Here is a 57671-nt window from a genome sequence, read left to right on the forward strand (position 1 = left end):
TACAGTTACTGGGAAAACGGTGGGATTGGCTATACCGGCAAACTGAGGTGGACTTCGAGACTTAAAAAAAGGGTTGAAAACGATGATTCACCGTGGATCCGCTATGTTGACGACGAATTGACCGTGATAGAGGGAAAAGCCGTTGATTACCAGGCAAGTTCCTGGAAGAAGCCAAGAAGAGTTGCGGTAATTCGTAAAGCTGACAAATATGAGGAAAGTCAGCTTCAAGCTTGTGATTTTTTATGGAAGTATGAAGCGATTGTGACGAACATGGACTGGGAACCCATTGATATTTGGAGATTCTATAACCAAAGGGCTTGCATGGAAAACTACATCAAAGAGTCAAAATATGGATTCTCGATGGGCAAGATTTCAACGCATTCATTTGACGCCAACCAAATGGATCTGCTGATTAAACTGCTGGCATACAATTTATTCGAGATCTTTAAAAAAGAACACTGTCCGCCAGCGTATCGCTCTTATACGATCAGGAGATTCCGGAGGGAATTCATCTACGCGGCTGGCGTGCTGGTCTATCACAGCCGAAGTGTCATTTTAAATATTTGTGAAACATACGCCCATAAAAAGGCATTCCGGCAAATGATTCAAAGTGTACGGCTGATTGACTGAGTGTGAAGGCTGAAACAGAATACTGGAAATTGAAACGCCCGCAAATGTGGGGAGGGGGCAACTGTGGCCTTAATAACCCAAAAATAGGCAGTTGTGATTCCATTTTTGATAATATTATCCATTTATTTTCCATATGATTCCAATTACCTGCATCAATCTAGTAAAGTTTTGCACTTTCTTAATTTGGGTTGATCTCTTTCAAGCGTAATTATTTCTTTTAGAGCCCTTGCCAAAATGCTATATCCCCTGAAACTGTAAGCAGTCAGACAATTAAAGGTCGTTGATTTATTCCACTAAAGAAAAAAGACGTTTGTAGGAACATTATGACAAATGTAAAAAGAAATTGTGAGTTTTTGATTTTAATAGGATAAATTTGCTTATTATAAGTGCCAGAATTTTATCACTTTTTGAGGCTTTGGGCGAGTTTCAATAGATTAAGCTACTCATTCCTGTGGTAAATATTGTAAAACGGAAAAGGATAATTTTTTTTGAAAAAAAAAGAGCCATGAAAGCCACTCCTTTGTTAAGATATAAGTACGCCCAAATATCCAGGGAGTGATTTCATGACTATTTCTATTCTAACACAAACCAGAGACTTTTCAATACAACAAAATTTGAGTATGTGTCAAGTTTTTCTCGACAAGGTTTAAATATCGGGTATTCCAAGACACTCTTTTTGTACACTTTCGGCTACCGTGCTTTACTTGCTCGGTGTAATTTTCGGAAAAGATGTAATATTTCCGTATAAAGATGGATAACGGGGATGTTGAGGCGCGCGAAATTCACTCGCTTTCCGCGGGCGGCCGGCGAGCCTCCTCGCTCGTACCTCGCTGCGGGGTCTCTCCTGGCTCGCTTTTCCCGCAGGAGTCTCGTAAATTTCGCGCGCCTCAACGATCAGTCCCCACTGAGCCAAGCTTAAAACGAAAGCTCTAATATTTTGCTTAAATGTCCCATTGCCGATGAACTGCTTGAATGCAGGGCAACTGATCCGTGCTTTACGCCCACTGACGGGCGTACAGGCTGCTTGAGTAGTTGAGACATCCTGATTAATTGTTTCAAGTTCCGTTGCTTTCTCTCGCTTCTTGAACGGTGTTTCAGATAGACTTCTCTCAATGTCCCATTGAGTATGCCTTGTTTGATTTTCACCATGGCTTCTGCGCCAAGTTCACTCCAATGCATGCCCCTTTTTTTCATCCTGAAGGAGATATGCCTTTGATTCGATTCCATCGCTCCTAGGCCTCTCGCACCTTCCGGCACGTTTTTCACCCTGTCTCTCCAGTCAAAAATGCGGTCCCAGTTTTTCAAGATATACGAACGGAATTCCTTGATTTTCTTGAGAGCCTTTTTATCCGTCAAGGTGCTTTCGTGCGTATCCAAATATAACGTGAATTGGTCCAGGTCATGCGTTCTAATCGCTTTTCTAATTTGCTCTTTGATCTCGCTCTTTCCGCCCCCGAATGTCCTTACGATGGCTTGTGCAACGTGGTAGGTATCCAGCTGGTTGAGCACCGGAAATTCCGACTGTGAGAATGCTGTTTGAAACCGTTCAGCTGTATACCCTGCACCTCCATCGCTGTTTGTAATGACATGCGCTTTTTCAAGAGAGTAGGTGTTGGCAGCTTTGGCTTGCACTTCATCCCAAAATGTCTGGATGGCTTCCGTTGTCATGATGACTGTGGGCTGACGCAGGGAGACCCTTTTACCATTGGTTTGCCATCCCTCATAGAGAATGGCGTGGTGGACTTCCATACTCTGTTTCTTTTTTAGTCCCCGAACGAATACACCATCTGCTTCAGAAAACAGGTAGTCTACCTTCTTCCCCTCAGGCAGGGAAACAGCTATTTCTAGCTCTTCTACAAGTGCCTTATCGGCTTCCGCCTGAGTTTTCCCTACGTGTTTTACCATGTTCCCTACAGTTGTGTGACTAAGGCTCACTGCTGTCCATTCTTTTAAAATATCAGCTACCTCCCGATAGGTGTTCTCACTTGCCAACTCTGCCACCTTTAATTCCACTAACGGGCTGTATCGTTGGTATGGTAAAAGCCCTAACCATTCATCCAGAGGATAATGTGAATTCCCTTTCTGGTCATGCATTAGTGAACGTTTAAAGGTCACATTTCCAAATAAAAACTGAATGCTTCTGTTATCACTCCGGCAGTACTCCCAACCATCCTCCAGCTTTTTCTGCTTAATTGTTTTATCTAACGTCTCAAATATTTCCCCAACCCATTGCGTAAAGGCATTCTGAATCAGAATTTTAACTTGTTCTTCAAATTCAATAAGACTTTTTGTATCCTTTAATAATCTAGCAATTATTGATATAATATCCATAGGAAGACCTCTTTCTAAATGTATTCGCCCACAAGCGTACATTTAAATGATAGAGCGTCTTCCCATTTTTTTCCACTCATCTGCCCTTCGAGTAAAATTTTACACATACAAATTTGATTCCCCACAATTGGCAAGACTATGCCGATATACCATTTGTCATTCCAGCCATGTGTTTCCCATGGGAGATTTTTAAGCCGATTGAACGAGAATACTACACCCTTTTATATTTGCACCTAAAAAATGAAAGAGCACATGATCCTTCTAATGAAATACAACCGGCACTATTTTCAATAACGGAGGAAGAAGACAAGTCTGCGTCTTCATTATTTCATCTCCCTTCCACTGGGAGAAAACCGCATCCTTTCATGCCCTTTTTTCGTGCTTTTGAACTGGCCTCTTTACAGTATATTGAAGTGATGGTGGAGAGTGTCTATTTGCAAGTGAAATCAAACCCGCTATTTGCCACCATGTGTGGATTTACGGAGAAAATTCCGAGCTACCGTTCCTTTGCTCGTTTTGATCAAATCATGACAACAAATGGTCTTTGGGAAAAAGCCCGGCTATTGGTTGTTGAATATAATAAAGGGGAAGGCGTGGTTGAAACGAATGAGGAAGCAGCCGCCGTGGATACATCGCATATAGAGGCAGAAGCAACCTTGAATAAAACAAGGAAGACGTGTTCTTGTGAGGGTAATTGCGATTGCCCCAGAGTCCTTACGGACGACAATGTAGGGGTAATGCGTAAAAGTAATGCAGTCTCCTATATTGCGCATAAATTATCAATGGTATGCGGGGTGAGATCCGGTTTGCCTTTGACGCGGGAAGTATTTAAAGGAAATACACCCGATGGGAAAACATTAGAACCGACATTGGAAACGTTTAAGACAGAGCACCCCGAGATGGCTGAGCAGTTGAGCTTTATCCTGGCAGATGGAATCTACCAAACGCCGGAAAATCAAAAAGTGACAAAGGATGTATTACAGGCGAAATTGGTGGCACCGATCAATCCACGGAACCGTAAAGATAAACCAACTACCGCCCGAGGGATTGAAAAAATCAACCGGTACGGCACTCCCATCTGTATCAGTGGGCATAAAATGGAACTTAGAGGATCTGATCGGGAAAAGGGGCAATATATTTACACTTGTCCTGTATTTCATCCAAATGCCAAGCAAGAAGGTCTCACCTGCCCGCTAGCGAATCACGCGGAATGTTGTAATGGGGCAGCACAAGGAAGAGTATTTAGGATGGACTTTGATCAAACGCCTCAAGTAGATGTCGAGTTGCCTCAACATGGTCGCACATTTGAAGTGTTATATAGTGCCAGGACGATCATCGAAAGAATCTTTGGCATTTTAAAAGACGGATACAGTCTCCGTCGTGTTCACAAGCGTGGGAAACAGGCAGTTGAAGCTCATGTAGATCGATGCATGATATCTATGCACATCATGGCAAATATGGCGTACCATCAGACAGGAAAGGCCAATTGTGGATGGACACGCAATCGGCTGCAAAGAGCAAATTAAGTTATTCACAGGTGGATATGTGAATAAGTAAAATGAGCGTTTCCTTTCCACAAAGGGTAGTGAAAAAAACCCATTTTGTGAAGGCGGGATACGTATGCCCTTTTTTTGAAGGAAAATGACCGTTTTACTTCTATTGAATTGAAAATCTGGATGAAAAGGCAAAAAAACCGGGATAATTAATTTTCCAGAGCCTCGCTCAAGGGTATATTTTTATTTTGGCAGAGGCTCTTAAACAGACAATTTCCCTGTCTTTAAAACAAATTTTGATGAAAGACAAGACATAACACACCCTTTATAGAGATCACCTTACTATAATATTAGTTCAAATGGCTTATCGTTGTCAATCAAATTATTAGGAATATTTAAATGAAACTCGTATTTGATTTTCGAGACAGAGAGGATATCATTGACCTTTCAGGTTCCTTTCTGGTTTTGGTTCAAATCAATTATACCAGAGGTCCGGGGCACCTTTTCATTTTAAGCTTCTATTTTACTTTCGTATTTTAGGGCTTGCTGAACGAATCAAATTTGGTCAGATACAAGCCAAATTCCGATTATCAAAATATAAAATAGTGTTGTGTAAAAATTTCAAAAAAAGAACCCTGAGCTTGCGCTCCAGATTCAGTATGAGGAATTGAAGGGCTACTACTGTTTCGCTGGTCTCCTGAAGGCGTGCTCGAATAAGGCCCAGCCCATACTTGCGCTTGCCTTCGCCAAATTTGCCTTCAACGGCATTACGTTCAGAGGCATCCTGCCTTGCGACGCGTTCCAAGGTTTTGTCTTCCGTTCTGGATGGGCGTCCTAACCTTGGCCCACTCAGACGAATGCCAAGAGATTTGCAGTATGCCAGATTATTACGGTTTCGGTAAATTTTATCTGCCAAGATCGCTTCCGGATAAAATCCGAACCGGTTGTAGTAGTTTTCAACAGATTCCTTGAGAGTGGTCCCTTCATTGTAATTTTCCCAGTCGAGGTGCTCAATCAAGGCATAACCATCTACGACACTGATGGCGACTTTTGAACCGAACTCCACGTTCGCTTTTGCCTTGCCGCGCACAATTGGACGGACATGTGGCTGGGAAATGCTTACAATCCGGTGGTCAACCCGGTGTGTTTTCTTTTTGTACATTTCTGCCTGTTGGCGGTAAAGTTCATGAATCACGAGAAGTTGCCTGTATTCATCTTTGCTTAAAAGAGACAGAGAGCTTTGGGAAACAAGATTTTTAATGATCTCCAGATCTCGTTTCACATATCCGAGCTGTTTGCCTACAGCTTTCCGGATTTTCCGGGCGCCAGCTTTACGTTGCTTAGCGACAGAAAGATAGTCCTTGCGGGCTCTTTTTCTGTAGGTCCGTGGCTTACGTAATTTCCCTTTGTGTGGTTCATGCAGGACATCAATGATATGTTCCAATTTCTCACGGGCTTCGTTCAACAACCCGAGGTCTGTAGGGTAAGCAATATCAGCCGGTGCACAGGTTGCGTCCAAAATGAGCTTTCCTCTGTTCTTCGTTTTGGGAGAAGCCGATTCAGTTGAATGCTTTTCTGAATCGGAACCGGAAGGCTGAAGATCGCCACGATCATGATCATGATCATTACGATCTTCATCATCATGATCTTCATCGTCGTGATCCTGATCATCATTGTTGTCGTTTTCCTTAGATGCTTCTTCCAATTGGCGTTTTTGTTCTTCCAGAACGATCCATTCATTCAGTTCGTTGATGATATTTGCGCCCAAACGTTTTCTAAAACGAGTCATCAGAGAATGGTCGAATGGGGCTTTTTCCTGGAATTCAGGCAAGCCGATAAAATACTGAAGATACGGGTTTTCTGTGATCTGTTCGACTGTTTCCCGGTCAGACAGCCCAAGCCGTTCTTTGATATAAAGAGCCCCAAGAGCGATTCTGACAGAATAAGCCTTTTCGCCTTTGAATTTCTTCTTGAAGGACTTGGCATACTTTTCTTCGGCCATCCACCAAGGAATCATTTCAGCAAGACGGACCCAGCGATTTTCTTTATTTCATTTCCCACCGAATGGTAGAAAAAAATCATCTACAAAAGTTAATTGATGTTCGGTCTTTTTGTACATCGTAACAGCCTCCAAGTGCAAGGTTTTTTACGTGTTTCCTTTGAAATCCTTACACTTTATATTCGACAAAAGTAGCCAAAATCCTTGTCAAATCTGGAATTTTTGCTTATTCAGCAAGCCCTAAATACAAACTTTTCACGGCTTGATACCCGAAATGTATGCCAAATCCAATTAAGGCAATCCCGGCAATGACAGACAGCCATTTTAAAAAACGCTGATGAACAAATTTTCTTCCAAAGTGAACGGAAGAAGCTACCGTTATATCCCAGGCAGCTATCCCAATAAAAATCGCGCTGCTGTAAAGTAAAGCTTTTCCCGAATTTACCGTATTTAAAATTGTGGTTAAAACCGACCCATAAATGCCAATCCAAAATATAATATTCAGTGGATTAGAGATCGCAATCAAAAAGCCTGACAGAAAAGATTGCAGCAAATTTCCTTTCTTTTTCTCCTCTGGTATGGTGATTTCTCTAAAAGCATCTCTAATGCTCTCATAGCCTAAGTATACAAGAATGATACACCCGAAAATCCACATCATCAGCTTCGCAACTGGTGTAGTTAAATATGTAGATACACCGAAATAAATCAAAAACATTAAAACAACATCGGCGGACATCCCGCCCAAGCCGACAAACCAGGAATGCAAAAAGCCTTTCTTGATCCCCCTCTTAACCATTTCAATCGTAATGGGGCCAACTGGCACTGAGAGGGAAAGCCCTAAAACAATGTAGCTAAAAATATTCATGTGCTCACCTTTCTCCCTGCAATTAAAACTCCATCTGTCTCTGACAGCTAATACTGCCAACCCGCTGTTTGTTAAAATGGCATCTTCATTTGCTGTTGATCAAAAAACGGGCACCATCATCCCCCCCTTAAAAAATATGAGTGTGTATCTTCATACACCTATTTTAATATTTATCCAGTCTGAAATAAATCATTTTTTGCAATTTTTTCCTACTCCACTCATTTACTTTCACACCTTGAACAGTTGGTGTTGGAACTCATTTTGATATCGCCCAAACAACAGAGCCACAAAACCAGACGTGATATCACCATCCCATCATTTGACATGCACCCCTATTCACTTTACGATAGTGACAAGAAATAAAATTTCCGGTGAAAAGGAGACTGGTTATGTCCATTTACGACTATTCTTTTGAACGGCTTACTGGAGAAGAGGAAGAGTCTTTGTCCAAATATAAAAACCAGGTGCTGCTTATTGTCAATACGGCAAGCAAATGCGGATTTACACCCCAGTATGAGGGGCTTGAGCACCTTTACGAAAAGTACAAAGACAAGGGGTTTGCCGTGCTTGGCTTTCCGAGCGACAGTTTCATGAAACAGGAGTTTGACGAAAGCGAAAAAATTGCAGCATTTTGCCAAGCCAACTATGGCGTAACATTCCCGTTGTTTAAAAAAAGCAAAATGAAGGGGAAAGAAATGAACCCGCTGTTTGCCGAATTGCTCGAGCAGACAGGCGAGAAGAAAATCACATGGAATTTCAATAAATTTCTCGTCGATCGGCACGGCCATGTCATCGGCTATTACGGCTCACGGACAAAACCGGAAGAGCTGGAGGAAAAGATTGAGGAACTGCTGCAGGTATAGCAATAAAAAAGCGGGAAGTTTCGGCATCCCGCCCGTAATGTTACGCTGATTTTGTTCATGCATTGAAATAGCGTAAAGAAATGGGAAGACATCGTTCCAAATGTATCCGTGCATTTGGATGGGCGTGTGTCTTCCCATTTTCCATCTGCAGGAAAACTATTTCATTTTCACCGTCAATAAAACCGATTTGCCACGTTTTGCCGATGTTTCAGCGGTTTTGGTTAGCGTATCCACGGCATCGAAATTGGTGATGACGATAGGGGAAATGATACTTTCCGCACGTTCCCTGATTTGTTCGAGGTTAAAGGTGACCAGTTTATCACCTGCTTTTACACGATCCCCCTGTTGAACAAAGCCTTCGAACCCTTCCCCGTTCAAAGCAACAGTCTCCATGCCGATATGAATCAATATTTCCAATCCGCTCTTTGTCTTCAGCCCGACTGCATGCTTCGTCGGGAAAAACTGGACGACTTCCCCGTCCACCGGTGAGACCACAACGCCTTCATCCGGTTCTATCGCAATGCCATCCCCGATCATCTTCCGGCTGAACACCTCATCCGGCACATCTTCTATTTGAACAACCTTCCCGCTCATTGGCGCAACAAGTTCCTCCACTGCAGCTTTTTTTGAAAAAAGTTTAAACATATGCTTCCCTCCCGTATTTTTTGAATACCCTTACTTTAACATAACAAGGAAAAAAATGGTGGTCCTGCATCACCCGGAATACCCGTATGAAAATGAGCTGCTGTTTGAAATCATTTGCCTTGTTCCGGTGGTTTTTTAACCAGTTAGCACCAATCCTCGAGCTTCCACGCTTCATGAAAAAGGCGAAAAGCTCGCATTCCTTTTCGCCCCTTCCATTATTTCAATCCCGGCCGGTATACCTCATTCAACCTTCGCACTCCGGGCCGTTTTTGAGAAAACCAACGCCTGCCGTCCCGCTTGACAGCCGCCTTAAATGTATATGTTTCACGCCCCTTTATTCATTCCCGGCAGTATTTTGGTTGCCTCAAGTACCCGGTTCGTTTAAAAGGAGAGGCTTTCGCTGTCCCACAATTGTTTGACAGCGCCTGCCATATAAGCTTATACAACTCATTATTCCATCCCCGGCTGGTATTCCGAATCTGGTTCGTTTTTAAAAGGGCCAGCGATGCTACGATGTTTGGCAGCTGCCTGCCGCATAAACCTGCGCGGCTGTTAGTGCAACTCCGGCCAGTATTCTTTGTTGGCTTCGATTAAATCATCCAGCAATGCTTTTGCGACTTTTGCGCTTGGCACGGTTTTTGAAAGGGTCAGCGCCTGCCACAACTTTTGATAGCTGCCTTCGACATAAGCCTGCACGACCAATTTTTCCACGGTGACCTGCTGGTACATCAGCGCCCGTTCAAATTCCGGGATTCTGCCCTGGCACAGCGGTTCCGGGCCGTCCGTGCCGACAATGCACGGGACTTCCACCATCGCATCATCATCAAAGTTTGCGATTGCGCCGTTATTTTCCACAATCATGACCATTCTTTCATGCGTATTGTAGGCAATCGCACGGGCAAGATCGACGATAAATGTCGCATGGCTGCCGGCAGAAAAAGATTCCTTTTCAGCGGTCCCTTTTTCAACGATTCTTTGAGCAGCGGAGAACACCTCTTTTTCCCTTCCGTCGATGACTTCGTTTGCCCGCGTGTAATGGATATCAGAATGTTCCACCACATAATCCGGGTAAAAGTAATATTTCAAGTACGTATTCGGTAAAAATCTCGGATCGACCGCCAAAAGATCTTTCGCTTTTTTGTGCGTTTCCTGCCAGCTTTGGTCCATATGCTGGGTATCCACCTCAACTTGGGTCAAATAACCATGTTTCGCGACATAATCGCGGATTTCCGGCAAATATTCATGGCCTTCTTTATCTTTAACACTCGTCCACCAGCCGAAATGGTTCAGCCCGAAATAGCGCACATCCAAATCTTTCGGCTGTTTGCCAATGATTTGCGACATTCTCCGCAAAGTCCCGACCGGCATATCGCAAATATTTAATACTTTGGCTTGCGGGCGGAGCATACGGCACGCTTCAGCGACAATGGCGGCCGGGTTGGAGTAGTTCAACATCCAGCATTCCGGGGAATATTTTTCCATGATGTCAATCAGTTCAATCATATCCCCAATGCTGCGCATGCCGTAAGCAATTCCGCCGGGCCCGCATGTTTCCTGCCCGACCACCCCGTGTTTTAACGGGATTTTTTCGTCCAGTTCCCGCATTTTATATTTCCCCGTACGAATATGGGCAAAACAGAAATCGACGTCTGTAAAAGCTTCTTCGGGATCGGTTGTAAAAGTATATTCAATTTCCGGCGCATTTTCCCTTAATACAATCTCTAATGCTTCTCCGATCACGCGCTGCCTTTCTTCATCATTGTCGTACAATTTCAATTTTCGGATCGGAAATTGGTCCAAATGATCCAAGAGCATCGTGACAATCCCCGGTGTATATGTGCTGCCTCCGCCTGCAATGACAACTGAAAATTTTTTCATTTTCTTCATTCCTTCCTGTTTGTTATTCTTCGTTATTCCGGCCTAAATACTGGTCCACCGCTTTCCGCACGCTTGTTACTTGCAATCCGTATACGACATGGACATTATGGTCTTTCTTCATGACGCCGCTTGCGCCGGTCGCATTTTTCAGCACCCCTTCATCCACTAAATCCGGATTTTTAAGCGTCAACCTGAGCCTTGTATAACAATTGGTAACCGTGTCGATATTGCCGGGTCCGCCGAGCGCATTGACAATCACGCTTGCTATGCCGCCATCTTCAACTGCTGCACCGGCTTGTTTTTTGGCGCTTCCTTTTTTCTCGTTGTAGTCTTTTTTGGAATACAGTTTTGTTTCCTGGCCCTCGTCTTCACGGCCGATCGTTTTAAAATTGAATTTTACAATTAAGAACCGGAAGACCACATAGTAGATGGCAAAGAAGACAAGGCCTGTGAGAATATATAACGGCCACCTCGTTCTGCCGACACCGAGCGGCAGGTTGTACAGCAGGAAGTCAATCATGCCGTTCGGGCCGATCGCACGCACGTTCAGGAGATTGAGGACAACCATGCTTAAACCGCTTAACCCGGCATGGACGACGAACAGAAGCGGCGCGACAAACATAAACGAGAACTCAATCGGTTCGGTTACGCCGGCAATCAGCGAAGTCACCGCAGCGGGGATCAAAATGGCTTTCGCTTTTGCCTTGTTTTCCGGTTTTGCGGTGTGGTACATGGCAAGGCATGCGCCGAGTAGGCCGAACATCTTGGATATCCCGCGGGCATCCCAAATGACGCTTTTATCGAGAAGGTACGAACCAGGGTTGGCGAGTTCCGCATAGTAAATATTTCTTGCCCCCTGATAAACATGGCCGCCGATTTCCGCGGTGCCGCCCAAAGACGTATATAAAAATGGCGTATAAACCAGATGATGCAAGCCGGTCGGAATAAGCAATCTTTCCAGGGACCCGTATAAAAACAGCCCGAAATTTCCGCTCTTATGAATCAAAGTCCCGAGTGCATTGATGCCGTCCTGCACAAACGGCCAGATATACGTAAGTGAAACCGATAACAAAATAACGGTTGGGATTAACACGATAAAGACAAACCTTGAACCTCCGTAAATCTGCATGGCGCCTTTAAATTCGGTGTCAATGAATTTGTTATGAATATAAACGGTGACGAGGCCAAGAATAATGCCGAGAAAAACCCCCATATCTAGGATCTGGACGCCTAAAACGAGCGTTTGGCCGCTGCCGCCGCCCGCAAGTGCCTTCCCGTCAACCAGCAGTCCCTTGAGCTGCATAAATTTGTTCATCGCATTGACAAATACGAGGTAACTTAACACTGCTGTAAAAGCCGCAGTCGCTTTTTCTTTTTTTGCTAACCCGAGCGTGATCCCGACGCAGAAGATGAGCCCGAGGTTTCCCAGTATAGGGACAAGGGAACCTGATAAAATGGTGCCAAATCCTGTAAAAACTGGGTTATTTAAAACGGGAACGCTTTCAATTAACTTCTGATTGGTAAAGACATTCCCGAGTGCAATTAAAATACCGGCAATCGGCAAAATCAAAATAGGGATAAACATGGCTTTGGAAAACCGCTGCATGGCATCCATCACTTTTGCCTTCACCTGCTCCACCTCCGAATGTGAACTTGGTTTACATTGAGTAGTTTAGTCCTTTCATTTTAGACTGTCGATAGTTTACGGGCATGAAAAAACGCGTTTCACATATTGAAACACGTTTCACGGATCCAGGCCTATTGGCGGGATACAATGTCCTTTGCTATTTTATCCGTTGAAAATATTCCTTGATAATATATTCAAACAGGATCAAGACATTCGGGAAGAAGAGATTCGGCAGCATATTCCGGTCGTCGAGTTTATACTGGTCTGTTATTTTAAAGTTCAAATCGGACAACCCGGCCACTGTGTTTTCTGTTTCTTTTGTAAAAGAGACGGTAAAAATCCCGTGTTCCTTTGCCAAAAATAGTTTGTCGATCACTTGTTTCGTTTCCCCCGATTTTGAAATGACAATCAGCGCCCCGACATCATCAAGGTTATTTTCAAACACCCCGATCGAATCCGTCCCCGTCGCAAAAATTGCCTTTTTCCCCAGCACCAGCAGTTTTTTGTACATATACTCCGCGATAATGGAGGAAAAACCGGTAGCATAGATGAAAATGAATTTCTCATTTAAATGCAGTACATTTTCGATAAATTGTCCGATACTTTCTTTTGAATTGTACTGTAAAGCCGGCTGCCCCTGTTCAAATGCTGACGGGCCGTCCTGTTCAAGCTCCACTTTTTTAATGAGCGGCAGCAGCTGGTAGTACATGTCCACGAATCCTTTATACCCCAGCTTTTTCGATAACCGGATCACGGTCGCGGGAGAGGTATAGTTTTCCCTTGCAATCTCCCGCACTCCCATCTGCAGCACATGATCAATGTTTTCAACAATATACTTTAAAATTTGCTCATCCAATTCAGTCAGTTTTTTCCCTTGGATCATTTTCTGAATATCGGCCATATTTCCCTCACGCCCGTATGTTTATTACTTCTATTATACCCGGTTTGAAAAATGATAGAAAACGGCCGGCCCCGGCGGACTTGGCCCGCTCCAATGCCGCTTTAACGCGGCATTTTCTTTTTATGTAAAAACAGGAGACTGCCATTTTGCAATCTCCTGTCCGGTGGTGCAGGATTTTACTCGCATTAAATAAATTGAATCACCTGCATGAGGACAGGGACAACGACGACAAACAACAATGTGCTCGTCGTGACCACATTCGTCGCGTAATTGACATCCCCGTGTGCTTCTGTGGCCAAAATCGGCAGAACAGCAAGCATCGGGGTTGCTGATTGGACGATTTGCGTTTGCTGCAGCATTGCAGGCAAATGAGTGCCGGAGAAATGGGTGCCCGTTAACATCAAAACAATCAAAACGGCCGGCGATAGCACAAACCTTCTAAAAGCGAAATCGTATCCCGGTCAAACCGGATGCTGGAAAGGCCGGCGTTATACAGCACAATTCCAATATAAACAAGGGACAACGGGGTTACGATACTGCCCACATACGTTAAAGTGGAATCGATGAAACCGGGAATTGGAATATTGAGAAGCAGGAAAATAAGCCCTGCGATAAACCCCGGTAATGGAGGCGGAAGAACTTCTTCCAGTTGATTTTGTTTTTGCCCCCTCTTGATTTATCCTTTGTCGGATCATCATTGGAAATCAAAAATACGCCGAAAGCCCATGTTGAGACCGTATTAATGATATAGTAGGGCTTGCTGAACGAATCAAATTTGGTTAGATACAAGCCAAATTCCGATTATCAAAATATAAAATAGTGTTGTGTAAAAATTTCAAAAAAAGAACCCTGAGCTTGCGCTCCAGATTCAGTATGAGGAATTGAAGGGCTACTACTGTTTCGCTGGTCTCCTGAAGGCGTGCTCGAATAAGGCCCAGCCCATACTTGCGCTTGCCTTCGCCAAATTTGCCTTCAACGGCATTACGTTCAGAGGCATCCTGCCTTGCGACGCGTTCCAAGGTTTTGTCTTCCGTTCTGGATGGGCGTCCTAACCTTGGCCCACTCAGACGAATGCCAAGAGATTTGCAGTATGCCAGATTATTACGGTTTCGGTAAATTTTATCTGCCAAGATCGCTTCCGGATAAAATCCGAACCGGTTGTAGTAGTTTTCAACAGATTCCTTGAGAGTGGTCCCTTCATTGTAATTTTCCCAGTCGAGGTGCTCAATCAAGGCATAACCATCTACGACACTGATGGCGACTTTTGAACCGAACTCCACGTTCGCTTTTGCCTTGCCGCGCACAATTGGACGGACATGTGGCTGGGAAATGCTTACAATCCGGTGGTCAACCCGGTGTGTTTTCTTTTTGTACATTTCTGCCTGTTGGCGGTAAAGTTCATGAATCACGAGAAGTTGCCTGTATTCATCTTTGCTTAAAAGAGACAGAGAGCTTTGGGAAACAAGATTTTTAATGATCTCCAGATCTCGTTTCACATATCCGAGCTGTTTGCCTACAGCTTTCCGGATTTTCCGGGCGCCAGCTTTACGTTGCTTAGCGACAGAAAGATAGTCCTTGCGGGCTCTTTTTCTGTAGGTCCGTGGCTTACGTAATTTCCCTTTGTGTGGTTCATGCAGGACATCAATGATATGTTCCAATTTCTCACGGGCTTCGTTCAACAACCCGAGGTCTGTAGGGTAAGCAATATCAGCCGGTGCACAGGTTGCGTCCAAAATGAGCTTTCCTCTGTTCTTCGTTTTGGGAGAAGCCGATTCAGTTGAATGCTTTTCTGAATCGGAACCGGAAGGCTGAAGATCGCCACGATCATGATCATGATCATTACGATCTTCATCATCATGATCGTCATCGTCGTGATCCTGATCATCATTGTTGTCGTTTTCCTTAGATGCTTCTTCCAATTGGCGTTTTTGTTCTTCCAGAACGATCCATTCATTCAGTTCGTTGATGATATTTGCGCCCAAACGTTTTCTAAAACGAGTCATCAGAGAATGGTCGAATGGGGCTTTTTCCTGGAATTCAGGCAAGCCGATAAAATACTGAAGATACGGGTTTTCTGTGATCTGTTCGACTGTTTCCCGGTCAGACAGCCCAAGCCGTTCTTTGATATAAAGAGCCCCAAGAGCGATTCTGACAGAATAAGCCTTTTCGCCTTTGAATTTCTTCTTGAAGGACTTGGCATACTTTTCTTCGGCCATCCACCAAGGAATCATTTCAGCAAGACGGACCCAGCGATTTTCTTTATTTAATTTCCCACCGAATGGTAGAGAGCCTCTGCCAAAATAAAAATATACCCTTGAGCGAGGCTCTGGAAAATTAATTATCCCGATTTTTTTGCCTTTTCATCCAGATTTTCAATTCAATAGAAGTAAAACGGTCATTTTCCTTCAAAAAAAGGGCATACGTATCCCGCCTTCACAAAATGGGTTTTTTTCACTACCCTTTGTGGAAAGGAAACGCTCATTTTACTTATTCACATATCCACCTGTGAATAACTTAATTTGCTCTTTGCAGCCGATTGCGTGTCCATCCACAATTGGCCTTTCCTGTCTGATGGTACGCCATATTTGCCATGATGTGCATAGATATCATGCATCGATCTACATGAGCTTCAACTGCCTGTTTCCCACGCTTGTGAACACGACGGAGACTGTATCCGTCTTTTAAAATGCCAAAGATTCTTTCGATGATCGTCCTGGCACTATATAACACTTCAAATGTGCGACCATGTTGAGGCAACTCGACATCTACTTGAGGCGTTTGATCAAAGTCCATCCTAAATACTCTTCCTTGTGCTGCCCCATTACAACATTCCGCGTGATTCGCTAGCGGGCAGGTGAGACCTTCTTGCTTGGCATTTGGATGAAATACAGGACAAGTGTAAATATATTGCCCCTTTTCCCGATCAGATCCTCTAAGTTCCATTTTATGCCCACTGATACAGATGGGAGTGCCGTACCGGTTGATTTTTTCAATCCCTCGGGCGGTAGTTGGTTTATCTTTACGGTTCCGTGGATTGATCGGTGCCACCAATTTCGCCTGTAATACATCCTTTGTCACTTTTTGATTTTCCGGCGTTTGGTAGATTCCATCTGCCAGGATAAAGCTCAACTGCTCAGCCATCTCGGGGTGCTCTGTCTTAAACGTTTCCAATGTCGGTTCTAATGTTTTCCCATCGGGTGTATTTCCTTTAAATACTTCCCGCGTCAAAGGCAAACCGGATCTCACCCCGCATACCATTGATAATTTATGCGCAATATAGGAGACTGCATTACTTTTACGCATTACCCCTACATTGTCGTCCGTAAGGACTCTGGGGCAATCGCAATTACCCTCACAAGAACACGTCTTCCTTGTTTTATTCAAGGTTGCTTCTGCCTCTATATGCGATGTATCCACGGCGGCTGCTTCCTCATTCGTTTCAACCACGCCTTCCCCTTTATTATATTCAACAACCAATAGCCGGGCTTTTTCCCAAAGACCATTTGTTGTCATGATTTGATCAAAACGAGCAAAGGAACGGTAGCTCGGAATTTTCTCCGTAAATCCACACATGGTGGCAAATAGCGGGTTTGATTTCACTTGCAAATAGACACTCTCCACCATCACTTCAATATACTGTAAAGAGGCCAGTTCAAAAGCACGAAAAAAGGGCATGAAAGGATGCGGTTTTCTCCCAGTGGAAGGGAGATGAAATAATGAAGACGCAGACTTGTCTTCTTCCTCCGTTATTGAAAATAGTGCCGGTTGTATTTCATTAGAAGGATCATGTGCTCTTTCATTTTTTAGGTGCAAATATAAAAGGGTGTAGTATTCTCGTTCAATCGGCTTAAAAATCTCCCATGGGAAACACATGGCTGGAATGACAAATGGTATATCGGCATAGTCTTGCCAATTGTGGGGAATCAAATTTTGTTGTATTGAAAAGTCTCTGGTTTGTGTTAGAATAGAAATAGTCATGAAATCACTCCCTGGATATTTGATCGTACTTATATCTTAGCAAAGGAGTGGCTTTCATGGCTCTTTTTTTTCAAAAAAAATCATCCTTTTCCGTTTTACAATATTTACCACAGGAATGAGTAGCCTAATCTATTGAAACCCGCCCAAAACCGACAAAAGTGGAAAAATTTAGACACTTATAACAAATAAATTTACCCCATTAAAATCAAAAACTCACATTTTCTTTTTACATTTGTCATAATGTTCCTACAAACGTCTTTTTTCTTTAGTGGAATAAATCAACGACCTTTAATTGTCTGACTGCTTACAGTTTCAGGGGATATAGCATTTTGGCAAGGGCTCAGAAAAAAATCATCTACAAAAGTTAATTGATGTTCGGTCTTTTTGTACATCGTAACAGCCTCCAAGTGCAAGGTTTTTTACGTGTTTCCTTTGAAATCCTTACACTTGTGAATGCTAAACTAAAGTAGACCATTCCTGATAGATAAAAATGAACACTTTTACTGAGATATGGGGGCAGGTATTTTGCATTTGATAGGTGTTGCCCCGGGGAGGGGCAACACCTATCAAATACATCGACGCTATTCCCCTGATAATAATTCCCTCGATACGATATAATAATATAGTTTGATTTATATTGTTATGGAGGAAGTAAAGGTGGACAAATGGGAAATGTACATGAAGATCAAGCAATTAAAAGAACAAGGATTTAAGATAAGAAGAATAGCCAGAAAGCTTGGTATATCAAGAACCACAGTATATAAATATCTGGAAAGGTCTCCGGAAGAAATGGCTTTGTGGGAGGCCTCAACAAAGACTCGAACTAAGAAGCTCGATGCTTATGAAATGATTATTCATACTTGGCTGAGTGAAAACCCAGATGTGTCTTCGGCACAGATCCATGATTGGTTGATGGAGCACTACCCTAAACTAATTGTTGGGGAAAGTACGGTACGTAGTTATGTCAAAGAACTTCGTGAAAAATATGCCATACCAAAAGAGACACATCAACGGGTTTATCAAGCGATACCTGACCCGCCAATGGGGCAACAAGCTCAGGTAGACTTCGGGAAAACCAATCAGAAAACGCCTCAAGGTAAATGTGTAAAATTGTATTTTATAAGCTTTGTGTTATCGCATTCTAGATATAAGTATGTTGAATGGCTGGACAGGCCTTTTACGACAAAAGATATGATTCGCATGCATGAGCACGCTTTCCAATACTTTGGAGGGATGACCGATGAACTGGTATATGATCAGGATGCCCTGCTCATGGTAAACGAGAATGCGGGAGATTTAATTCTGACAAAGGAATTTCAGTCTTATCGGGAAGCGAGAAAATTGAAGGTCTATTTCTGCAGAAAAGCTGACCCGGAAAGCAAAGGGCGAATTGAGAATGTCGTTGGTTATGTGAAGGGCAATTTCGCCAAACACCGCATCTTTCAAAATATTGATCAATGGAATGAAAGCTGCATATCCTGGCTGGAGAGGACTGGGAACCGAAAAGTGCATAATACAACAAAAAAAGGCCAGTTGAAGTGTTTACATTGGAAAAGCAACACCTCAAACCGGTTATCAAAGAAATTACTACTACAAGTATTAATTCTAGTATAACAAGAACAGTGCGTAAGGACAATACGATCGTCTATCAATCCAATCGCTATTCGGTTCCTCTCGGAACCTATCAAAAAGATAAAGATGTCTATATTGAAATAACAGCTGAGAATCGTCTGGTAATACGTGAACAAACAGATGGGCCAGTTATTGCCAACCATATCATTTCATTCGAGAGAGGAAAACTTATACAAGATAGGCAGCACACACGAGATCGTACTAAAGGGATAGCTGCGTATATTTCCACTGTATCTTCGTATTTTACAGATGAAGAAAGGGCTAAAGCTTTTCTGGAAGAAATTCATCACAGATATCCACGTTATGTTCGGGATCAGCTGGGAATCGTTTTAAAGATGTCTAAAGCTTCTGATCAAAGAACTAGGGATGAAGCATTGTGCGAATGCATCAAACGTGGGATATACAGTGCGAGTGAATATAGTGACGTACTGGCATTCATTCAGCGACAGCAGCAACAAAAAGAGGAATTTAAACGGGCAGAAGAGGAGATTAAGGCATTGCATGGCATAGAACCTTCACTTCTGGATACACAGCCGGAGAACCGGGAATTAGCACAATATTTGGATGTGTTGAAAGGAGCAACAAAGTATGACACAGTCACTTGAACAACTTCAGCAGCAGCTTCGAACATTGCGATTATCAGAGACGGCAAATCATTTGCCATCTCTGATTCAAGAAGCTGAATCACAAGATTGGACATACCGCACTTTTCTGGAACATCTGACTAGCTATGAGTTGGAACGCCGAGATGAGAAATTGATTGAAAAACGATTAAAATGGGCAACGTTTCCGTTTTACAAGACAATAGATGCATTCCAAGTAGACGAGCAACAATCGCTAAGTAGGAGACAGATCAATCAGTTAAAAGAATTCACATGGCTTGATCAGCTTTTTAATTTAATTATTCTGGGACCGCCTGGAGTAGGAAAAACACATTTGGCAACGGGATTAGGGATAGAGGCAATTCATCAGGGCTACAAAGTTTCTTTTATCTCCATGGGGCAGCTTATCCAAACATTGAAGACGGAAGATGTTACCCGAAAATCGCAAACAAGAATGAAGCGCATCCGGGATTCAAACCTGGTCATCATTGATGACTTGATGTTCATGGCCATGGATTCACGGGAGGCAAATTTGTTTTTCCATTTAATTAACGACTTGTATGACAATGCTTCTGTCATTCTAACTTCTAATAAGGGCCCAAATGAATGGGGTGAACTATTGGGGGATCCAGATATTACGACAGCTATTTTGGACAGATTATTACACCGAGCAGAAGTCATCCATTTTGGGAACGATGACAGCTATCGCATGAAACATCGATCATCCATTTTTATGAAAAAAAGTGTTCAAAATTAATTAGCAAAAAGTGTTCAATTTTACTTGACGGCTACAACACTTTATATTCGACAAAAGTAGCCAAAATCCTTGTCAAATCTGGAATTTTTGCTTATTCAGCAAGCCCTATTTACACTTGTCCTGTATTTCATCCAAATGCCAAGCAAGAAGGTCTCACCTGCCCGCTAGCGAATCACGCGGAATGTTGTAATGGGGCAGCACAAGGAAGAGTATTTAGGATAGACTTTGATCAAACGCCTCAAGTAGATGTCGAGTTGCCGCAACATGGGCGCACATTTGAAGTGTTATATAGTGCCAGGACGATCATCGAAAGAATCTTTGGCATTCTAAAAGACGGATACAGTCTCCGTCGTGTTCACAAGCGTGGGAAACAGGCAGTTGAAGCTCATGTAGATCGATGCATGATATCTATGCATATCATGGCAAATATGGCGTACCATCAGACTGGAAAGGCCAATTGTGGATGGACACGCAATCGGCTGCAAAGAGCAAATTAAGTTATTCACAGGTGGATATGTGAATAACTCAAATGAACGTTTTCTTTCCACAAAGGGTAGTGAAAAAAACCATTTTGTGAAGGCGGGATACGTATGCCCTTTTTTTGAAGAAAAATGACCGTTTTACTTCTATTGAATTGAAAATCTGGATGAAAAGGCGAAAAAATCGGGATAATTAATTTTCCAGAGCCTCGCTCAAGGGTATATTTTTATTTTGGCAGAAGCTCATAACGAATAAGCCCATTTTTTTCTGCTTCTACTGCAAAATAACAAGGATATGGAGCAGAATCATCAAGTAACGAGTTTCGAAAATCAGAATAGGTGGTAATCATCCATTCCTTTAGAATACCTTTTTCCATTCCCTCTTTGATTTTTTCTTGATCCAAAAGTGAACTAATTTTAATCATTAAGCTTCCCCCCTTTTTTACCAACCGTGTGTATGGTGATAATAATAAGATAATGCCAATTATTGAAAAATTTATATTATTTTACAATATTTTTTTGTTTTTGACAATTTTTTCAACATTGCAGCCTAATAATGGTGGATGCGCGCAGGAGATGTATGCCTTCGAGACTAGCAAACTGAAATAAGATTTGCGATCAGATTCGTAGAAATAAAAAAGAATAGCTACAAGCTATTCGGAGTAAAATTTTTGGACTGTCATTTTGTACAGTCCGAATTTTTATTTATCCTGAAACACGCTAAAATGTTTCAAGACATTTTGAGTTTCTTCTTCTGTGATCCCGATATAACGGAGAGTAACAGAAGGATGAGAATGGTTCAAAATCTCTTGCAACATGGCAATATCCTTCGTGGCTTTATAAAACCAATAGCCAAATGTTTTTCTGAGCGTATGATTACCAACATGCTCTACTCCGGCAAAATCAGCCGCCTTTTTCAGCTGGCGATAAGCCTGTGTCGGTGTAATCGGCCGGTTTCCTTTCCTGGATGGAAAGAGCCACTCACTGTCTAATCCAGCTGCGTATTCATACACTTCCTCAAAACAATGGCCAATATAAATATCGCGGATTTTTTGGGTTTTTCCTTCTTTTACTCGTAAAACCTTCTCTTTTTTGTTTTTCAGCCTCAGAATCGCTTCAGTTTTGATTTTAAGCAGGTCTCCAACCCGTAGGCCTGTTTCACACCCTAACACAAATAAAATGTAATCTCGGGGCAAACAGTGGCGTTTTAACGCCCATTTCATATCGTCTAATTGCTGCTGACTACGGATTGGCTGCACATTTTTTGGTGTCGTCATCTTTTCTCCTTCCCTTTAAAAATCAACGATTTGAATGTACGATTTTGTAGGATGTCTCAATCCTATCGAAGAAAAAGGGAAAAGACAAGAGAATAAGCGAAAATGAATGTATGTTTTTATACAAATTCATACATTGAACGAAATAAAAAGACCACCTTAGGTAAGATGGTCTTTTTCCTTGTTATTCATCATTCTTTAACCTTCAATAACCTTAAACTGTTTAGCGTTACAAGTAATGTTGCTCCCATATCGGAAAATATCGCTATCCAAAGCGTTAACCAACCGGGGATTACTAACAACAATGCTACTAATTTAATTGCTAAAGAGAATGTAATGTTTTGTTTGATGATAGATAAAGCCTTACGACTTAATTTGATGGTATATGGCAATTTACTTAAATCATCAGACATTAACGCAATATCAGCTGTTTCTAATGCTGTATCGGTTCCAGCTCCTCCCATCGCAACACCAACAGTTGAAGCTGCAAGAGCAGGTGCATCGTTCACACCATCACCGACCATTGCGACACCTTGATTTTTCCCTCGAAGTTCTTTAATGAAATTTAATTTATCTTCTGGTAGCAAATCGGCCTTAATATCAGAAACACCTACTTCTTTTCCGACGACTTCTGCTGTTCTTTTGTTATCACCTGTAAGCATAACAGTTTTTTCAATTCCAATTTGATGAAGTTTACGGATCACGGATTTCGATGATTCTCTTATTTCATCAGCAACAGCAATAAACGAAAGAATTTCTTTTTCCGTTCCTAACACTATCACCGTTTTCCCTTGTGTTTGCATCTTTTCAATTTTTTGTTTTTTATCGTTTTCGATACTACCGTGCAATTCTTCAAAAAGAGTTGGACTTCCTACATAATACATTTCATTATTTACTTTCGCTTTTACGCCTTTACCTGTAATGGATTGAAACTCTTCAACCGAAACTCCATTAATATTCAATCCATTTTCTTCTGCTTTTCTTATAATGGCTGTACCAAGTGGATGCTGGGAACCCTTTTCGATGGCAGCTGTAATCGTCATCAACTCATTTTCATTTCCACCAAATGTCACAATATCTGTAACCGCTGGAATACCTTTTGTAAGTGTACCTGTTTTATCAAAAGCAATAACCTTTAAGTGACCTGCTTCTTCTAAATGAATCCCACCTTTAATTAAAACACCGTTTCTTGCCGCATTTCCTATGGCAGTAACTACTGCAACTGGAGTTGAAACAACTAAGGCACAAGGGCAACCAACCACTAATACAGCTAATCCTTCATATATCCAGTAACTCCAATCTCCTCCGAATAATAACGGTGGAATAATCGCAATTAATGTAGCCAAAATGATGATAGCTGGTGTGTAATATTTTGCAAATTTATCAACAAATGCTTGAGAAGGTGCTTTCTCTGCTTGAGCTTCTTCTACTAAATGAATAATTTTCGATAATGTGTTATCTTCAACCCGTTTGGTTACTTTTACTTCTAATAATCCTTCTTCATTTAATGTGCCAGCATAGACCTCATCATCAATGGTTTTGGTTACTGGAACACTTTCTCCAGTGATAGCAGCCTCATTTAATGTGGATGTACCCTTTATAACTATTCCGTCCATCGCTAATTTTTGCCCAGGCTTGACGATCATAATATCACCGATTTGAATATCCTCCACGTGAACCATTATTTCTTCATTTTCACGGCGAATTAACGCTTCTTTTGGAGCGATATCCATCAACATTCCAATCGATTGACGAGCTTTATCCATTGAATAACGCTCTAAGGCTTCGCTAATGGCGAAAAGGATCACAACGGTTGCTCCTTCACCCCATTGTCCAATCAACGCGGCTCCTATTATGGCGATCGTCATGAGCGTATCCATATCGAATTTAAATTTACTTAAATTTCTAAGGCCTTCAATAAATAAGGAATATCCACCTATTAAAATCGATGCAGCATATCCAATCGTAGGGATAATATTATTTTCACCAAATTGCCTTCCTAGAAACCAACTAATAATGAGCAATGCAGCCGAAATATAAACCTTAATATTTTCTTTTTCCTTCCAAAAAGGCTTATACTCTATCCTTTGTTCTTTTTCATCCTGAATCTTTAAATTCTCAAAGGCCCCTGCTTTTTCTAATTCTTCAATCGTTGTTTCACCATAAACTGTAATTTTGGATGCTCCAAAATTTACTTTTGCGTCCTTTACACCTTCTAAATTTTTCACGTTATTTTCAAATTTGGCTGCACAATTTGTACAAGATAATCCTTGAACGCGATAGGTTTTCATTTCTTGTTCAGATGGTAAGGTTTGTTGATTAGACATTCACTTTCACTTCTTTCTTATGGGCTAAAGCAATCGTGATTAATTGTTTAATATGTTCATCTTCCAGTGAATAAAATGCCATTTTTCCTTCTTTTCGATATTTCACTATTCCTTGTTTATGAAGAGTCCGTAAATGATGAGAAGCTGTTGCGACAGAAGAACCAATAATGTTGGCAACATCACACACACACAATTCGTCATCCTGACAAAGTGAAAAAACGATTTTTGTTCTGTTTTCATCTGCAATGGCTTTAAATAATAGGGCAACACTACTTATATCGTGTTTAGCTAATTCGCCTTGTATTCGATTCACTTTTTCTTCGTCATAACAATAAATTTCGCAAGTGTCTTTGGTGCTCATTAATGTCACCTCTTTATATTCAAATGTTCATTTGAATATATTGTACCCCTTTCCTTTTGATAGTCAAACATTTATTTGAATGATAGGGATGTTTCATTCTGTTAAAAAGTTTCGGAACAGTATATAGTGATGAGATTACGGGGATATATTAGTGGACTAAATGTGGGACAAGCGTGGACTATTTGTGGGATTTTAGTGGGCTAAACGTGGGATTTTAATGGGATATTTGTGGGCGAATCGTCTTTTTTTGTACCCATCGTTTTATCAGGCACTGCCTGATCCCACACCTTCGGTGGGGGCAAAAATTCCTTATGCTCTTGCATTTTTCTACCACGATAAAATAGTAGATATTTCAGAATATTTTTATTGATTTCGTGATACAATTGTAATCGTGTATAATACGGATACGATCTTCAAGGGGGATCGGTTTTAGGCAGAATAATCCACCCGTGGCCTATAAACTCAAGGGTGGATTATTTTTTTTGGTTAAAAGACAGTATTGAAACAGAGGCCAAGGGCAGCATACCGATTCACTGTTTCCCTGCCAACCTAACTGCTTCACGTTTAAACTGTTCAAAAGAAATCTCTCCTGCTGCTTTTGCAATGACTAGATCCTCAATTTCTTTTGTTACTTTTAAGCCTTCGATTTCAAGTGAAGCTTTTACAGACGAAAATTTCTTTTGTAATGTCTCCTTTGAATATTTCATGAATCTTCGCTCCTTTCTACCCATTGAGCAAGAATCAACAATTTCTGTAATAGTAGCAGATTCCCAAAACTCGACGGCAAAATTATAGATTTGGATTCCATATTTTACATTTACTTCCACGTGTATGGATTTTAGCTATCAAATCGCTGCACTTTCGTAATTTGGGATAATATCTATTGTTATTGTCGCTACAGCATTAGTACAAACGGTTGTAGAAATCAATCAAACTCCAGGACAAGAGCCTGGCCAGGAGATACCAATGGATCATTCTCAACATCATCAATAAATTAGATAATATAAAACAAAGAGAACTATATTCACCGATTTTTACTGAAAATTTATATAGGGCTTGCTGAATAAGCAAAAATTCCAGATTTGACAAGGATTTTGGCTACTTTTGTCGAATATAAAGTGTAAGGATTTCAAAGGAAACACGTAAAAAACCTTGCTGTTTATTGCAAAATTAAAGTGCAGAGATGTGCAAAATTTCTATGCAAATGGTTATGCAGAGGGGCTTTACATGGAGGGGTAGCCATGATAACCTGTTTGGGTTTGCCAAATCTGTTACAGCTGGCCGCTTGGCAAAAGAATCATGGCTGCAGAGGCTCCATGTCAAGCCCTTAATAGCGAGAATTCAGATTGAATTTTTATGCGGTATAAACGAATTTATATACTGCAATACTCTGCACTTTTTTCTTGCAAAAAACACTTACTCTTAAATCCTCCTGTAATTATGGAAGGGAAGAGCTCGTTTGCATCTAACTTTTTATACAAATCAGATAATCTTATATCCTCAGTTCTTAGTTTAAAAATTCTCCCATCAGAAAGCCGTTTAAATGATGAAAGAGAACCATGTAAATGGTGAAGCCGTATTCTTCTATAATCAAAATCATTTAAAGTCTGCTGTGGATCAAAGTTAAACTTATCATGACCATCTGGAGTTTTACCACGTTTAACATGAAAATCTGTAAATTCATCAGTTCCAACAGTTCTTAGTAAAATAGTTTCTAATAATAAGTCAAAATTCAAAGTAAATAAATCAATTTCATCATTACCTTGAAGCTCTGCTTGTAACCAATTGATGAATCCTGATAGTCTATCACCTATTTGTTCCCAGTGTACATTTCCATCTATAATTTCAACTATTGAAGAAGTATAAGAAATGATTATTTCCTTTATTTTAGTTAGATGACTCTGTAATTCTTCAACGCCAAGGCCTTCCGATTCTAGATATTTTTTACCTTCTTCCTCATTTATTAAAAAATTCACATATCTATCTAGTGCATCATGAACTTGCTCTATACTTGCGATAGCCTCTTCAAAATCAACTTGAATATACTCATCCTTTTGAATTCTTTCCATGTGATGCTGAATAAACTTTTGATGTTCTGAGGTTAATTTATTGTAAAAAGTCTGAGTAATATTTTGTAATGCAAATGCTCTATTTAAACCAACAGATAAGCCATTACCAGTTAAAACAACTTTTTTCAATTAGAACACTCTCCTCATAATGCAATCTAAAAATTCATGATTAAATGACGGAAAAAAGGCAGTTCCATAATTAGTTAATATACATCGGAACTGCCTTCTGTTGTTTTATCTAGTTGTTTTATACCGAGTAGTTCACTTCTATAAGTCTTTAACTACTTCTTCATCCAATATTGCCTTTCTCTTTTCCCAATCGGGCATTAGAGAATACAGCATTTTATAAAAATTGTCGCTATGGTCGTTGTATTTAAAATGAATCAACTCATGCAGTACAACATAATCGATACAGTATTTTGGAGCTTTTATCAACTCAGTGTTTAATAAGATTGTTTTTTTATCTGTTAAAGCTGAGCCCCATCGTGCTTTCATTGAACGCAAATCAATATTAGGCTTTTCGACTCCATATTTTTGAACCAATGGAAACATTTTATCAAGGGATTCATTGAATGTTTTTTGAGCTTTTTCACGATACCATTCATCAATTAGTTTGGCTTTACGATTAACATTTTCTGTATTTGTAACGTAAAGATAGATAAACCCCCGAAAATATTTCACCTTCTCTTCCTCTTCTTGCATGACCCGTAAGCGATATTGCTTTCCTAAATACTTAAAGGTTTCGCCGCTTACATATTCTCTTTCACTATGCCTATATGGCTGAACATCTTTAAATGTCTTGACATTCTTTAATATCCATGCACCCTTCGTTTTTACAAAATCACAAATAAAGTCTAACGGCACTCTGTCATTTGCAGTGACTTCAATCGTCATATCCGGTTTGATATTAAGGTTTACATTTTTTACTTTTTTCCGCTTCACGACGAAGTCAATGATTTTATTGGCGTACTCGATTTGATGCTTTTCCATGCTGTTCCCGCCCTTAGTAACGTCTTAAAGCAACCGTTTTAATTTGCTCAATGATTTTGTCAATCGTATCAAAGTCGATATCCAAATTATGCTTTTCTTTAAAATCAAAGAGGAGATCATCCAACTCTTGAGCAATTCGATTATGAATCTCTACATTATCATGCCAATCGACTTTTTGGTGTTCTTGAATGATTTCATCTATTTTTAAGGCTAAATCTCCAAGAGTATTCGTGTCATAACTTGCGGCCGTTTCCTTTGTTTCACTCAAAATATCTTTCGTTACGCCGTAAAAGGCCTGTGCATTCCGGTTTTCTTTTATTACTTCAGGATATCTTTCTGATGATTCGCCGCGACGATAATCATTCATGATCTCCTTCATTCGGTTTAAATACTCTGCTTCCGAAATGCGTTTATCTTTGTATTCTTGAATCGCCTCTTGTATGCGCTCAGAAAACTTTTTATAGTAGGATGGATTTTCATCCCACTTTGCATGAACGCTCTTCGTTAAACGAGTACGAATCGCATCCGCTTTGGCTCTCTTTGACTGTAAACGCTCCAACTCCTCTTCAAAAGCTTTTGCGTTTAAAATATCTACAGGATTCGTAATGCGGATAACTTCCTCGGCAGCGATATAGTTATCCATTAATTTCTGCATTTTCGCTTCATACTCTTTATGGTCAATGGTATCCGAATAACGCAGCTTCACGCTTTTCCGCAAATCTTGGAAAAACTTGAAATCCTTTTTGTACTTTTGAAGTTCTTCAGGTGGTAAAGTATTATAGATTTTCTCCGATTCTAACGCAATCCCAAGATTTCTGCCAAAATTGCTTAAAACGCCATAAAACTCTTCTCTGCGCTCCTCGTCCTCCAACCATACTTCATACTCTTCTCTATCGTTCTTGTTCTTAATTGGTGCAAAAATTTGCCATAGATCGGAATAATATTGCCGTAATGATCCGATTATGCTTATCACATCGTAAATGGCTCCTTTTAAATCTTCCGGATCAAAGTTTTCCAAACCTGCACCGGAATACATCTGCATGGCTTCATCCAGTTTATCCAATAGACCACGATAATCAATGATTAAACCATAATCTTTTCCTTCATAAAGACGATTGACCCGGGCAATCGCTTGTAATAGAGTATGTTCTTTCATTGGCTTATCGACATAAAGCACCGTCGCTCTAGGCGCATCGAAACCTGTCAGCAATTTATCCACGACAATCAGTAAATCCAGTTCGTCGCCGTTTACAAATTCATCTTTGATCGCGTCCTCATATTTTTCAGGCGTTCCGTAGCGATCCATCATTCGCTTCCAAAACCGCTGAACTTTATCTTTCGATTCCTGATCGACTACTTCATGTCCTTCCCGTTGATCAGGTGGGGATATGACAACGGCACAATTCAAATCACCAAGTTCCTCGAAAGCCTCAAGATAGCGTATCGCTTCAATTTTACTATTAGTGGCCAACATCGCTTTGAATTGGCTTCCCTGTGTTTTATAGTTTTCTACAAAATGTTTGTTAATATCTTCCGCAATTAAATAAATTCTCTGTTCCGAAGAAGCAAGTTTTTCATATTTACTCCATCTTTGCTTTACTTCTTCTTTTTGCTTGTCATTCAGATTGCGTGTAATCATTTCTAAACGATGATCGATCGCCTTTTGATTCACTGATTGTTCGACCATTTTTCCTTCATATAAAAGGGGAACAATCGCTTTATCCCGAACACCATCGGCAATTGTGTATTTATGTATGAGTTTGCCAAATTTGATCAATGTGTTCTTTTCTTTTTTCATTAATGGTGTCCCTGTAAAGCCGAGATAACAAGCATTTGGGAATACTTTCTTCATTTTTAGATGAAGCTCGCCATATTGAGTCCGATGTGATTCGTCCACTAAAACAAAAATATCCCTTGATTCAATTGGCTTTTGTTTGGAAGACGCCGTACCAAACTTATGAACTAAGGTCGTAACAATATCAGAATGGTTATCATTGATTAAATCTACCAAATGGCTTCCAGAAATTGCACGACTTGCTTTTAATCTTGTATGGCTGAATGTTTTATGTATTTGTTTATCCAATTCAACCCGGTCTGTTACAACAATGACTTTCGGATTGTAACCGCGCAGCTCAGATAAAATATACTTGGCCAACATCACCATAGTCAGTGATTTACCTGAACCTTGTGTGTGCCAAATCACGCCGCTTTGACGATTGCCGTTTTCATCTCGTTCTTCAATCGTTTTTATAATTTCTTTAATGGCAAAGTATTGTTGATAACGGGCTACTTTTTTCACGTCTTTATCAAATAAGGTAAAGAACTGGGTTAACTCTAACAAACGCTCAGGGTGAAACAGTGAAATGATGTTCTTATCTTGCATGGTTGGCAGTCTGCCTTCCACTGTTTTATCCAGCCAGTTCTGCAGCCATTCCTCTTTTTCTTCTTTCCAAACAGACCAAAACTTTTTCAGAGTATTGCATGTTGCGTATTTGGTTTCATTTTTATTCGTGGACATCACAATTTGAATAAACTTAAATAATTGTGGGGCGTAATCTTTCCCCTGATTGCGAATCATTTGACTGATTCCTTGATTCATAGAAATCGACGCTTTTTTACATTCAATGACCGCAAAAGGAATCCCGTTCACAAACAACACAATATCCGGCCTTACAGTTCCACGCCCATCCATTCGTTCCACTTCAAACTCTTCCACTACATGAAAGACATTATTTTCGATGTTGTTCCAGTCGATATATTGAATGGTAAACGATTTTTTCGATCCATCCGGCAAAAACTCCGTATAGCTTCTCCCGTTCATAATCGTTTCATAAATCACTTCATTCGTTTTAACCAATCCATTGGTCAGCGGCTCATCTAAATCACGAATAGCTTGGCGAATATTGGATTCACTAAATTGATAAGTTTGACCTTGATACTCATAAGAATTCAATTTTTTTAGCTTTTCCTCTAAAACGGTTGTCAACAATACATGATGCAGGTTTCCCCGCATTCTTTCTGTTTCTTCCGGTGATAGGTATTGATATCCTAACTTCTGCAACACCTCAATGGCCGGAACCTGGCTTATATACCGCTCATCATAACTCTTCTCCCTTGACATCCTCAAGCCTCCTGTTGAAAAAATAAGGGAAGAGTAAGGTGTTTATACCTTCACTCGGACTTTCCCTGTAAGAAGTAATTGCATAAGGCCTTTCTTTTGTTGTTTTATTTGTATTAATTCATTCTGTAAGAGATTTATTTCTTTATCAAAAAGAGACAATAATTCCGCTACAGCTTTCTGTTCATCATAATCCATTGGTAATCTGCATTTTAAACTATAAACATCATTTGAGTTCAATGATGGTAAGGCTCCTACATTTGAGAATCTACTTAATTTCATGTTAAGTAACAAATAATAAACGTAGTTAAAATCAATATTTTCCTTTACAATTAAGGCCATCATATTGTTGTCAATACAAGAATCATATTTAAGTATTCTTTTTCTCTCCAATAAAAGCGCTGCTCCTACTTTTGCAAAAATAATTGAATTTTTTGGAATGATGGTTGCTTTTATTTCCGAGACACTCTCTTCGTTAATATAATTATTTGCATTTAACATATACTTCTCATTTTCTTCATTATTCATATCAGATACTTTGAAAAACGGATACTTACCACTTATTACATTTTGATATTTTTCAGGAAAAGCACTTCCTCCTTTTAAAGTACCTAAATCTTTTATTCTTACTTCTTTCCATTTTCCTTTAAACCCAGGCAATCTCACTTCACCCGTCAACAACTTCTGCATTAATCCTTTTTTCTGCTGTTTTTTCTGCTCAATTAGCTTTTCCTTTAGCTCAATTGCCTTGTCCCAAGTGGAGAGAATTGATGCAATTTTTTGTTGTTCTTTTATTGGTGGAATTGGGAATGTAATTTCAGAAATATAATTCCAATCAGCTCTCGGCATTTTAGTTCCACTTGATTTATTTGCATGTTCATTAAATTTATTTGTTTGAATTAAATAATATAAATACTTATTGTGTATTTTTTCTTCAATGCTTTGAAGTACCCATATTTCTGATGAACAAACTCCTTCAAAATTTGGAAAATAAAACTTTCTAAGATATGGTCGTAACTTACCATATAATATGTCATTCGCTTTAAATTTATTTTTAATGCTTTGTTGTTCAATTGAATCAGTATAACCTAATAGCCTTCCTGTTTCACTTTCTATATGTTCTAATTCAATGCAAGGTAAATTCATAGTCTCATTTTTAGGATTATATTTTTCCTTCGACAAATTAACGAGTTCCTTAAATTCATATACTTTCCATTCTTGCATTTTTCCACCTACAACCCCAACTCTTTCAAATACTTTTCCATCTGCGCTTCTACTTCTTGAATCTCTTTCTTAATATTGGCGATATTTTCTTTCACCGCTTCCATATCGACCGGTTCTTCTTCTTCAAAGGTATCGACGTAGCGAGGGATGTTTAAGTTATAGTCGTTTTCCCGAATTTCATCAATTGTAGCGACATAGGAGTATTTATCAATCGTTTCCCGTTTCTCATACGTTTCCACAATTTTTTCAATATCTTGTTCTCTTAATTTATTTTGATTTTTGCCTTTTTCATAATGTTCTTCACCAGAAGCATCAATGAATAGCACGTCTTTTCGTGTACGGTCTTTTCGGAATACCATAATACAGGCAGGGATTCCAGTACCGTAGAATAACCCTTCCGGAAGCCCGATAACAGCATCCAACAGATTCAACTCAATAATTTGCTTACGGATTTTTCCTTCACTCGCTCCTCTGAAAAGAACACCATGAGGCAGGATTGTCGCCATTCTTCCGTTTTCCGCTAATGAATACAGCATATGTTGAACGAACGCATAATCGCCTTTTGAACTTGGCGGAACGCCCCATTCAAATCTTCTATATGGGTCAAGACTTGCTTCCATTTTAAATTTTTTATCTGTGTTTCCTTCACCGGCAAATCCCATGGCCCATTTGTCTAAAGAAAATGGAGGATTCGCAACAATGACTTGGAACTTCATTAACTTGCCATCTTCCAAATGCAACGGATTTGCTAATGTATCGCCCCATTCAATTTTTGCATCATCAATGCCATGCAAGTACATATTCATTAACGCTAATGAGTGTGTTGCACCATTCCGTTCCTGACCGTAAATCGCCACTTTTTTACTTGGCACTTGTTTGGCAACCTTAATCAGCAATGAACCTGAACCACATGTTGGGTCATAAATACGATCGTTTTCTTGTGGTTTTACCAATCGTGCCAAAAGTTCTGAAACTTCGGCTGGCGTATAAAATTCTCCGCCTTTTTTCCCTGCATCTGAAGCAAAAAGCCCGATCATATATTGATAAGCATTTCCTACAATATCTCCATTTCCTAATTGCGACGGTCTTAGAGATAATTGATTAAAATCCTCTAATAATGAACGGAGCATGGCATTCCGTTCTTTTGCTTTCCCGAGAATCGCCTCTGAATTAAAATCAATATTGCGGAAGACGCCACGAAGTTTCCCCGCGTTTTCATTTTCAATTCTTTCCAATGCTTTGTTGATGATCTCCCCGATTTCCGGATCATTTCTTTTGCTATATAAATAATCGAATGTTGATGTTTCGTCCAATACAAAACGTTCTCTCGATAGTGCACGTTGAATGCGTTGTTCATCTCCATTATAGCGCTTTGTATATTCTTCTAATTTCTCTTTATACGTATCACTCAGATATTTAATGAACAACATGGTTAATATGTAATCTTTATACGTTGATGAATCAATTTTCCCTCTAAACGTATCGGCAGCTTGCCATAAAACGCTGTTAATTTTCTCTTGTGTTGTCTGTTCAACCATTCTTTTTCCTCCTTGGTTTGAAGTTCTTCCCCATTATAATACTTCACAGCGGCAAATGGAAATTTTTGTATTCCCTTTCAAACAGGAATGTTTTTTAAAACGTTTGCGATCCCAAAAAGGGGCTGTCCCAAAAGTCGTGAAACGGCTGATGGGAGCCCCTTGTAAGCATGATACAGTTGGCTGTTTAGGATCATTCATTTGAGCCACTATTCACACAAGCGTTTCATGAAATTCAGGATCATCAGTGCATGAGCCAAATAGAGGGGTTTTTGGGACATCATATGCCCCATTCCCGCTTATGACTGGCGAACCGATTGTGTTTCCGGGCGAGCAGCGAATGCTTCATTTGGATGGAACTCTTTTTCCCATTTGGAAACAACAATACTGGCAAGGCAGTGGCCCGGTGTATTGCAGGCCGTGCGTGCCATATCCAGCACCCGGTCAATCCCGGCAATAATAGCCACACCTTCAGCAGGCAGTCCGACGGCTGTTGCCGTAGCCAGAAGCACAACGAGGGAACCCATTGGAACAGCTGCAATGCCTTTTGAAGTCGCGATCAAAACCGCCATGACAATCAGCTGCTGTTCAAGGCTCATCGGTATACCGAATGCCTGGGCAATAAAAATAGAAGCAACTGACAGGTACAATGTGGAGCCGTCGCAATTTAACGATAGCCCGGCAGGAATAACGAACGAGACAACACGTTTGGAACATCCGAATTTTTCCATCCGCTCCATAAGCTGCGGAAGGACTGTTTCTGTGCTTGTCGTTGAAAAAGTGATCAGAAATAAGTCCCAAACCATCCGGAATACTTTAAAATAAGGAATTTTGAACATCCAGGCAATCAGCGGGAACAGGCCGAATATGACGATGGCCAGTCCAAGATAGACAACCCCGATCAGTTTGGCCATCGGAATGAAAAGACTGATGCCAAACTGGCCGACGGAAGACGCCATCAGGGCAAAAACACCGATCGGCGCGGTAACCATGACCATCTGTGTCAATTTAAACATCACCTTCGAAGTCGATTCCATAAATTTCAATGCCGGCTCGGCTGCTTTCCCGATTGCACCGGCTGCCACCCCGAATAGAATGGCAAAGAAAATAACAGCCAGTAAATTATTTTGGTCCATTGCATTCACAATATTGTTTGGAATGATGTTGACAATCATCGTTTTAAAATCAACCACTGTGGACGCGTTTGCTTTTACTTGTGAAATATCTGTTTTGGCCAGATGCGATAGATCCACTCCAACACCGGGTTTTAAGAGATTCACAAGCAGCAGGCCGATGCCCAAAATAAGCGTCGTAACCAGCTCAAACCAAATGAGCGTCTTCAGCCCCAACGAACCCATCTTTTTCATATTCCCGTTTCCGCCGGAAGCCCCCACGACAATTGTTGTAAACACAATCGGAATGACAATCATTTTGATCAGGTGAATAAACATATCCCCGACCGGCCTCAACTTCGTCCCGAAATCAGGGAAAATTGCCCCTATTATGGCCCCTAAAATCAAGCCAATCATAACTTGAAAAGCAAAAAATTTTTTCATCTGATGCCCTCCCTCCAATGATAAATGAATCGTACGCAAAATACGGAAACTGCCAATTTTCACTCCTTTGCCATCCCAATTAAGTGCGAATTGAAAATCTTCACAATCTATTATACCTGACATTTAGGCGTCTTTAAACTACTACTCCGCTTTCCTAAACCGGTTCAGTGATCATGACAGGGCAAGGTAGTTCTCCATTGTATGGGAAGCATATTTGGAAATGATCAGTTTTACCTTGATCATATAGGGGCTGCTTTCAGGGGGAAATCGGGCCTTTTCATCATGCCGACCAGCCAAGCAAATTGTTCAACAGTTGCAGGATAAAGTGAGAAATGAAGCCATCCCGCTTCTCAATAAAATACAGGTTATCGTTCATGTACTCTGAACCCGTTGCCAAGTTGGTCAACCAAGCATCTGTATTCGGAAAATCCCGCATCCGCAGCGCGACCAGCCTTGCTAAAGATGCGCCGCGAAAAATGATGAAGAAGATAACGGATGATATAGTTTATAAAGAAATCTTCCATCCTATGATTCATCCGAACAAGCTAGATTATACACCGGCAAAAGCGGAGAGATGGGCAACCATCTCTCCACTTTTGCCTTTGATTAAAATGATCTTTCCATTTCCCGCTTTGTTGTTAAATCAATAATCCGCTGATTTCTGCTCCCGCGAAAGGATAAGGTTAAATCCCGCTCTGCCAATAGGAACGGGCCATCAACGAGCACATCACAATATCGCAGCAATTCCCGTTTACAAGGATCATCGGAAGCGATTAATTGTTCAAATGTATAGCCTGAGTAAACCCAAATGTTTTTCCCCAGTGCTTTTAATCGTTTTGCCACTTCGCACACTTCTTGCGCTTGAAAAAAGGGTTCACCGCCGGAAAAGGTTACATCTGTTAATGGATTGCTGGCCACTTCTGCAACGACATCTTCAACCGGCATCTCTGTCCCATTATGGATATTCCAACTCCGCGGATTATGGCATCCCTTGCAAAAGTGCGGACAGCCTGCAAAAAAGATCACGGTTCGCAAACCTTCACCGTCAACAACCGAATCGTGGATGATATTCATGACCCTCATTGATGTTTCACCCTTTCGCTCTCTTCTGCACGTTTGGCTGAATTCCACCTTTTCATATCGCCAACCAGGTAACCGGTTATTCGTCTAATGCGCCCAATCCTACCTTCATCGGCATTATGGCAAACCGGGCACTCATTATCAATGATTCCCGAATAACCGCAGACGCCGCACTGGTCGACGGGATGATTGATGGCACCATAGCCAATATCATATTGCGCCATGGCTTTTACCAATCGATCCAAAGCACGGACATTTTTTGAAACATCCCCATCACACTCAATATAAGTGATGTGGCCGCCATTACATAATTTATGAAAAGAACCTTCAATTTTTATTTTATCAATCGCCTTGATTTGATAATAAACCGGAATATGGAATGAGTTCGTATAATAGGACCGGTCCGTCACCCCGGGAATTTTTCCAAACTCTTTTTGGTCATTTCGCGTAAACTTCCCTGATAACCCTTCTGCCGGCGTTGCAATTAAGGAAAAGTTTAAATCATAAGTCTCACTTGCTTTGTCCACTTTCTCCCGCATATGCTGAATGATACGATACCCTAATTGATAAGAATCATTAGACTCCCCATGATGTTTGCCTGTCAGTGCAACCAGTGCTTCAGCCAGTCCAATAAAACCAACACTTAATGTGCCATGTTTTAATACTTCTCCTACTTCATCATCCGGGTTTAAATTTTCGCTATCCTGCCAAATATTTTCCCCGTACAAAAAAGGAAAATGTTTCGCCTGCTTTTTTGCCTGGAAATGAAACCGTTCTAACAATTGTTGAATGGCAAGGTGAAGATAACGATCTAGTATGTTAAAAAATTCACATTCATTTTTAGCAATCAGCGCTATTTTTACAAGATTAATAGAAGTAAAGGACAAATTCCCGCGGCGGATACTATTTTCTTTTCCATGGCGGTTTGCCATCACACGGGTGCGGCAGCCCATATACGCAATTTCTGATTCCGGCGTGCCGTCATAATAGGGACGATTAAACGTGGAATCTATAAAGCTAAAGTTCGGAAATAAACGTTTTGCCGTCGTTTCAAGTGCTAATTGGTATAAGTCATAATTTGGTTCCCCGGGTTCAAAATTGATCCCTTTTTTCATTTTAAAAATTTGAATGGGAAAAATCGGTGTCTCCCCTTTCCCGAGCCCGGCTTTCGTTGCCAACAACATATTTTTTATGAGCAATCGCCCGGCTTTGGACGTATCGGTACCGTAATTAATAGATACAAACGGGACCTGCCCTCCCCCGCGGGAATGCATCGAATTGCAATTATGGATAAAAGCTTCACATGCCTGGTACGCATCCCGGTCGGTTTCTTCCCAGGCTAATGCCTCAAGCTCTTCGTCTGTATAGCTGGTGGCATAGGTTTTCAAACGTTTTCTATTTTTATGGAAGGTTTTCTCTATGTAAGGAGCAAGATCATAATCAAACATCGGAAAACTTTGCCCGCCATGCTGCATATTTTGATTGGCTTGGAAAATAATCGCTGCTAAAGCCATCGCGCTGCCAATGTCTTTCGGTTCACGCATATACCCATGTCCGGTATTAAATCCGCCCTTTAATACCCTGCCCAGCGGAATCTGGCAACATGTGGTCGTACCCGTTACCATAAAATCAAGGTCATGGGGGTAAATAAAATTGTCATCAATCGCCTTTACGACCTCTTTGCTAAGCAACATTTGCTTTGCATAACTTTTGCTGACTTCAGAAGAGATTTTTGACATTTGCCCCATTGGTGAAGAGCCATCCATATTTGCATTTTCTTGTATTAAATCATGATTACGGGAAAACACAATCTCATTTAAGGCATGCAGGGGAAAAACGCCACTGGTTTCTTGTTCATTTTTTGTCATCATTTTACTGGTTCTCCTTTCTAACGCACCGGTTTTGGGCATGAAAAAATAGGTGGCACATCATGCATTTTCAATGAAAAAAGGCTGCGGCGTAGCGGCTTAAAATTTCCGCAACATCCTTGCCCGACCAACCCGTTCAATCGCGGAATAAACGGCGGCCAAAACGGCAAAAATTCCGCCCTCCGAAACATCAAGTTATGGCAGGCCTGGCTTGTGCTTCTGGCCCTTCTGATGGGCAATACAGCCGAACAGTTTTGTAGGCAGCCCGGATTTAAACTGGATTCCCTTTCAGACAGATCTGCCACCCCCAAAACACCATATTTAGTATTGATTTCCTAGACAACTAACTACATATAGTATCCTACCATAGTGTGTTTTGGATTTCAATACGAAAGGGGGAGCGTCTCCGGAAAACGATTCGGGTCTTTCTTTTTCCCTTTTACGCTGGAAACCGGGAAACCGTAATGTTTTTCAACAAGACGATAGCCCCGTGGGGAATCATATGTTGCCTTATGGAGGCAAATCGGTACCTGGGGAATCGCGTGATGCCTTTCCTTACTATCCTGGAAAATTGCACAGGCTGATTTTCATTCTTCTGCTGGTGCCGCGTTCACTGGGCATGAGAATCTACTTTGAAAAACACGGGCCTTCCCGAAAAACCCCGCAATGCCTTACATTTCCTCAAAAAAATGCCGCATTTCCCGGCGGCATCCCATTTTATCACGATTGCGTTTGCAGGCGTTCAGCTTCCTGGATACCTTGATTGATCTTGAGATAGATCTGGTCCGCTTTTGCGAAGTCCAGTGCCTCATCATAGTACATTTCCAGTTTATCGTTCAGCACTTTTGCCTCGTGCAGCCAGGCGGTCCCTTCTTTCATTTTGTCTTTGTACCGCTTATGGGCAGCTTGAATTTCGTTTGCGTATTTTTCATCCGTACCCGGCGTCACCGCAGCCGCGTACATATCTATCACTTCGTCCCCATTTCGCTCAGGGAAATATTCGTGCGGATCGGTGCTGTCAAAAATGCAAAACCCGAGTTCCCTGACGATGACCATATCAAGGCTGTTTGGATCAAATCCGCAATGGTAAATCTCAGTCGTGAATCCTTTTTCTGACGCTTTGGCCGCAATTTTTTTCAGCATTGTGGATTTGCCGGTTCCGGCCCGCCCCTTTATAAAATAGCGTTTCGATAGCCCCTCCGTCAGATTTGGGATAAAGTCAACTGCTCCGTTTGGTGTGGCTGCCCCGAGAAAACGGTGGTATACCGTTGCGCTCCCGCCCCCGGTTTTCCCGCCAAATAGCTTTTCAATCAGCTGCTGTGTCACCTGGCCTGCCTTTTCAAAATCCATTTCTTTTAAGTAAATGGCCTCCAAGTCATCATGATGGCGCAAACTTTCCGCAAACGATTTGTACGCAGATTGATAGGCTTCCTGTATACGGCGATTCAGCTGTAATACCTCTTTTTCATATTTGGCGTCCAATGCGTCCTCCAGGATCATAACCGATCCATTTGCTTTCGGTTCAATCGCATACGGCGCATTCCCATCCACCACTCCTGTTTTTAATCCTGGAATCATCAGGCCATCCAGCGAATCAGGGGCAGACGGGCAATGAATCAGTTCAAGATCATAACCTTTTTGCTTCCACGCTTCCGCCAGTTTTTCCATGATGTATGATTTCCCTGTCCTGCCATTTAAAATAAACACGCGATCCAAACCCTGCAAACTTGAATCCAAATAATGCGCAAACCCTTTCCCGGTATTGCCGCCTGCAAAATAATGCAACACTTTTCTAGCCATATCCCGCCACTCCTCTGTTTGGATAATTAACGGTTTTCCACATTAGCCTATGCGCCCCGCAAAAAGGTTGTGATTTCCTCTTGCAAAGAAAAGAGGCCGGCCCGGAATCAGCCCGGGCCGGCCTCTTCTTAAAAGGTTAATTCTCCCCGCTCAATTTAACCAAAATTTTCGCCTGGGATTTGTCTTTTGTCAAAGCTTCGAAGCCTTTTTCAACGATTTCTTCCAATTGGATATGGCTGGTAACGACGTCTTGCGGTTTCAATTGGCCGGATGCAATCAGGTTAATCGTTTGTTGGAATGTTTTCTTCGTGTAAACAATCGATGCTGTAACGCTAACACCTGTATTCGTTAACTGCATCGGGTTCCATTCTATCGGGCGTGCAAAGATAGAAATGACATCGACAATCCCGCGTGCTTTCGTTGCATCAAGTGCTTGTTTGAAAGTCGGAGCAACGCCGGCCACTTCAAAGGATACATCTACGCCGCCCGGAACAAGATCACGGATGGTTTGGACGGCATCTTTTTCCCCGGAGTTAATAATGTCGGTCGCGCCTGCTTTTTTCGCCAGGTCCAGACGAGGTTGCGACAAATCCGCCACGACAATCCGGCTTGCACCTGCCGCACGTGCTGCAACAATGGTCAATAATCCGATCGGGCCTGCACCAAAAATCGCAACCGTATCGCCAAATCTTAAACCACTATCTTTCACAGCCTGTACAGCAACCGCGCTAGGCTCAACTAATGCAGCTTCCTCCAAAGACAAGGAATCCGGCACGCGGTAAATATTATTTTCTGGAATGTTGGCGTATGCCGCAAATCCGCCATTGCTATGTAATCCAATAAAAGCGTAGCCGTCATAACGATCGAATTCATCCGGTTTGATTCCGCGGGTAATCGTCGGGTTAATAACAACCCTGTCGCCTGCTTTATACTTGGTAACTTTTGATCCGACTTCTTCAATCACACCGGCAAATTCATGCCCCATCGTGAGCGGCGCTTTTTCACCGGTAAATTCATTTTCTTCGCCAACAGGAATAAATACCGGCCCTTCCTGGTATTCATGCAAGTCACTGCCGCAAATCCCGGCCCATGCTACTTTTACTTTCACTTCATTCTCTTTTAACGGGCGCAATTCAACATCTTCTACACGAATATCTTTTTCTCCGTGCCATACTGCTGCTTTCATTTCTTCCACTCCCTTGCAAATTTTCCTTTGAATATCGTTTACCACAAATACATAGTAATATTATTATATATAAATAGTAATTAATACGCTTACACCTCATGGATATCGCGTTAAAATAAGATAAAATTCCATAAAAAGCGGACTTTTATTTTAATCCAGTCAGACAAACATTCTTCCATAAAAATTTTAAAGAGTTGACAGGAAAAAATCCGTTTCAGCTGTTTGATCTGTTCGAACTGGCATACCGGTTGCTGCGCAGATGAAAAGCGCAGCCTTTTTGCGGTCTGCGCTCGTTTGCGGCTTTGTATGGCGGTTTAGCTTGCACAAATGGCTAACGTCCTGTACCGGAATTTTTAACGGCATCCATTGGTTTGCATCACCAGGGCGTCTATCCTGAAAATATACGCCGGCTGATTTTCGTTTTTCTGGTGGTGCCGTATTCACTGCGGCATGGGCATCTAATCACAGTTAACGGCTTGCTGCCGTTTCGTGAAAATATGATACGCCCTCTACTGTTTCGCCAGCACCAAAAGCCGCGCGATATTTTCGCATGTTCTCTCAATATTGGCAGCACCCGTTTGCAAAGCGTCTTCAAGCGCCATCGGGCGGGGCAGGATGCCAAAGATCGCATCAATGCCTTTTTCATATAAAACATCAATTTGTTCCCCGACATAACCGGCAACGGCAATTACGGGTTTCCCATGTTTTTTTGCTGCCCTGGCCACGCCATAAGGGGTCTTCCCGAACTGCGTCTGGAAATCGATGCTGCCTTCGCCGGTCAAAACGATATCAGCATCTTTTACTTTTTGCTCCAATCCGGTGTATTCCACGACAAGCTCGATGCCGCTTTTTAACACGGCATCCGTGAACACCATCAGACCGGCACCGAGGCCGCCTGCAGCCCCTGCCCCTGGGACCTCAGCAACATCTTTGCCAAGCTGTTCTTTGATGATGGCGGCATAATGCGAAAGGTTGGCATCCAAGAGCGCAACCATTTCTTTCGTCGCGCCTTTTTGCGGCCCGAATACATGGGAAGCGCCGTTTTCCCCGCATAAAGGATTGGTAACATCCGATGCGACAAAAATTTGCACCTCTTTCAAGCGCGGATCAAGGCCGCCCAAATCAATTTCCGCCAAATCTCCGAGTGCACCGCCGCCAAACGGAAGCATCCTGCCCCTTTCATCTAAAAATTTTACACCGAGCGCCTGTGCCATCCCGGCGCCCCCGTCGTTTGTGGCACTGCCGCCAATGCCGATCAGAATCTGTTTTACTTTTTTGTCCAGACAGGCTTTAATCAGTTCTCCGGTGCCGTAGGTTGTGGTAACCAACGGATTTTTCGTTTCTTTTGTAACCAAATGAATGCCGCTTGCAGATGCCATTTCAATTACTGCCGTTTCCCCGTCTCCGAGAATCCCGTACCTGACCGTGACCGGATGTCCGAGCGGCCCTGTGACGGTTTGCTGGTAAATCGTTCCGCCTGTTGCATCCACCAGCGATTGAACCGTTCCTTCCCCGCCGTCCGCCATTGGAACCTGAATGCAAACAGCATCCGGGATCGCTTTTTTAATCCCTGCTTCCATTGCGGCACATACCTCTTTTGCCGTCATGCTCTCTTTAAACGAATCCGGCGCTAATAAAAAAACTGGATTTTTCATCATCTCACCCCATTAAAATAGAAATCCGTATAAAACGGTTGCCACAATCGCCATCGTTCCCCCGACAAGTGCCTCGTACGGAACGACGCTCATTCTTTCTTTTATGGACATATTCATGCTGCTGCCTGTGACATGAAAGTAATTTCCCTGCGGCAGCTGGTCAATGACTGTAGCACCGGTATGAACCATTGCCGCAGCTGCAATCGGAGCAGTCCCAATGTCCAGAATAGCTTTGCTGAACGAACCGGTTGCCAGGATGACCCCTGTTGATGTGGAAGCTGTAGCTGCCGCCATCAAAATGCCGGAAATGGGCGCCAGGAACGTCCCCGAGATGCCGGATGCTTTAATCAGTGCCACCACCTCAGTCGAAAGATTGGAAGCAGAAATGAGCCCGGCAATGGCGCCGGCACCGATTAAGATCAGCACGGTTGCCGTCATATTTTGCAGGCCGGTATCCATCACCTTACCAGAAGAATATTGGAAAGTAATTGAAGACGATCGAGGCGATATGAAGCTGTCTGCGTACCTGAGAGAGCTCATTATTGGAAAGATGGAGGAAATCCTATGAAAGATCCCATAAAGGATCCCAAAGTCCTGAAAGAAGCCTTAGAGTATGCCAGGCATTCCCTATATTTATCAGGCATGGACATGACGAGGAAGATATGAAAAATGTAATGACCGTACTGACCGGAAAAATGACCATGCAGGAATTGATTGAAAAATTAAAGGAGATAGGACGCTCTAAATAGGGCTTGCTGAACGAATCCGATTATGGCTTGTATCTGATTTGTCAGCAAGCTCTACCTCAATATCATAGGAGAATGCATCTGCGAAAATGCTTTATTCTGTCCTCTCTGTATGTTGAATCAGCTTTAGAGTGCAAAGTTTTTCCTGCATTTTTTATAAAACCCTTGCATTTAAAGTTCGGCCAAAGCTGTCAGTATCCTTACCAAGTCTAGGACTTTTGCTTATTCAGCAAGCCCTAAATAGAGCTTATTCGCTTAAAAGTCTGCCTGTATCATGTTTTTTTATAGAAAACAAGGGGAAATACACACCTTAAAACAGCTTAGAAAGCAAAATAAAGGAATATAAGCAGTTTTGCCTTTCCCCTTGTTTTGAAATAGAGGGGTTTATAAAATTAGTTTTGCGTTTTCACATTATTTTTTTTAAACAACTTAATAATCAATGAAACTATTATCGAAACAATAAAGGATGTAGCAAAAAGATTAAAAATTTCTGTCCCGGTAACATTAACTAATACAAATTGAGTACTAAATAAAAACAAAGTAATAATGAATGTAATAACAAAACTCTTAGAAATAAAGAACTTTTTCAAAATAACACACCTCTTAACGAATTGTAGTATGTTTTGAAACTTTTCCCTTGGCATTTGAAGATAAATACACTTTAAAATATTTATCTTGAATTACTAATCCTACACCTTTAACTTCGAAGCCGTAATGAAAATTCCCTCTTCCGTATACTTCCGCATAGTTGCTCCCTTTTGTATAGGTACCTTTGTGCCAACCAGATACTTGCCATATTGATAATGTCCCTCTTGTATACCAAGCATCATTTAAATGAGGTTTAACTTTTGAGCCATTATAAGAGAAATAACCCTTGACTCCAAGTTTGAATAACGTTAAACCAACCCAGCTTTTAGCTGTATACCTATGTGTAACTGTTTTTGTATTTTTGTATCTAGAAGCAGCTAATCTCATTACCCCATTTTTATTTGTATTAGGCAATGTTAACGTTTCTTCAGTACTTTCAATAAAATAAACAGGACTGTTTGTAAAAATGACTGAAACATTATCATTTACTTTTTTTTCAACAAAATTACCCTTATCAACATTTTCATCAATATATTTGTCTATGTTTATTGCATTATTTTCTGATGTTCCTTCACTATATTCAATATTAGGTAAGCCCGTGTTATCAAAAGAAGAGGTAATCTTTTTATCAACGTTATTGTCTTTATAAAAATCCGAAACTACTTTCTCTACTTCACCATCTGTTTTTGGATTAGCTGTTTTTAAATACGATGTTAACTTATTTTGAAGTTCAGATGCTGTCTTTATTGAATCCTTTTCAGTTGTTGCTGCTTTTGTGGATAAACTTCCTAATGAAAAACAAAACAAGAGCTTTTTGCGATGTTAACAATTTTTCTTTCAATGCAAATAGAACACCACCAGAAATATAATATTGTCAGATAAATATATGCCCATTTTCACTATAAAGTCAATTTTACACGCTTAAAAAATGTACTGTTATCAGATAATTGTTGAAAAAATATAGAAATGTATCTAAAAAAAGGCGCACGAATCCAATGATCCACAAGCGCTTTTTTTGAAATTGATTTCCTTTATGTGGATAAGTTAAGAAACGAGGCTTCTCATTTTTTCAGCCTGGTTCTCTTTGATCCGGCCTAAGGCCATGGCTAACATGACACAGAGTGCCAGTCCACAACGCAGCTTCATTTTAGCCATTCCCCGAATTGTATGAAGTTCAAAGCCGAAAGAAGTATCAAGCCGGCTGTTCACGCGCTCTACAGCTGTACGTCTGTTGTATTCTTTTTTCCACTTATAGCTCGATCGATCAATGGGTGTAAAAATACGCCTGTCTTCAGATAATGAGATACGGAGCCCTTGTGCCACGGGGCATTGAGCCTTGCCTTCACATGTCACTCCCATTTGTTTCGCCGGGCAAAGTTTTTTTAGTTTCTGGCGGTCTTTCTCAAATCCCCCGTTGCACATTTCCCGTTGTTTACCTGTTTCAGGGCATACGCAGGATACGGTTCCTTTGTAGTTATAAACGACGTTTTCCTTTCCCGGGAGTAATCGTGTTTTGTCGGGGTCTTTCCACATATTGCGAATATCAATGATGGGCTTAATCTTATACGTATCCCAGAGTTTCGTAATCAGCTTCGTGTCATCATAACCCCGGTCTCCCGCCATCGTTTCCGCTGTTTTCAGAAGCTTTGGCTGCTTTTCTTCCATTTGCTCTAAGAGTTTATGCCCTTCCGTAATGTCTGACTCAGACGCTTTTGTAACCTTGAATGTTACCGGTAACTCGTAGGTTGCATCCACCACCAGATGCAGTTTGTAGCCAAACCATTTCACAACTTTTTGCCATGGGTTGCCTTCTTTTGTCACACCACTGTAAACCTTCTGGCTATGATTTGCATCCAGATCCCGGCGGCCATCCTTGGTTTCATGCTTGTTCGGATGTTTAGAAAACGATGAGATCGCCTTGCTGTCGATTGCCAAGCGTTTACCAAAATCCGGCAACCGTTCCAGGAGCTGTTCTACCAAAGTCTCAAACATTTTATCCATCATTTCTTCGTCACGGATTAGGGATTTTAGAAAGCGCGTATAGGCATATGAAGTTGGAACCTGCCCTTCAAAGCCACACATCTCCCTTAATTGGCCATTACGGGAGAGTTCACGGCGTAATTTCTCAATGCTTTCATGTTGAAATACAATGCCTGCCAAGATAGAATTCCACATGGCACGAACGGGGTAGTCATTACGGCCCTTCCCCCTTTTCTTTTCAAGGCTTTGCATGAACGCTTCATCAGGCATGTAGTCCAGTACAAGGCGAAGACGGTCTAAATCTCCAAGAATCTCAATTTCTTTCCATGTAAACAGACTCATTTGTGGTATAATAGCCATACAGGTGAACCTCCCAGTGTTAACTCCCAGTGTTAAGATGTTAGTCCTAAAACTATTTTAACCTACTGGGGAAACGGGTTCACCTGTTTTTGTTTCAGTGGGGTGGAATTTTTGTCCACTCCTTATTTTTTTATCATTTTTGCTTGTTTCCCCCTCTTTTTAGGGGGAAAATTTTTTTATCCTTTTTTCAAACCCTTGGGCTACAAGGAGTCTGTAACATCGCAATTACCTCAAACAAAGAAAAAATTAAAACCACTGCTAAAATTCTTTTCAATTTTATTCCCCCTATACTTAGTTTATTCCCCCTATACTTAGTTACACGCTTACATACATATTCTAGCATAAATATCTTAAATTTTCACCATATTTTGGGAAGCATTTCTCACTCCTTTCTTGATAAAAGTTACTTTTATTAACCCTGCAACCCCAAGGATTTCCCCGGACCGGACCGAAAAATTGATGTCCTTGAATTTTTGCCGGCTGGAAAAATGGCGGACTTCTAAAATCGTATTTCCTTGGCGGCTGTTCTTTGTGGAAATTGCTCTTCTAAATCACGGCCCACCATTTTTCTAACGACTTCCTGATAACCGGTATCTTTCGTCCGTTTTGTATCGACTGTTTTACCATCCCGCATCACTGTAATCCTGTCGCTGATTTGAAAAATTTCATCCATTCTGTGAGAAATATAGACAATCGAAACATGATTCTTTTTCAGTGATTCGATGACAGAAAATAAAGATTGAATCTCACGGTCGGTTAAAGCAGCCGTTGGTTCATCCATAATCATGACTTCAGCATCTGTAAGCAAGGCTTTCGCAATTTCAATCATTTGTTGTTCGCCTACCGAACAGGCACCGGCCAGCCGGTCAAATGGCAAAGAAATGTTTAAACGATCGAATACGCCTTTTGCTAGCGCTTTCATTTCCTTCGTTTTTAAAACACCAAAGGGACGTGTTATTTCTCTTCCAATATATAAATTTTCAAGGACAGTCATTTCCGGCCAAATATTTAATTCCTGATGGATAAATGCAATGCCGGCCTGTTCCGCCTCTTTTGGATTTTGAAAAAATGTTTCTTTGCCATTCATAATAATTTTGCCTTTATCTTTTTGATGGAGGCCTGTTAAAATATTCATTAAAGTTGATTTTCCAGCACCATTTTCCCCCATTAATGCATGGACCTCGCCGGGCAACAGCGAAAAATTTACCCCTTCAAGCACCTTATTGGCACCAAAAGATTTATAGATGTCATGCATTTCAATTTGCATCGGGTTCCCTCCCTTTATTTCTGGCATCCTTTACTTTGTTCTAAAACAGCTGCATTCTTAGAAAAAGACACCCGCCTGTAAAATGCAATTTGAATAAGCCGTCATTTCCCCGGTACGGATAACCGCTTTTGCTTTTTCTGTCATTTTTTTGAAATCCTCATGTGGAACGAATTCTATCAAATTCGGAAATTGTTCATTTAAAAACGCCAGCTGGCCCGGGTTTCCGTCTTTCACTTCTTCTGCCGCAATGGCTTTTTCTATCACCATGTCATCACAGACAGCCTTGACCACACTTTTAAACGAAGGGGTTCCCGGAGTTAATGCAAGGTCAATTTTTGGCACGCCTTTAGGAACCGGCAGCCCGGCATCGGCAATCACAAGCCAATCTGTATGTCCCAGGTCTGCCAAGACTTTTGTAATCGAGCTGTTCAGCATTCCGTGCTTTTTCATCATTCTTTCCTCCCGTCTACTTCTTCGCGGGTGGGCATGCCGCCCTGTGCCCCGAATTTTGTCACCGACAACGAGGCAGCACGGTTTGCAAACAAAAGCGCTTCTTTTATTTCTTTCCCTTCTGCAACGGCCACTGCAAATGCGGCATTAAAAGTATCACCGGCGCCGGTGGTATCCACTGTTTTAACCGGAAAACTTGGCACGACAATCTCTTCTCTTCCGTCATAAAATCTTGCCCCGTTCTTCCCTTCTGTAATGATTAACCGGTTTGGATGTCGTTTTAGCGCTTCGGACCTGCCTATCCCGTTGAAAAGGACATTGCACTCATGCTCATTTGGCGTCAAGTATGCCGTTTTTTCAAGAATCGCTGGGGAAATTTTTCGCGCCGGCGCAGGGTTTAACAAGAGCGGAATCTGGTTTTTTTCGCAAAGTTTCGCGACATATTCAACTGTTTCGTACGGGATTTCCTGCTGGATTAAGACAATAGAAGAGCCTTCAAACGCTTCTTTTGCCTTTTTCACATAATCCGGTGTGACAAAATCGTTTGCTCCTTTGACAAAAATAATACTGTTGTCCCCTTCCGCCAACGTAATATGCGCGGTGCCGGAACCGCAATGTGTAACCGGTTCCACATATTGTACAGAAACATGATTTTGACGCAAATTTTCAATTAAGGCCGTGCCATACGCATCATCCCCAACACAGCCAACCATGTTTACCTTTGCCCCAAGCCTTGCCGCAGCAACGGCCTGATTTGCTCCCTTTCCTCCTGGCACCGTCTTAAATGAGTGCCCCAAAATGGTTTCTCCTGCCTGTGGCCTTCTGTCAGCCGTCACGACAAGATCCATTGAGATGCTTCCGACCACTGTAATTTGCACCATTTTATCCGCCTGCCTTTCTTGTTGTTTCCCTGTCTTTAAATGCAATCGGGAGTTTGATCTTCTTTTTCAAATTTGTCTGTTGATGCATACAATCTAGCAAAAGTTTGGCAGCTTCCATTCCCATCTCATAAGCCGGCTGATGAATGGTAGAAAGCGCAGGGTATACAAGCTGGCTGATGGGAATATCGTCAAAGCCGATGATTTGCAGTTCATCGGGAATTTTTTTCCCTCTTGCCAATGCCTCCCGCAAGACAGCTGCAGCCACCATATCATTGGCTGCAATGATTCCATCTGTATCCGGGTAACAGTCAAACAGCTGCTTTGCTGTTTCAAGGGCATGATGATACGAAAACGCGGTGTTCAATACTTGAAACCTTGCACTGGACCGGCCAAGTTCAGTTAACGCCGCCAAAAACCTTTCCTGGGCAGTGCGCAAATGATGCGGTCCTCTCATCAGTGTGATATTGCGGCTTCCCCGTTCGAGCAAAATTTGCGCAGCCAATTTTCCCCCAGCTTCCTGATCCGCGCAAACGGAAGGAAAGTCATCCTGAATTCGGTCTAGCAATACAACAGGAATGTCCAAACCGGCCCACTGTGAGATGTCATCGCTTGATGTACTGATAATCCCCATCACATTATGCTGTGAAAAGGCTTCTATATAATTCACTTCCTTCTCACGGCTTTCATCACTATTGCCAATCATGACATGGTACCCTTCTTCCTGGAAGAAATCCTCCACGCCCCTGGCAATCTCGGGGAAAAAAGGGTTTGTAATATCCGGGATAACAAGACCGATCAGCTTCGATTGATGGTGATAAAGTGAACGGGCCACTTCGTTTGGTTTGTACGCTAATTTCCGGATGGCAGCCTCAACTGCCTTCCGGGTATTTTCATTGACATATCCCTTTCCGTTCAGCACGCGGGATACCGTCGCCACCGACACACCCGCTTCACTTGCCACATCTCTGATCGTTGCCAAATGCCTCACCTTTCCTGTGTAACCGGTTACAGACAGTATAATAGATCGCGCGAAAAAATTCAACCCATTTATTGAACCGAACCACAATGGAATTTTCTTTGTTTCAAGAACTGCTTCTATAAGCGCCGGCCCGACTTTTGAAAAAATGCACGGGGGCTTAAGCTCCGGACATGGAAAAGTAACGGGTGCCTCCCGCAAGAAACAGCCCGTTTTACATGATAACTGATTTTTATACCCGCGGGCAAAATAGGAATTCGGCAAATCTAAGACAACTTCTTTTTCATCTAAACCTGGAAGCCTGACTCCCATCTTACGAATGCTCCAATTGCTGTTTTATTTTTTCCACTTCCGGCCGGCTCAGTCCGGTTTTTTCCACAATGAATTGAAGATCCATACCTTCCTGCAACATTTTGATGGCAGTTGGAATCGTTTGTAACAATTCTTCTCTTCCTTCCTTTTTTCCCTTCCTATACCCGCGGTCAAAGTAAGAATTCAGCAGCTTTATTACTTGTTCTGCTTCGTCACAAACCGGGCTCAATGCTTTCCCCCCTCTATCTGCCTTTTGATTTTCAGGATCTCCTCTTCACTCAAGCCGGATGCTTGGGCAATGATCTTCAAATCCACTTGATTTTTTAACAAGTTGGCAATAAATCTTTTTAACTTTTCTTCACCTTCTTCTTTTCCCTTCCTATACCCGCGGTCAAAGTAAGAATTCGGCAGCTTTATTACTTGTTCTGCTTCGTCACAAACCGGGCTCAATGCTTTCCCCCCTCTATCTGCCTTTTGATTTTCAGGATCTCCTCTTCACTCAAGCCGGATGCTTGGGCAATGATCTTCAAATCCACTTGATTTTTTAACAAGTTGGCAATAAATCTTTTTAACTTTTCTTCACCTTCTTCTCTTCCTTCTTCTCTTCCTTCTTCCCTTCCTTCTTCTTTTCCCTTCCTATACCCGCGGTCAAAGTAAGAATTCGGCAGCTTCAATACTTGCTCTGCTTCATCCGGATCCAGCATTTTAATGTTTTCCATTACTTCCGCCTCCTCTTTTTCATTCAGTTTTAAATAAAAATCAAAGAAACCATATAACAGCCTCATTTTTGCAGGGTCGAGTTCCATCCGGGCCAGCATCCGCAGAAACTCCAGTTTGACCTGCACCCGCTCTTTTTTTGTATACCCCATTTTACTCAGCAATGCTGCGGCAACGGGATTGTTGCTCCGGATATAATCTCTCCAGTTTTTCTTAATCAGATGAATGGATAAATAGTGAAAACGAAGAATTTCGATGTTGTGGAAGGCAAAGGTGTACGTATCGGGGGTCTCTGTTTTCTCCTCATAACTGAATACGGCAATCGGCAATACTGGTTTCCGGTGCCTGAGGCTGATCATCATGTAATAGCGAAATAGTCGCTCAGGAAAAAGTTTCTGGTAATACGACTGGGGCTCTACATGGATGAGAATCACGGTGTCTTTGCCTTTTACCTTCGTCTCGGCAAGGATGTCAACCCGTTTTTGTTCGCCGCCCGGAAAGTCCGTAAACTGTTCCTGCGACAAAAACCTCACCCGGCGGTAGTCAAGATCCGCTGACACATCCGGGAAGAACGCTTCCATAAATTCCTTAAAAAAGTTTTGGATCAGCTCCTTAAACAAACGGTCATGCACGTTGTAACCGGCCTGTTTTTCCATTACCAGTTCCAATGGCAAATCGCTCACTCCTTTTCTTATTTTTCAGTTTTATTTTATAGGACAAACGTCCGTTTTTCAATACCTACGTCTAATTCGGAACATTTGCCATCAACGAATTGACAAATTTGGCGGACAACCTGTACGCGCTCAACGTGCTTTGCCCTTTTAAATACTTTTCTTATCAGGATATTGTAAACGGAGACGGCCATAACCCCCTTAACGCTCTCCTTGTACTGCTGCTGATTGCCGCCTTTTCCGCCTGCACTTATTGTTTTACCGGAAACGGGACTTAAATATGTGATATATAGCGGGAAATTCTTGCTTTACGGCATTCTGCCATTTACAATCCGTGAAAAAAGCGCCTGCCGACCCGGGCGGTGACAGGCGCACATTTTCATTTTTTTCGAAATGCTGTGATCAAGGCAACCAGTGACAGCACAACCGATACGATTGACAAGATAAGCGGCAGGGTGTTGGATGAAGAGCCGGATGTTTTGCCACTGTTGGTTGTTGTATCATGGGTTTGGGCTTGGCCGGTATCCGATCCCTTCACTATTTTTGTGATCGAATGAGGGTTGTCGCCGTTTTTGTCCTGCGTCCACTCGACAATGCTGCCGTCTTTGTAATATTGGTACGCGTCCCAGGCGATTTCGGTCTCATGATCCGGGTTTGCGGCAACAATTGTAAACTGCTGGAACTGGCCCGGTAAAATGCCTTTTCCATCAGCCTTAAAAGTAAAATTCTTGGTTTTTCCGTCTGATCCTTTTTCAGCCGAATAGGTCCACCCCGGCACCGGCTCATACGATTCAATTTCGACGCCCTTTGGTGTTTTAATGGTGACTTTGGTCGTTGGAATATTTTTTTCTGTCGGCACTTTAATCGTATAGGTTTCCCATGCGCCGGTTGTGGATGTGGCCGGGCTCACGGTTACGTGGGCACTTGCTGCACCTGCAAACAGAAATAAACCGAAAAATGCCGGCAGCACGACTCTGGCAAACTTTTTCAACATTCTTCATTTTCTCCTTTCATTGGAACCGCTTTTTGAACTCCGTCTTTCCCCTCAATCAGGCTGGCTGCCAACATGAACAGAGAAATCCGTGTCAATGGTATTCAAGTCTTTTTTCAAAACGTGGACATGCACATTCCAGTGGCCTGCCATATTGAAATCCATACCTTTTGCGCGGTAGTAACCGTCTTTGACTTTTTTCAATACTTTCGACTCGCTGCCCATTTCCATTTCAAGCGAAGTAAAAGTTAATGTCACTTGCTCGATGTGCCCAATCGGACGTCCATTGCGGTCTTTCAGCGACAATGTAAATGTATTTTCCCCTATCACATTCGGAGTGGCCGAAAATGTCACTTCTTGTTGATGGACAGTTTTGGTTTCTTTGAACGGCCCGGGTTCCGCCATTGCAGTCGGCAAGTTCGTCAAAATGACAGAGAGGACGAGCACGGCAAGCCCTGTTGCCAGTTCACCCCAAACGGAGGCAAAAAGCCCTTTTTTCCTGCTCCGCCTTCCGTTCCAAAAATTCAACGCGGCAAGCATGACCATAACGAGAAGCAAAAGGATTTTAGCAGACAGCACTTTCCCATAATAGGTCGTTGCGAGTGACCGCAAGTTTGGCACATAGGTAATGCTGCCCGAAACGCCTGTCACAGCGAGCACAACGACAAGGGCAATGCCCCATTTTGAAAATGCTCTGATCATCCGGAAGTAAAGCGGCTTTGTATCCTCATGCCTCGCCAATGGCATAAAAACGGCGAACATGGCCAGGCTGCCAATCCAGATTTCTGCCGAAAGCAAATGGAGAAAATCCAGCGCCACCTGCCATACGGGATGCGGGGCTGAAGCAGCATGGCCAATCAACGCTTTGGTGAGCACCCATCCAAGCGCGGGAACGAGTGCTGCAAAAAACAAAGCAGGGTTTTTCGTTTTTGAATGAAAAAATGCCAAAGCAGCCAGGCATAGCAACAGAGCAATCTGTATCAGCCATATATGCCCAAAAGCTGTATGTACGATAAAGCTTTTTAATATGCCGGCATGGAGCACATGGCGCCATGAAGCCGTCAGTTCAATGGACGCTGTTAAAGGCAAGCTTAATAAAGTGCCCACGGCCAGGAACAAAGTACCCATTTGCAGCATCTTGCCGGCCGCTTTCTTCATATATTGATGGTGGCCGTACTCCCGCGGAACAATGAGCAGAGAAAAGAAAAGCATACCGGCAATACAAGCAAAACTGGCATATTGCAGCCAGCGGATCAAAATCAAGTCTATTTTTGGTGTGTACCCCGTTTCCGTTCCGGGAGTGGATGGTTGCTTCGCCTGATGCCCGGATCCAACTTGAAAAGGGATAACGCCTTGGACAGGGTGCCCGTCACCGGAAACCGCTTTCCATTGGATTTGATATGTACCTTTTGGCAAGTTTGTGCGCAAGCCGCATTCCAAAATAGTTCCATTGCGAAAGTTGATCCTTCCGTCTTTTCGGTCCACCCGCTTCCCATCCTCATCAAATACCTGAATGGAATAATTTACGGGCTGGATTTTCTCATCAAATTGGATTGTCACGTTTTTCGGCGGTGCTTTCCATACTTCATTTTCAGAAGGGCTGGATTTTACGATGTACGCATGCGCAGACGCCATGGAAGGAAAAAGCAGCACCCCGAACAAGAGTAAAGCGGCAAATAAAACGTACTTTCTGGTCTTCAAATGAACCTCCCTCCCTTCAAAATGAGATACGCGCTATTTTCCCGCGATCAAATCCATAATGTACTTGGAAAAATGCAATGGGTGATGGAGGGCCGCTCCCTGAGGGCAGCCACTATAGCTTAATATATGATTTCACGATTTACAAATGAGAAGGATTTTCAACAAGTGTTTGTGAAAAAATACCTGTCACTTCCCGCAATCCGCCGCGTTTAATCCGGCATTTTACGGGGAGTGGCAGGCACCGTAACAGTAAATGCTGTTTAGGGTTTGCTTTTTACGGGGTGAAGGGATGGGGCCCTTTCGGATCATTTGTCAATGCCTGTAATGATTAGCCCTTTTTTACAAGATTCACCAATATTCCCTTGTTTTTAAACTTCGGGTATGCGATCAGCCGGTTCAGATCTTTTACGGTTAATGCAGAAGGCGGGATGGCGAGTTCATATTCGCCCCGCAACTGATATACGAGTGACAGCGCATATTCCGTTTGTTTCGGTGTCAGTGAATCATCTTCCGCACTGGCATTTTCATAGGAAATTTGTCGCAGCCGGTATAGTATAATGAGTAAAAAAGATGGTTTGGAAGGAATTGGAATGGTCGTTACGATTCCTGAGTCAATCAGGTCTTCCGCAACAGCGGGAGAGCGCTGTTGTTCCGTGCGCTGAAACCATCCGGAAAGCACGGTTAGAAAGGAACGGTTTTGTTGAATAGCAGATCAGCCAATAAGCATTGCTGGGCGCAAAAGCAGGAAAAAAATCGATGTGCAAAAACGGCGGGACACTTTATGTTGCCCGCCGTTTTGGATGGCAATACGATGGAAATCCCCCGCCAGATTTGGCGGTTGCCGCGCATTTCAGGCTCCGGCCCGTTTTCCAAAAGCGAAGTGCTAGTCCATGTTTAATATCCCGTTTTGCGGAATCTCAATTTGGAAATGGGTTCCTTCCGCTGAACTTTCAACGATCCGGATATTGCCGAGATGCTCAATGATAATCTTTTTCACATAAGGCAAGCCTAATCCCATTCCTTCAGGTTTCAATGACAAAAAAGGGTTAAAAACACTTTCCCAGTGTTCCCGCCCAATCCCTGTGCCAGTATCTTTAAAATGGATCATAATCATTTCCTGGTCCACTTCAATCCGGATCGCAATCCTTTTGTCCTTTCTATCTTCGGGCATCGCCTCTATGCTATTCTTAATAAGATTGATAAAAACTTGTTTCAAATTTGCTTTATTTACGTACACATCAAGGGAATGATAACAATTCAGCAGTTCAACTTCGATATGATGTTCTGTTAAAATGGCTTGGGAAAACGCAAGAGACTCCCTGATGATCGATTCCAGATTTTCTTTCTTAAAAGTGGTGGAAGATGATTTCAAATAGGTCTTGTAGTTATCTACTAAGTCATCTAAATGCTCAGAAGTTTTTTCTATCATATTCAAATAAGCTTTATCTTTTTTATCCATACCAGCGCTTGCATTTAACATTTGGGAAAAGCCCTTAATGATTTGATTCGCATTTTTCACTTCATGAATCAGACTTCCGGCTAAGTTGCCGGTGTAGTCCAATTTCATCTGCCTTTTCATTATTTCATAATAGTTTGCCTTTATATTTGCGCCTAATTTTATGAACTCCATGACGATCAAGGTTGAGAAAATGATAACCCCGATACTGCTGGAAATACCACCGGTTCCAGGAGAAAAGTTTAAAAAACCGAATATGTATAAAAGCAGGGAATACAGGCTAAACCTGGCCAGGAATCTTTTGATATTTTGGTTTACCATTCCTTTGGTCATCATGAATATAAGGATTAAAAACAGTAAGAAGCTGCCCATATGTAAAATATATAGCCAGATCAGCGGCCCGTATTCAGGAAATAAAAAGAGGGTATTTGCCCCATTTTTATTCGCCATATACAAGCCTTTTGTACCTAAACTTGTCCAGTTTATAAAATAAATAACCGTACTCCAGAAAATCAAAAAATATAAAACCTTTTTATTGAGTAAAACATTCGATAGTTTGTCCAGCCATTTCCGTCCTGCCAGAAGTGTCGGTTGGCCTTTTATAATAGAGCCTCTGCCAAAATAAAAATATACCCTTGAGCGAGGCTCTGGAAAATTAATTATCCCGATTTTTTTGCCTTTTCATCCAGATTTTCAATTCAATAGAAGTAAAACGGTCATTTTTCTTCAAAAAAAGGGCATACGTATCCCGCCTTCACAAAATGGTTTTTTTCACTACCCTTTGTGGAAAGAAAACGTTCATTTGAGTTATTCACATATCCACCTGTGAATAACTTAATTTGCTCTTTGCAGCCGATTGCGTGTCCATCCACAATTGGCCTTTCCTGTCTGATGGTACGCCATATTTGCCATGATGTGCATAGATATCATGCATCGATCTACATGAGCTTCAACTGCCTGTTTCCCACGCTTGTGAACACGACGGAGACTGTATCCGTCTTTTAAAATGCCAAAGATTCTTTCGATGATCGTCCTGGCACTATATAACACTTCAAATGTGCGACCATGTTGCGGCAACTCGACATCTACTTGAGGCGTTTGATCAAAGTCCATCCTAAATACTCTTCCTTGTGCTGCCCCATTACAACATTCCGCGTGATTCGCTAGCGGGCAGGTGAGACCTTCTTGCTTGGCATTTGGATGAAATACAGGACAAGTGTAAATATATTGCCCCTTTTCCCGATCAGATCCTCTAAGTTCCATTTTATGTCCACTGATACAGATGGGAGTGCCGTACCGGTTGATTTTTTCAATCCCCCGGGCGGTAGTTGGTTTATCTTTACGGTTCCGTGGATTGATCGGTGCCACCAATTTCGCCTGTAATACATCCTTTGTCACTTTTTGATTTTCCGGCGTTTGGTAGATTCCATCTGCCAGGATAAAGCTCAACTGCTCAGCCATCTCGGGGTGCTCTGTCTTAAACGTTTCCAATGTCGGTTCTAATGTTTTCCCATCGGGTGTATTTCCTTTAAATACTTCCCGCGTCAAAGGCAAACCGGATCTCACCCCGCATACCATTGATAATTTATGCGCAATATAGGAGACTGCATTACTTTTACGCATTACCCCTACATTGTCGTCCGTAAGGACTTTGGGGCAATCGCAATCACCCTCACAAGAACACGTCTTCCTTGTTTTATTCAAGGTTGCTTCTGCCTCTATATGCGATGTATCCACGGCGGCTGCTTCCTCATTCGTTTCAACCACGCCTTCCCCTTTATTATATTCAACAACCAATAGCCGGGCTTTTTCCCAAAGACCATTTGTTGTCATGATTTGATCAAAACGAGCA

46 protein-coding genes and 3 pseudogenes (2 of these 49 only partly in view) are annotated in these 57671 nt (G+C 41.9%); 8 read left to right on the forward strand and 41 right to left on the reverse strand.

Features of this window, described 5'->3' with window-relative positions; genetic code table 11:
- Nucleotides 1-630 carry the 3' end of an IS1380 family transposase gene (locus NST20_RS13635; protein ID WP_342399525.1) on the forward strand. 675 nt of this gene lie to the left of the window's left edge, so 630 of the gene's 1305 nt are visible here — the last part of the coding sequence; the start codon falls outside the window, past its left edge; it ends in the stop codon at nucleotides 628-630.
- Between the two features lie 915 nt (nucleotides 631-1545).
- Here NST20_RS13635 and NST20_RS13640 read toward each other — a convergent pair.
- Complete coding sequence (locus NST20_RS13640; protein WP_342399659.1) at nucleotides 1546-2961, reverse strand: ISLre2 family transposase; 1416 nt, start codon at nucleotides 2959-2961, stop codon at nucleotides 1546-1548.
- Nucleotides 2962-3074: 113 nt separating this feature from the next.
- Between NST20_RS13640 and NST20_RS13645 the strand changes: the two genes are divergently transcribed.
- A complete protein-coding gene (locus NST20_RS13645) occupies nucleotides 3075-4487 on the forward strand; it encodes a transposase (protein ID WP_342399660.1) in 1413 nt (470 codons plus the stop codon).
- Between the two features lie 532 nt (nucleotides 4488-5019).
- Here NST20_RS13645 and NST20_RS13650 read toward each other — a convergent pair.
- Together NST20_RS13650 and NST20_RS13655 are read right to left on the reverse strand one after the other, a co-directional pair.
- Nucleotides 5020-6573: pseudogene (locus NST20_RS13650) on the reverse strand (IS5 family transposase).
- Between the two features lie 106 nt (nucleotides 6574-6679).
- Nucleotides 6680-7318 carry a LysE family transporter gene (locus NST20_RS13655; protein WP_342399661.1) on the reverse strand — a complete coding sequence of 213 codons (639 nt, stop codon included), beginning with the start codon at nucleotides 7316-7318 and terminating at the stop codon, nucleotides 6680-6682.
- 389 nt (nucleotides 7319-7707) lie between these two features.
- On the opposite strand from NST20_RS13655, the gene NST20_RS13660 reads away from it, so the two are divergent.
- Nucleotides 7708-8181, forward strand: a complete 474-nt coding sequence (locus NST20_RS13660; protein ID WP_342399662.1) for a glutathione peroxidase — start codon at nucleotides 7708-7710, stop codon at nucleotides 8179-8181.
- A gap of 156 nt (nucleotides 8182-8337) precedes the next feature.
- Here NST20_RS13660 and NST20_RS13665 read toward each other — a convergent pair whose 3' ends face one another.
- From NST20_RS13665 to NST20_RS13695, 7 genes are all read right to left on the reverse strand, one after another.
- Nucleotides 8338-8826, reverse strand: a complete 489-nt coding sequence (locus tag NST20_RS13665; protein ID WP_342399663.1) for a PTS glucose transporter subunit IIA — start codon at nucleotides 8824-8826, stop codon at nucleotides 8338-8340.
- 552 nt (nucleotides 8827-9378) lie between these two features.
- Complete coding sequence (locus NST20_RS13670) at nucleotides 9379-10704, reverse strand: 6-phospho-alpha-glucosidase (RefSeq protein WP_328196313.1); 1326 nt, start codon at nucleotides 10702-10704, stop codon at nucleotides 9379-9381.
- Nucleotides 10705-10726: 22 nt separating this feature from the next.
- Nucleotides 10727-12334 (reverse strand): PTS transporter subunit EIIC, encoded by a 1608-nt coding sequence (locus tag NST20_RS13675; RefSeq protein WP_342399664.1) that lies wholly within the window; start codon nucleotides 12332-12334, stop codon nucleotides 10727-10729.
- Nucleotides 12335-12488: 154 nt separating this feature from the next.
- A complete protein-coding gene (locus NST20_RS13680; RefSeq protein ID WP_342399665.1) occupies nucleotides 12489-13232 on the reverse strand; it encodes a MurR/RpiR family transcriptional regulator in 744 nt (247 codons plus the stop codon).
- Nucleotides 13233-13417: 185 nt separating this feature from the next.
- On the reverse strand, nucleotides 13418-13645 hold the full coding sequence (locus tag NST20_RS13685; RefSeq protein WP_342399666.1) for a hypothetical protein: 228 nt from the start codon (nucleotides 13643-13645) through the stop codon (nucleotides 13418-13420).
- 366 nt (nucleotides 13646-14011) lie between these two features.
- Nucleotides 14012-15571, reverse strand: coding sequence for an IS5 family transposase (locus NST20_RS13690; protein WP_342400431.1), 1560 nt, complete (start codon nucleotides 15569-15571; stop codon nucleotides 14012-14014).
- A gap of 175 nt (nucleotides 15572-15746) precedes the next feature.
- The gene (locus tag NST20_RS13695; RefSeq protein WP_342399437.1) at nucleotides 15747-17210 is read right to left on the reverse strand and encodes a transposase; all 1464 of its coding nucleotides are present in this window, start codon (nucleotides 17208-17210) and stop codon (nucleotides 15747-15749) included.
- Between the two features lie 657 nt (nucleotides 17211-17867).
- Here NST20_RS13695 and istA point away from each other — a divergent pair.
- From istA to NST20_RS13715, 4 genes are all read left to right on the forward strand, one after another.
- Nucleotides 17868-18824 carry an IS21 family transposase gene (gene istA, locus NST20_RS13700; RefSeq protein WP_342399667.1) on the forward strand — a complete coding sequence of 319 codons (957 nt, stop codon included), beginning with the start codon at nucleotides 17868-17870 and terminating at the stop codon, nucleotides 18822-18824.
- Nucleotides 18758-19447, forward strand: a complete 690-nt coding sequence (locus NST20_RS13705) for a hypothetical protein (RefSeq protein WP_235801733.1) — start codon at nucleotides 18758-18760, stop codon at nucleotides 19445-19447. Before istA ends, NST20_RS13705 begins: the two co-directional genes overlap by 67 nt.
- The gene (gene istB / locus NST20_RS13710; RefSeq protein WP_342399668.1) at nucleotides 19431-20201 is read left to right on the forward strand and encodes an IS21-like element helper ATPase IstB; all 771 of its coding nucleotides are present in this window, start codon (nucleotides 19431-19433) and stop codon (nucleotides 20199-20201) included. The genes NST20_RS13705 and istB overlap by 17 nt, the downstream gene beginning before the upstream one ends.
- Before the next feature lie 254 nt (nucleotides 20202-20455).
- Nucleotides 20456-20698: a transposase gene (locus NST20_RS13715; RefSeq protein ID WP_237342301.1), complete on the forward strand. Its 243-nt coding sequence runs from the start codon at nucleotides 20456-20458 to the stop codon at nucleotides 20696-20698.
- 209 nt (nucleotides 20699-20907) lie between these two features.
- Here the strand turns inward: NST20_RS13715 and NST20_RS13720 are convergent, their stop codons facing one another.
- The 11 genes from NST20_RS13720 to NST20_RS13770 all read right to left on the reverse strand — a co-directional run bounded on the left by NST20_RS13720 (nucleotide 20908) and on the right by NST20_RS13770 (nucleotide 35134).
- A complete protein-coding gene (locus tag NST20_RS13720; protein WP_342399669.1) occupies nucleotides 20908-21105 on the reverse strand; it encodes a hypothetical protein in 198 nt (65 codons plus the stop codon).
- Nucleotides 21106-21381: 276 nt separating this feature from the next.
- Nucleotides 21382-21957, reverse strand: coding sequence for a tyrosine-type recombinase/integrase (locus NST20_RS13725; protein WP_013860497.1), 576 nt, complete (start codon nucleotides 21955-21957; stop codon nucleotides 21382-21384).
- 188 nt (nucleotides 21958-22145) lie between these two features.
- On the reverse strand, nucleotides 22146-24281 hold the full coding sequence (locus tag NST20_RS13730; RefSeq protein WP_061566753.1) for a heavy metal translocating P-type ATPase: 2136 nt from the start codon (nucleotides 24279-24281) through the stop codon (nucleotides 22146-22148).
- Nucleotides 24274-24642 carry a metalloregulator ArsR/SmtB family transcription factor gene (locus tag NST20_RS13735; RefSeq protein ID WP_013860499.1) on the reverse strand — a complete coding sequence of 123 codons (369 nt, stop codon included), beginning with the start codon at nucleotides 24640-24642 and terminating at the stop codon, nucleotides 24274-24276. Before NST20_RS13735 ends, NST20_RS13730 begins: the two co-directional genes overlap by 8 nt.
- Before the next feature lie 530 nt (nucleotides 24643-25172).
- Nucleotides 25173-25349 carry an antitoxin VbhA family protein gene (locus tag NST20_RS13740; RefSeq protein WP_014097066.1) on the reverse strand — a complete coding sequence of 59 codons (177 nt, stop codon included), beginning with the start codon at nucleotides 25347-25349 and terminating at the stop codon, nucleotides 25173-25175.
- 666 nt (nucleotides 25350-26015) lie between these two features.
- A complete protein-coding gene (locus NST20_RS13745; RefSeq protein ID WP_342399670.1) occupies nucleotides 26016-26840 on the reverse strand; it encodes a hypothetical protein in 825 nt (274 codons plus the stop codon).
- 138 nt (nucleotides 26841-26978) lie between these two features.
- Nucleotides 26979-27701: a SprT family zinc-dependent metalloprotease gene (locus NST20_RS13750; protein WP_342399671.1), complete on the reverse strand. Its 723-nt coding sequence runs from the start codon at nucleotides 27699-27701 to the stop codon at nucleotides 26979-26981.
- A gap of 13 nt (nucleotides 27702-27714) precedes the next feature.
- Nucleotides 27715-30822 carry a type I restriction endonuclease subunit R gene (locus NST20_RS13755; RefSeq protein ID WP_342399672.1) on the reverse strand — a complete coding sequence of 1036 codons (3108 nt, stop codon included), beginning with the start codon at nucleotides 30820-30822 and terminating at the stop codon, nucleotides 27715-27717.
- A gap of 42 nt (nucleotides 30823-30864) precedes the next feature.
- Nucleotides 30865-32043 carry a restriction endonuclease subunit S gene (locus tag NST20_RS13760; RefSeq protein WP_342399673.1) on the reverse strand — a complete coding sequence of 393 codons (1179 nt, stop codon included), beginning with the start codon at nucleotides 32041-32043 and terminating at the stop codon, nucleotides 30865-30867.
- An 8-nt stretch (nucleotides 32044-32051) separates the two neighbouring features.
- Nucleotides 32052-33581, reverse strand: a complete 1530-nt coding sequence (locus NST20_RS13765; RefSeq protein WP_342399674.1) for a type I restriction-modification system subunit M — start codon at nucleotides 33579-33581, stop codon at nucleotides 32052-32054.
- Between the two features lie 296 nt (nucleotides 33582-33877).
- The gene (locus tag NST20_RS13770; protein ID WP_328192634.1) at nucleotides 33878-35134 is read right to left on the reverse strand and encodes a cation:dicarboxylase symporter family transporter; all 1257 of its coding nucleotides are present in this window, start codon (nucleotides 35132-35134) and stop codon (nucleotides 33878-33880) included.
- A 374-nt stretch (nucleotides 35135-35508) separates the two neighbouring features.
- On the opposite strand from NST20_RS13770, the gene NST20_RS13775 reads away from it, so the two are divergent.
- The gene (locus NST20_RS13775) at nucleotides 35509-35784 is read left to right on the forward strand and encodes a hypothetical protein (protein WP_342399675.1); all 276 of its coding nucleotides are present in this window, start codon (nucleotides 35509-35511) and stop codon (nucleotides 35782-35784) included.
- On the opposite strand, the gene nrdG is transcribed toward NST20_RS13775, so the two are convergent.
- The 20 genes and pseudogenes from nrdG to NST20_RS13875 form a co-directional block, all read right to left on the reverse strand.
- Nucleotides 35741-36217 carry an anaerobic ribonucleoside-triphosphate reductase activating protein gene (gene nrdG / locus NST20_RS13780; protein ID WP_342399676.1) on the reverse strand — a complete coding sequence of 159 codons (477 nt, stop codon included), beginning with the start codon at nucleotides 36215-36217 and terminating at the stop codon, nucleotides 35741-35743. The two genes, NST20_RS13775 and nrdG, sit on opposite strands and share 44 nt — an antisense overlap.
- Nucleotides 36214-38085: an anaerobic ribonucleoside triphosphate reductase gene (locus NST20_RS13785; protein WP_342399677.1), complete on the reverse strand. Its 1872-nt coding sequence runs from the start codon at nucleotides 38083-38085 to the stop codon at nucleotides 36214-36216. Before NST20_RS13785 ends, nrdG begins: the two co-directional genes overlap by 4 nt.
- A gap of 717 nt (nucleotides 38086-38802) precedes the next feature.
- Nucleotides 38803-39882: a PRK06851 family protein gene (locus NST20_RS13790; RefSeq protein WP_013860503.1), complete on the reverse strand. Its 1080-nt coding sequence runs from the start codon at nucleotides 39880-39882 to the stop codon at nucleotides 38803-38805.
- A 136-nt stretch (nucleotides 39883-40018) separates the two neighbouring features.
- On the reverse strand, nucleotides 40019-41068 hold the full coding sequence (locus tag NST20_RS13795; RefSeq protein ID WP_342399678.1) for a 2,3-butanediol dehydrogenase: 1050 nt from the start codon (nucleotides 41066-41068) through the stop codon (nucleotides 40019-40021).
- A 509-nt stretch (nucleotides 41069-41577) separates the two neighbouring features.
- Entirely contained in the window at nucleotides 41578-42723 is a 1146-nt protein-coding gene (locus tag NST20_RS13800) for a glycerate kinase (protein ID WP_342399679.1), read from the reverse strand.
- Between the two features lie 12 nt (nucleotides 42724-42735).
- A pseudogene (locus NST20_RS13805) lies at nucleotides 42736-43176 on the reverse strand (GntP family permease); the annotation flags it as partial.
- Nucleotides 43177-44072: 896 nt separating this feature from the next.
- On the reverse strand, nucleotides 44073-44864 hold the full coding sequence (locus NST20_RS13810; RefSeq protein ID WP_342399680.1) for a hypothetical protein: 792 nt from the start codon (nucleotides 44862-44864) through the stop codon (nucleotides 44073-44075).
- Between the two features lie 237 nt (nucleotides 44865-45101).
- Nucleotides 45102-46397 (reverse strand): transposase, encoded by a 1296-nt coding sequence (locus tag NST20_RS13815; RefSeq protein ID WP_118500524.1) that lies wholly within the window; start codon nucleotides 46395-46397, stop codon nucleotides 45102-45104.
- 410 nt (nucleotides 46398-46807) lie between these two features.
- Nucleotides 46808-47664 (reverse strand): annotated as a pseudogene (locus NST20_RS13820) (sugar ABC transporter ATP-binding protein); the annotation flags it as partial.
- A 57-nt stretch (nucleotides 47665-47721) separates the two neighbouring features.
- Nucleotides 47722-48114, reverse strand: coding sequence for a D-ribose pyranase (rbsD, locus tag NST20_RS13825; RefSeq protein WP_041819467.1), 393 nt, complete (start codon nucleotides 48112-48114; stop codon nucleotides 47722-47724).
- Complete coding sequence (gene rbsK, locus NST20_RS13830) at nucleotides 48114-48995, reverse strand: ribokinase (RefSeq protein WP_340702990.1); 882 nt, start codon at nucleotides 48993-48995, stop codon at nucleotides 48114-48116. Before rbsK ends, rbsD begins: the two co-directional genes overlap by 1 nt.
- A 1-nt stretch (nucleotide 48996) precedes the next feature.
- Entirely contained in the window at nucleotides 48997-49974 is a 978-nt protein-coding gene (locus NST20_RS13835; RefSeq protein WP_265114748.1) for a LacI family DNA-binding transcriptional regulator, read from the reverse strand.
- A gap of 310 nt (nucleotides 49975-50284) precedes the next feature.
- Entirely contained in the window at nucleotides 50285-50512 is a 228-nt protein-coding gene (locus tag NST20_RS13840) for a hypothetical protein (RefSeq protein WP_017552542.1), read from the reverse strand.
- Nucleotides 50509-50733: a hypothetical protein gene (locus tag NST20_RS13845; protein WP_342399681.1), complete on the reverse strand. Its 225-nt coding sequence runs from the start codon at nucleotides 50731-50733 to the stop codon at nucleotides 50509-50511. Before NST20_RS13845 ends, NST20_RS13840 begins: the two co-directional genes overlap by 4 nt.
- On the reverse strand, nucleotides 50730-51668 hold the full coding sequence (locus tag NST20_RS13850; RefSeq protein ID WP_035189731.1) for an Rpn family recombination-promoting nuclease/putative transposase: 939 nt from the start codon (nucleotides 51666-51668) through the stop codon (nucleotides 50730-50732). Before NST20_RS13850 ends, NST20_RS13845 begins: the two co-directional genes overlap by 4 nt.
- Nucleotides 51669-52050: 382 nt before the next feature.
- The gene (locus NST20_RS13855; protein WP_029143092.1) at nucleotides 52051-52665 is read right to left on the reverse strand and encodes a DUF1775 domain-containing protein; all 615 of its coding nucleotides are present in this window, start codon (nucleotides 52663-52665) and stop codon (nucleotides 52051-52053) included.
- A 51-nt stretch (nucleotides 52666-52716) separates the two neighbouring features.
- Nucleotides 52717-54363: a copper resistance protein CopC gene (locus NST20_RS13860; RefSeq protein ID WP_342399682.1), complete on the reverse strand. Its 1647-nt coding sequence runs from the start codon at nucleotides 54361-54363 to the stop codon at nucleotides 52717-52719.
- 328 nt (nucleotides 54364-54691) lie between these two features.
- A complete protein-coding gene (locus tag NST20_RS13865; protein WP_342399683.1) occupies nucleotides 54692-55042 on the reverse strand; it encodes a hypothetical protein in 351 nt (116 codons plus the stop codon).
- Nucleotides 55043-55246: 204 nt separating this feature from the next.
- A complete protein-coding gene (locus NST20_RS13870) occupies nucleotides 55247-56269 on the reverse strand; it encodes a HAMP domain-containing sensor histidine kinase (RefSeq protein ID WP_342399684.1) in 1023 nt (340 codons plus the stop codon).
- 384 nt (nucleotides 56270-56653) lie between these two features.
- Nucleotides 56654-57671: the 3' portion of a transposase gene (locus NST20_RS13875; RefSeq protein WP_342399685.1), read on the reverse strand. It continues 446 nt past the right edge of the window; 1018 of the gene's 1464 nt are visible here — the last part of the coding sequence; its start codon lies beyond the right edge, outside the window — the gene reads right to left on this strand; it ends in the stop codon at nucleotides 56654-56656.

Source organism: Weizmannia sp. FSL W8-0676 (assembly GCF_038593015.1).
GTDB lineage: Bacteria > Bacillota > Bacilli > Bacillales > Bacillaceae_C > Weizmannia > Weizmannia coagulans.

Excerpts from the sequence above, each read along its gene's own strand:
- NST20_RS13640 (WP_342399659.1), bottom strand. The coding sequence starts at position 2,961 with ATGGATATTATATCAATAATTGCTAGATTATTAAAGGATACAAAAAGT.
- NST20_RS13655 (WP_342399661.1), bottom strand. The coding sequence starts at position 7,318 with ATGAATATTTTTAGCTACATTGTTTTAGGGCTTTCCCTCTCAGTGCCA.
- NST20_RS13660 (WP_342399662.1), top strand. The coding sequence starts at position 7,708 with ATGTCCATTTACGACTATTCTTTTGAACGGCTTACTGGAGAAGAGGAA.
- NST20_RS13665 (WP_342399663.1), bottom strand. The coding sequence starts at position 8,826 with ATGTTTAAACTTTTTTCAAAAAAAGCTGCAGTGGAGGAACTTGTTGCG.
- NST20_RS13670 (WP_328196313.1), bottom strand. The coding sequence starts at position 10,704 with ATGAAAAAATTTTCAGTTGTCATTGCAGGCGGAGGCAGCACATATACA.
- NST20_RS13680 (WP_342399665.1), bottom strand. The coding sequence starts at position 13,232 with ATGGCCGATATTCAGAAAATGATCCAAGGGAAAAAACTGACTGAATTG.
- NST20_RS13695 (WP_342399437.1), bottom strand. The coding sequence starts at position 17,210 with ATGACTATTTCTATTCTAACACAAACCAGAGACTTTTCAATACAACAA.
- istB (WP_342399668.1), top strand. The coding sequence starts at position 19,431 with ATGACACAGTCACTTGAACAACTTCAGCAGCAGCTTCGAACATTGCGA.
- NST20_RS13720 (WP_342399669.1), bottom strand. The coding sequence starts at position 21,105 with ATGATTAAAATTAGTTCACTTTTGGATCAAGAAAAAATCAAAGAGGGA.
- NST20_RS13725 (WP_013860497.1), bottom strand. The coding sequence starts at position 21,957 with ATGACGACACCAAAAAATGTGCAGCCAATCCGTAGTCAGCAGCAATTA.
- NST20_RS13730 (WP_061566753.1), bottom strand. The coding sequence starts at position 24,281 with ATGTCTAATCAACAAACCTTACCATCTGAACAAGAAATGAAAACCTAT.
- NST20_RS13735 (WP_013860499.1), bottom strand. The coding sequence starts at position 24,642 with ATGAGCACCAAAGACACTTGCGAAATTTATTGTTATGACGAAGAAAAA.
- NST20_RS13740 (WP_014097066.1), bottom strand. The coding sequence starts at position 25,349 with ATGAAATATTCAAAGGAGACATTACAAAAGAAATTTTCGTCTGTAAAA.
- NST20_RS13750 (WP_342399671.1), bottom strand. The coding sequence starts at position 27,701 with ATGGAAAAGCATCAAATCGAGTACGCCAATAAAATCATTGACTTCGTC.
- NST20_RS13755 (WP_342399672.1), bottom strand. The coding sequence starts at position 30,822 with ATGTCAAGGGAGAAGAGTTATGATGAGCGGTATATAAGCCAGGTTCCG.
- NST20_RS13760 (WP_342399673.1), bottom strand. The coding sequence starts at position 32,043 with ATGCAAGAATGGAAAGTATATGAATTTAAGGAACTCGTTAATTTGTCG.
- NST20_RS13765 (WP_342399674.1), bottom strand. The coding sequence starts at position 33,581 with ATGGTTGAACAGACAACACAAGAGAAAATTAACAGCGTTTTATGGCAA.
- NST20_RS13770 (WP_328192634.1), bottom strand. The coding sequence starts at position 35,134 with ATGAAAAAATTTTTTGCTTTTCAAGTTATGATTGGCTTGATTTTAGGG.
- NST20_RS13775 (WP_342399675.1), top strand. The coding sequence starts at position 35,509 with ATGTACTCTGAACCCGTTGCCAAGTTGGTCAACCAAGCATCTGTATTC.
- nrdG (WP_342399676.1), bottom strand. The coding sequence starts at position 36,217 with ATGAGGGTCATGAATATCATCCACGATTCGGTTGTTGACGGTGAAGGT.
- NST20_RS13785 (WP_342399677.1), bottom strand. The coding sequence starts at position 38,085 with ATGATGACAAAAAATGAACAAGAAACCAGTGGCGTTTTTCCCCTGCAT.
- NST20_RS13790 (WP_013860503.1), bottom strand. The coding sequence starts at position 39,882 with ATGGCTAGAAAAGTGTTGCATTATTTTGCAGGCGGCAATACCGGGAAA.
- NST20_RS13795 (WP_342399678.1), bottom strand. The coding sequence starts at position 41,068 with ATGAAAGCAGCAGTATGGCACGGAGAAAAAGATATTCGTGTAGAAGAT.
- NST20_RS13800 (WP_342399679.1), bottom strand. The coding sequence starts at position 42,723 with ATGAAAAATCCAGTTTTTTTATTAGCGCCGGATTCGTTTAAAGAGAGC.
- NST20_RS13815 (WP_118500524.1), bottom strand. The coding sequence starts at position 46,397 with ATGGCTATTATACCACAAATGAGTCTGTTTACATGGAAAGAAATTGAG.
- rbsD (WP_041819467.1), bottom strand. The coding sequence starts at position 48,114 with ATGAAAAAGCACGGAATGCTGAACAGCTCGATTACAAAAGTCTTGGCA.
- rbsK (WP_340702990.1), bottom strand. The coding sequence starts at position 48,995 with ATGGTGCAAATTACAGTGGTCGGAAGCATCTCAATGGATCTTGTCGTG.
- NST20_RS13855 (WP_029143092.1), bottom strand. The coding sequence starts at position 52,665 with ATGTTGAAAAAGTTTGCCAGAGTCGTGCTGCCGGCATTTTTCGGTTTA.
- NST20_RS13870 (WP_342399684.1), bottom strand. The coding sequence starts at position 56,269 with ATGGCGAATAAAAATGGGGCAAATACCCTCTTTTTATTTCCTGAATAC.